Raw genomic sequence first — 57,671 nt, 5'->3', positions numbered from 1 at the left:
TGAACAGGGGAAGCAGTGGTAGTGAACTCATTAGTAAAACGGCTAAAAATATAAAAGTTATAAAAAAGATGTCCACTTTTGAGCTGAAAGTCATTAGTTAATCACACCCTTTCTTATAGTATGTATACAATTAATTATCATTAAAAATGTATTCTTAAATCAATTATTCTACTTAAATTGTAATTTATCTTACATAAAATCATAATTTATCGTATTGATCTTTTCTAAAAAAGTAAGAATATTTATGATAACAGCCTATAAATAATGGTGTAATGTTATAAAGCCGAGCAGTTATAGGAACAAATGAAGCTATCACTTTTGAATCGTGATAGCTTCATTTGTTTTATTATTTAATAAGGTCCCCACTCAATATTCACTCCAACTATAAGAAAAATAAGTCCAATTATAAACCAAATGAGTGCAAGAGGAGCCATAAAACGAATCCATTTCCCGTAAGAAATGCCACTTGCTGCGAGTACGCCCATTAAAACGCCAGAAGTTGGATTTAAGCAGTTTACTACGCCTTCTCCAAGCATAACCGCTTCTACAGTCACTTGGCGTGTAATATGCATTAAGTCTGCTAGAGGCGCTAAAATAGGAATGAAAATAACAGATTCTCCTGTTCCTGATGAAATAAGGAAGTGTAGTGCGGCGCTTCCGATATACATTCCCATAACGCCGAATATAGGACTTTGTCCTTCAAGAAAATGTGCTAGTTGGTTAACGATTGTATCAAGTAGTTTTCCTTGTTCTAAAATGACTGAAATACAACGAGCCATTCCGACGATCAAAGCACCATATATGAGTTTTTGACATCCTGCTAGAAACGTAGAGGCGATATCATTTGCTTTCATACCACCAATGAGCCCAGCTGCAATTGCTATAAAAATAAATGTGGCAGTCATTTGTGAATCCGACCAATGTAGACGAAAAGCCCCTATTAAAAATGCAATTAAAGATAATGACGTAACTAGTAATATTAATTTATGGCGAATTGTCCAAGAGACATCTGTTTTATTTGTTTCTTCATTATTATTTGAAAGTCCGTTGCTTGGAAACCAGTCGTTTCCGAGGATACTGCCTTTATTCGGTTTCTTTAAACGTTTGACATAAAAATGTATATACAAAATCGTAGCAATTAAAAAAGATATATAGATTGCGACACGTAAACCAATTCCCGAAAACATCGGAAGTTCTGCGATTTTTTGTGAAATGCCTAAAGGTGAGGGAGATAATAAAGTAGCATTAAAGCCAGCATAAGTGCCTAAATAAATAATCGCTACGCCTACGATAGCGTCCCATTTTAATGTGCGTGCAACGATGATGCCGATGGGGATAAAGCCGATAACTGAGTTAACGATAATGCCAGTCGTTCCAAGAATGGAAAAGAGTGCTGCGACAATGCAAATGAAAAGTAGTTGCTGATTACGAAATTTGTTAATAACATGATAGATTAAGCCATCAAGAGCACCTGTTTTTTCGAGAATAGCAATTGCGCCACCGGTGAATAAAATTAAAAAGATAATTGGGGCAGCAAGTGTCATTCCTTTTTCAATGGCAGTAAAAAAGGAAACAAACCCTACAGGAGATTGCGGAACAGAATGATAGCTTCCTGGTATTGTTGTGGTAATGGCGCCTTTTGTAACTCTTTTGAATTCTCCAGCAGGAACAAAGTAAGTTGCAATTGCACAAAGTAAAGCGATAAAAAATAATAGAACATATGCATCAGGCATTTTAAATCTTGATTGACTAGGCTGTTTTTTCGTCTCGGTTTGTAGTTGCATGAAATCCCTCCTTCTTTCATATGGTTAAGTTTTAATATTCTGAATTTTCTTACGTGTGATAGATTATAATAAAGCTTTCTCCTTAAAGCAATAGTTTTTAAAACTACTTTTTTTCTTATTTGGCTTTTACTTCATATGCAAATTATTACAACATTAGACAGGGAAACGAAAAAAACACAAGAATATGTAATATAAAGAGAAATAGGAAAAGAGGGAAAGAGATGTTGAAAACTACTGATCTATGTGATGAATTTGAAAATGAATTACAAATATGTCGCCAGTCTTTTCAGTCTTATGGGAAGAAAGAGCAATTCTATGGAAAAATTGCAACAGTAAAAGTGAAGGATGATAATGTACTAGTAAAAGAAGGATTACAAACACTACCAGAAGGAACAGTATTAGTTGTTGATGGTGAGGGCTCTACAAATTGCGCGCTACTCGGTGATAATTTAGCGGCTATTGCGGAAGAAAGAAATTTAGCAGGAATTATTGTGAATGGATATGTTCGTGATTCTAGAGAGCTGAAAAATATTAATATCGGTATTTTAGCATTAGGGACGATGCCAAATAGAAGTATAAAAGAAGGAAAAGGAGAAAAAAATATTCCATTGCAATTTGGAAAAGTTGAATGGAAACCGAATGAATATGTTTATGTGGATGAAGATGGAATTATTGTTAGTGAAAAGAGCCTACATAGTAAGTAGTGAGTTCTATTAATTAGAACTTAATAAGATAGTATTCTAGGGAAATAAATCTAATAAAACATGGACAAAATCCTTTGTCAATAGTAAAATAATACAGAAATTTATAATTTACAGAATGTATAGGTTTATCGATTTACGATAACTTGAAATGGAAGTAAATTTTGCCTAGAAAAGTGAATGTTATCACAATGGTGCGTTCATAAACGAAATTATTTTTCCTATACAAATATAGTCGCGAATCATGCGGATAGGAGGTGCTGTGCGCTTTTTGTTCGACACTTACAAAAAAAGAGTGTCAATCGCACGCCCTTGAAGGGCCTTTTTTTGTGTGAATGTTAGTAAAGGGAGGAATAATTGAGGATGGCAATGTTAAAGAAATGGCTGCTTACATCATTAATGGCAGTCGCACTTGTATTTGTTTCTTTTACGAATTCCGTACATATTGCGTTTGCTGAGGGAAATACAGCAAAACTTGCAATTATTGGTGAATCACAAAAGGGCATTATGTTATGTCCGAAAGAAGAGCAAATTAAAGATGGGGAAACAGCTTTAAGTTTGCTACAAAAAGTCATGGGGGACAAAGTGGCATCCGAAACGATGTCATTTGGAACGTATGTAAAAGGCATTGACGGCTTAACGGCTGGGGCTACAAGCGGTTGGGTGTACGATGTAAATGATAAATCTGCAGAGGTTGGAGCAGATAGTTATAAATTAAAATCTGGGGATGTTGTTGTATTCCGTTTCGTTTCAGACTGGAGCAATATGAGTCAAGAAACATTGCAACAAACGTTAGACAAATTTGGCACTTGCAAAACTGTAGAAGAGCCAAAGACAGAAAAACCAGATGGTAAGCCAGAAGAACCAAAAACAGAAAAGCCAGATGATAAGACAGAAGAACCAAAAACAGAAGAACCAAAAACAGAAGAACCGAAAACAGAAAAACCAGACGGTAAAATAGAAGAGCAACCAAAGCAAGAGAAAGTCGAAATTCCGGCGGCACAATTAAACGAAGCAATTTCTAAAACGTCAGAAAAGATGTTACAAGATGGAATTGGTAGTGATTGGGTAGCGATTGGGCTTGCTCGTTCAGGTGTAAACATTCCGGTTGAAACGAAAGTAAACTATGTTAAGCCAGTAGCCGAAAAGGTTAAGAAGCGTTTAAATCGTTTTTCAGCAACAGATTTAGCTAGAACGATTATCATGATGAATGCAATGAATGTAGATCCTACAAAGATAGAGGGACAAAACTTAGTACAAAATTTGTTTGAATCAGATAAAGTGGATTCTGTAACAGGATACGCATTTGCTTTACTTGCATTTGATACAAAGAAATATGAGGTTCCAGTTGAAGTGAAATGGAATCGAGTTGCATTAGTACAAGCACTTTTACAGGCGCAACATACAGATGGCGGCTGGACGTATGATAGTTCAAGTAAAAAAGAAAGTGCTAGTAACATTGATGTAACAGGTATGGTTTTATCAGCATTAGCTCCTTACCAAGAACAACAAGATGTTAAGCCAGTTATTCAAAAAGCTGTTGATTACTTATACAAGCAGCAGTTAGACAATGGTGGCTTTGCTGCTGATGGACAAGAGAATTCTAATAGTACTGCACAAGCAATTATTGGACTATCGCTAGTTAAAGATGTAGATCACACTCGTCTTAATAAAGCAGTACAAAATTTAATGTCATACCAGCTTCCAAATGGTGAGTTCAAATGGTTACCAAAAGATCAAAAAGGTAGCGGAATGGCTACAGAGCAAGCATTTTTAGCTTTACTTCAGTTTAAAGACCTTGGGAAATCGATTTATGATTTGTCAAATGTATCAGGTAATGAAATCGATACGAAACCAATTGTAGAACCAGAAACAACTGTAGAAGAAAAAGAAGTTGTAGAACATCCGAAACAACAAGAAGAGTTACAAAAACAACCAAAAGATGAAAATTTGAAAGTTGTTGTAGATAACGAACGAGTTAATAAAGAAACAAACAAGAATAAGAATCAATTACCAAAAACAGGAGCATCTTCTCATAGTGCAGCTACAGAAGTAGGTATGGGTGTATTATGTATTGCTTCTGCATATGTATTATGGAGACGTAAAGCAGCTTAACAAAAATTAGGAGCAATTATTTGCTCCTAATTTTATTATGAAAGGTGAGGGGCAGCATGAGTAAGATGAAATGGTTCATTTCTTTATTTCTTTCATTGGGATTATTAGCCGGATGTGAACAAACGGCTGTAAAGCCTGAGAAGAAGGCAGAACCAAAGCAAGAAGAGCAAAAAGAAGTAGCGAAACAAGAAGAACAAAAAGATGATGCGAAGCCGGAAGAGAAACAAACTGAACCGGAACAAAAACAACAAGAAGAGCAGAAAGATAAGCAAGAACAAAAAGTAGAAGAGAAACAAAAAGAAGAAAAAGTGCAGGAACAGCCTGAAGTAAAGAAAGAAGAGAAATCGAAAGAACAACCTGCTGCAAATAAACAACCGGAACAACAAAAAGTACAAGAAGAGAAACCCCAGCAACCGAAAGCGCCAGAAGTAAAAGAAGAAGCAAAGGTTGTTAATCAGCCGAAAGAAACACCAAAGCAGGAGCAAAAGAAAAATCCAGAAGAGAACAATAATGTACCAGCTCCGCCAACACCGGTACCACCACCAAATCCAGTACCACCAGTACCAGTACCTAAAGCGAAACAAGTAACAATCTCTGTCAAAGGTCATGAAGGATACTTATTAGGTGCGAAAAAGGTTGATGTACAAGAAGGCGATACAGTTTACAGTGTGTTACAGAGTACAGGACTAGAGGTTGATGCAATGGGCTCTAAAGACAGTATTTATGTAAAAGGTATTAATGATTTGTACGAAAAAGATATTACTGCTACTAGTGGGTGGAAATATCGTGTGAACGGTGCTTTTCCAAATTATAGTGCTGGTGTAGTTAAAGTAAAACCAGGAGATACAATTGAGTGGGTGTTTGTATTAAAATAGGAAAGGATCTTCGGTAAAGGACTATGAAAATAAGCTTTTCTTCTTTACATCCTTTTGTGAATTTTTTCTATTATATTGGGGTGATGATACTATGTATGATGTGTCTTCATCCTCTTTTTTTAATTGGAGCGATTGTACTAATAGTAACCATAAATATAGTACAAGGGAATGGCGAGAAAATAAGAAAGATGCTGCCGAGTACTATTGTATTCTTTTTAATGGTAATTTTATTTAATTCTTTATTAACACATAGAGGAGCGACTACGTTATTTCGTTTAGGAGATAGCCGGATTAAGCTTGAAGCATGTATGTATGGACTTGTTATGGGATTATTATTAGTTGCGGTAATGTTTACTTTTGCATCTTATAACGATATTATTTCAAGTCATAAATTTTTATATTTGTTTTCAAGAATTTCACCGAAAGTTGCACTATTAACGATGATTACAGTGCGATTTGTTCCTTTATTTATACGACGATTAAAGAAAATTACACTCGTTCAAAAAACGAAAGGTGTACAATTAGATTCAGGTTCACTCATTGAGCGTATAAAAAATGGGATGAAGTTACTGCAAGTATTGTTAGTTTGTTCGTTAGAAGACGCACTACAAACGGCTGATTCTATGCAAGCTCGCGGATTTGGTGTAACGAAGCGTACGACGTATATTCGATATAGAATGGAAAGACGTGACTGGTCTACGCTAAGTTATTTAGTTTTTCTAATAATAACTTCATTCATATGTAGTTATTACGGCGGAGGCAAATTGATCATTTATCCGAAAGTGGAATCAATACTATTCCAGCAATACGATGGAATTATGTTTTTGTTATTTATGATGTTTATTAGCTTACCGCTTGTAATGGAAGGAAGGGAATGGATATGGTGGCGCATGCAGAAATAAAGAATTTATCATTTGTATATGCTGATGAAAATGAAGAAGCGTTACAGCACATTTCTCTTTCTGTTCAAAAAGGAGAATTTATCGTACTTGCTGGCGGTTCAGGTTCTGGGAAGACAACTTTATTAAAACATTTCAAAAAGGAGTTACTTCCAATTGGTACGCGTTCTGGACATACATATTATGATGGTGCTTTATTAGAAGATGTACCAGATTTATTATCTGCACAAGAAATTGGTATGGTATTTCAAAATCCAGAAAATCAGCTCGTAATGGATACAGTGATTCAAGAACTAGCATTTTCTTTAGAAAATATCGGATTACCATCACATATTATTCAAAAAAGAATAGCGGAGCTCATTAGTTTTTTAGGGTTTCAAGATTTGTTACACCAATCTGTTCATACTTTATCTGGTGGGCAAAAACAACTAGTAAATTTGGCTGCGGTATTAGTCATGCAGCCGAAGCTATTATTACTGGATGAACCAACAGCGCAGTTAGACCCGATTGCTGCGAAAGAGTTTTTAGGATTGTTAAAGCGTATTAATGAAGAACTTGGAATTACGATTATTTTAAGTGAACATCGTTTAGATGAAGTGATGCCGCTAGCAACTCGTGTCGTTTGTATGGATAACGGAAGAATCATTTATGATGGTACGCCTAAAAGTGTGATAGCGAAAATGTGGGAAGTAGAAAAATTCCGTCCATTCATTCCGCAAATTCCAAGATTGTTTTTAGAGTGGAATGTGAAAGATATTCCGTTTACAGTGCGAGAAGCACAAATGAAAATGAATGGTTTTATGGCGATACCATATATGAATCAGCAAGTGGAACAACGTGAGAAGCAAGAAGTAATTTTAAGTGCAGAACATATATCTTTTCAATATGAAAAAAATAGTCCAATCATTTTGCGAGATTTGACAGTGAATATCGAAAAAGGAAAATGGACAGCTCTCGTCGGAAAAAATGGTACGGGGAAGTCTACACTGTTAACGATTTTAGCAGGATTACAAAAAGCTAGAAGAGGGAAAGTAAAGTGGAGTGGAAAAGTGATACATAAAATCGATTCGAAAGAACGATTTAAAAGTATAGGATACGTATCACAACATCCGTACTATCATTTCACATTTGATACAGTGTGGGAAGAGGTTTATGAGCGTGCTCGTGAATTATATGGCGAAGAGGGAAAAGTAATAGCAGAAGAAATGTTAAAGAAATTTTGGCTAGATTCGCTTATCGATCGGCATCCGCATGATTGTAGCGGGGGAGAGCAACAACTACTCGCATTATGTACAACGTTATTATCAAAGCCAACTTTATTATTACTTGATGAGCCAACGAAAGGCCTGGATCCATGGAAGAAAGAAAGAGTAGGAGAGCTATTTAAGCAGTTGCAAAAAGAAGGTACAACGATTGTGATGGCAACGCATGATATTGAATTTGCAGCAAAATATGTAGATCAATGCATGATGTTATTTGATGGGAAAGTCATTATGAATGATGCACCGAAAGAGTTCTTTAGTGGCAATTTCTTTTATACAACATCTATTAATCGATTCATTCGAAAAGAGTTGCCATTTGCATTAACGTGGGAGGATGTGTACGAAGCGTGTCCAAACGATATGTTGCATTCATAATACTTATTTTTGCTGTTGTAATATGTACACTACTCTTTACCACTCTTATTATGGATGGCTATTACATGGTAAGTAGTTTGTTTTTATTAGCTGTCATTATGTTACCTTTCTATGTCCGCTTTGAACGGAAAGCGTTTGTTTCACGTGAAATTGTTATCGTTGCCGTGTTAGCAGCAATCGCAGCGGTTAGTCGAGTGCCATTTTCGATTTTACCGAGTGTACAACCGACTTCCTTTGTCATTATCGTTTCTGCAATTGTTTTTGGGAGTGAAACTGGCTTTATGATTGGTGCAACAGCGGCCATTGTATCTAATATTTTTTTAGGACAAGGTCCGTGGACGCCGTGGCAAATGTTTTCGTGGGGAATGATTGGATTTATAGCTGGACTATTGCGCAACACATTTTTAATGAAAAAGCTTTGGGGAAGGCTCATATATGGCTTTGTCGTTGGATTCGTTTTTGGATGGATTATGAATTTCTGGGGGCTTCTTGGTTTTATACGAGAAGCAACGTGGGAAACAGTTATTGCCTACTATGTCGCAAGTTTTTCTTTCGATCTTAGTCATGCGATATCGAATGTTATTTTCCTACTGCTATTCAGTACTTCATGGATTACGATCCTCACAAGATTTAAAAAGAAATATGGTATATTAGATGAGCATAAGGTGACATAGAAAAGCATACTCATATAAGGTAGGGTCGCGACTTACATATTCGTTTGCCTCTTTCATGCTTCTTACAAATTGTAAGAAGCATTTTTTTATCCCGTTATTTGCGGGCAGTAAGATGCCCACCTCCAAATTCGGCTGGAGCAAAGAAGTTAGGTGGGAGTCGGGCCGCCCGTAAACGCCCGATTGGTGCGGGCTAATAATCAGTGGGGGACGAACAAAACCCCCACTGATTAAAGTTTCACTTTATTGTAAAAGTGTCAAAGAATAGATTTAATATATCTTCGTTTTTATATAAAGTTATTTGTATAATAATAGGTGAGAATTATTTTCAAAAGGGAGGTGTATATTTAATGAAGTTAGTTATTCCGAAGCAGCATGGAGCATGGGCGATGCTTGTCATTCCATTTCTATTAAGTGTATTACTTGGTAAACCTACTTTTTATCATATTCCATTGTTTTTAGCTTGGTTTTTTATTTATTTAGCTACGTATCCATTTCTCATGTACATAAAGCAAAGAAGAAAAAAAGAATTTCTGCACGCTGCAATTGTATACTTTATTTGCGCATTCGTATTTGGGATGATTTCTTTATTATATGAATGGCGAATTCTTTTATTCGTAGTATTACTGATTCCTTTGTTTATTGTAAATATGTATTACGCTCGTCAAAAAAATGAAAGAGCATTACTAAATGACATTTGCGCGATTGTTGTGTTTTGTATAGGCGGCTTAATCAGTTATTATTTCTCAATGAAATTTATTGATAGAACAGCAGTATTCATTGCGCTTATTTCATTCTTATATTTTTTAGGAAGCACGTTTTACGTGAAAACAATGATTCGTGAAAAAAATAATCCGAAGTATCGTTATATATCTTGGGGATATCATATTGTATTAACGGTAATCGTATTTGCTATAAATCCATGGTGTTCTCTCATATTCGTACCAAGTGTCATTCGAGCAATTATGTTGTATGGTAAAAAGATTTCTATATTAAAAGTAGGGATTTTGGAAATTGTTAATTCTGTATATTTTTTAATAATAACGGCAATAATGATGAAGTATGCCATTTGAAAAAAACTTCCCATCTTTTGATGGGGAGTTTTCATTCTTGTTCTAAAATATGAACAGTATAATCACATCTTTGTAATGCTTCTTCTACAGCATAAAGGGATTGTTCAATACGTGCGCGATTACTTTCTTTTTCAACAGTTTGTAATGCATCTTCTAAACAATGCTTCGCTTCTTGTAACGAATGAAATGAATCTTGTACGTATCCACGGGCGTTCTTTTGCAACGTAGTAACCTCCTTTTGTACATCTGTTTGTAGTATGAACAATAAAGAAGAAAATATAATTTATTTGACAATTACAATAAAGATACGTATAGTTAAATTCAAAGTGAATATTTTCTTATCCAGAGAGGTGGAGGGACTGGCCCGATGAAACCCAGCAACCGCGATGCAGGTGCTAATTCCAGCAGAACATATTTGTTCTGGGAGATAAGACGAAGATATATACGTAACTTCTTCTTATCGGAGAGGTTTTTTTGTTGCAAAAAAACCGATTACGAAAATACATAATAAGAAGAAAGGGGTTGCGAAGTACTGTGACACTCGAAAAATACGTAAAGCTGCGTAATGCAGTTTATGAATATATGATAGAGCAAGATAAGCCAATATCATTGTTAGATATTCAAGAACATATCGTTTCGCATCATGAAGGAAAATTCACGAAAAAAATGTTACATCAATTTTATTTATCAAGGCTATTAGATGAACTGAAACTGGATGGGAAAATTACTTTAGCTTCTGATGAATATCTCTATGCTGAAAAAGGGGTATTTTATAAAGCGAGAAAAGGGAGCTAAGCTCTCTTTTTTTCTTGGAATAACGAAGTATGTAGAGTAAAAGACTGCTAAAGCAGCCTGATACAAGGGAATGGTGTTGAGTGTGTAGTGTCAAAAATTGAATGTACCTGAAAGAGGCACTTCATATCGGCTACAAATAAAAATAGACACCTTCGCCGAATAGGTGTCAGTTGTTTTGTCACGTAGACTTGCTACTTGACAGTAATTAGAATAACACGCAGGGTTTCGGAAGTCAAAAGGGAATTAAAGGAAGAGGTGCTGTTATGTATGCTTATTTATTAAAAGATATAACGAAATGGATTCCAAAGTACATTATAGATAGAGGCTATGAATATTATGAAGATGGACATGTAGAAGATGTTGAAATACACGACAAGAAAGTATTTGCTTTCGTTACTGGAAATGCAGGGAATTATGAAGTGATTATTGATCTTGAAGATTTTACAGAAAGCAGCTGCGAGTGTCCTTATGAAAATTATTGCAAGCATATGGCAGCGGTTGTTTATGAAATTCAAGGTGCTGGTGAGAGTACAGTTAAAGAACAACTAACAGGTTTAGAAAAAGAAGAGTTACTAACAGTGTTAAATCGTTTATTACAAAGTTCTAAAAATGTGCAAATTGTAGAGAAGATGTTAAAGAAAGGAAAACTGTAAAAAAATAGGGGGCGAGATATGAACCGTGTCAATTATATTATGGAATACTTTGGACGCAATGATGAATTATTTCGTACATATATCATTCTTTTACTTCAATTAAAGCAGTGTAGCGAAACGTTTCAAAAGGTGCAGCATGAATTACGAAATGATTATCTAATAAGAGGGATTTGTGAAAGAGAAGTTGATGAGGTGATAAGGGGCAGTAAAGAATATGAAAAATATTTTCTTCCTAAAGTGCTACGGTGGAATTTCTTGAAGAACAATCCTCATATGATTGAAAAAGTGTGCGAAGATTTGTTTGCATATGAAGTGTTAAATCATACAGAGATAGTGTGGAGAAAGATAATAAATTGTATAGAAAGCGAATAATTTATCATATAAAAAAGCTAGTATAAAACTAGCTTTTCGGGTAATTAATCATTTAAATGAAAAGGAAACATAGGCTTATAATTACGCCGGCATAAAGTAAATTAACAACACAAAATCCCATAATATCACGAGCTCCTAAACCAGCTATCGCTAATGCTGGTAACGCCCAGAAAGGTTGAATTAAATTCGTCCAAGCATCGCCCCATGCGATTGCCATCGCTGTTTTTGCAGCGGGTACACCAAGCTCAGCTCCAGCTGGAATCATGATTGGTGCTTGCACTGCCCATTGACCGCCTCCAGATGGAACGAAAATATTAACAATTCCAGCACTTAAAAATGTAAAGAGCGGGAATGTGTTTTCATTTGAAATGCTAATAAAGAAAGTAGAAATAGCTCCTCCAAGTGAAAGACCTTCACTATTCACTCCAATCATCATCCCCATAATTCCTGCGTAGAACGGAAACTGAAGTAAAATACCAGAAGCGCTTTTTGTTGAGTCAGAAAAAGCACGAATATATTGAATCGGAGTACGGTGGAAAATAAGTCCCGCAATTAATAACATAAAAATAACGATATCAAGTGTAAGGTTAAAGCCTTTCGTACTAAAATAGTTAAAAATATAAATAAGACCTAATAATCCGATGCAAAGTGTAATGACAATACTATTCTCCATTTTTTCAGCGAATGTGTTTTGCTCTACTTCTTGAGCAGCAGCTTCTTCATGGAACACACTTGGATCTACTGTAATCGTATGTTTTTCATCTGGATGCATTGCTTTATTAATGAGAGGCATCGTAATTAAAAAGATAATAACTGGAACGAGAGCGTATGGTGAGAATAACGTTTCTGTTATTGGAATCGCTTCTTTAATACTCCCAGCTGTCGTTTTGATTAACGTTTCGCCGCCTGTAGCTAACGTAAGAGGGATAGAAGCAGAAAGACCTGCATGCCAAATGAGAAATCCGGAGTAAGAAGAAGCGATTGCTAGTCTATAATCAAGTCCGTCTAACTGTCTTGCGACTTCTTTTGCATATAAAACAGATACAACAATGCCAAATCCCCAGTTTATATATGCTCCTAGTAAACTAATAATAGAAATGGCAATAATACCTTGGCCATTTGTTTTGGGTAGTTTCGCCGCTTTCGTTAATCCTTTTTTAATAAGAGGAGCGTTTGCTAAAGCAGATCCTGTCACGAGTACAAGAGCCATTTGCATAGAAAAGGCAAGTAAGCCCCAAATGCCATTACCCCAGTGAGTAATCATTTCAACTGGTGTTTGATGTGTTGCAAACATGCCGAAGAAGATAACGAAAACCGTCAATAAACAGGATAAAATAAACGGTTCTGGTAAGAAGCGTTGCACTAAGGCGACGCAACCATTTGTAAAGGAACGAAACAAAATAAATCAACCTCCTTATGTATATTTATTACAATATTCGAGGTTGTTTGAGTAATAACCTTTAATATATAGAAAATTCAGAAGTTTCAGGTGGTTGTCGTGATTTATTGATAGATCAATATTCTATGTAGAAACGTTATTTCATTTTGCGTTGAAGTATTTCAAAGGAGGGTAAAGCCACATGCCCATCAAATAAAGAATTTTGTAAGAACCTCAAAATTTGTTGTTCCGCCAAAGTGCTCGATTGCGGAAGATAATAAATATCTTTAACATAATGCAACCACCTGTTTCAAACATCTGCTACCCTTAGGTTACATCATTCTACTTTTCGATTCTTACGAACTTTTATAATCTATAGTAAAAATAAAATTAGAGGAGTTGAAATTATGGAATTCTATAAAAAGCTAAAGGAAGAACGATTAAAGCATAATTTATCACAAGAAGAACTGGCTCTTAAATTAAACATAAGTAGACAATCAGTTTCTAAATGGGAGCTTGAAAAAGGTTATCCAAATATTGAAACACTTATTACATTAAGTGATTTATTCAATATTAGCATTGATGAATTAATTAAAGGAGATGATTTCTTGAAAGATAAAATCATCAAAGAAGGAAAAATGGGGGAATTAAAAATGACAGATCAATTCAAATGGTTATATGTACTGAGTTCAATTTTAGTAGTATTTTGGCTTTTTGTACTTCCTTGGTCCAATCCATCAGGTCTAACATTAAGCATAATTAATCTCATAGCTGTTATTTACTTTGTAATTGTCGTTAACTACATCAAAAATAACAAGAAAAAATTTTAAAATTAAACTTTAAAATGAAAGCCGACAGCAATCGGGGGGATGAATAGTATCTGATTGCTGTCGGCTTTAGTAAATTCATACTTAATCACAATTTTTGATACGCAAACCTTTGAAATGACGGTAGTATCCCTAAAATCTCATACCACCCCGAGAACGAAAAGTTTGTGCATTTTACTCGTATTTATTGTTTGGGGATAGCTCGTGCTTTTAGCTTGATGGCGATGCGTCAGCACCCCATGAAGAAAAGACACCCTTATATGGGTGTCTTTTCCGATAGTTTTTTTAGCAGAAGCAAGCAGCTCCAACTATGATTAATAAAATAAATAATACAACTAATAAAGCAAATCCTCCAGAAAAGCCGCAGCCACAACTACCACCAAAGCCCATAATAGTTCCTCCTTTAGATAAGAGGGGAAAACTAGGGTTCACTCATGTTTTTTAATGGATTCACTTTACTTTATGTTTTTACGCGTTAATTGAGCAGGTCCTTTTGAAAATAAAGAAAAAACACTTGTATATGAGTGTCTTCCCCTGACTTTTTTAATTAAACATTTTTCTTTTGATCCTGTTGAATTTCTTTTGTATCAGTTGTTGGTTTTATAAGTATGGACGATGAATTATTTATTACTTTTCTTTGACTTTTTCCGCTAATCTAAGTTTCACCTTATTAAAAAGAGAGGATCAATTGGTACTGATTGTTATTTGACTATTACTTTTCCATCCATTCCTTTCAGGTAGTGGAACCGACAGATTAGTTCATATGTACCGGGAGTTTCGGGTTTTATGGTAATGGTTTTTTCTTTCCCTGACGGGACTTCGGCGTCGATTCCGAGCTTTTTCACCGTAAAGGTGTGATCTCTATTTCCTTTGTTTTTCAATAGTAAAGTTGTCGTCTTTCCAACCGGAACAGTGATGACATTCGGATTAAAGTAATCATCATTCAATTCGACCTCAATAGGCTGTGTTACAACGTCGGATTCGGCAAATAAACGGAGTGATCCTAAAGTAGTCATAACTACAATCATCGCAAGTGAAATGATCAATACAGTTAATTTCTTTTTCACAGACATTCGCAATCCCTCCTTTCCTAAGTACTAGTGTTTTCAAATTTGTAAAATATTATCAATATTAATGGGGGGGCGTGTTTCGAATAGTAATTCTTTTAGCATCTCCTAATAATGAAATGATAACTGGAATAGGATTGATGTAAATAAAACGCTCAAATAAGAAAAAAGCTTCCACTATTGTGAAAGCTTCTCTAAATGATTTGCGATATCAACATACATATTTGAATAAATCGAATGTATTTCATTACTTGGCGTAGCATTAGAAGAGAAGTGGACGATCACCATATTTGCTTTCGGATCGATGTAAAGTGTTTGTCCGTAACTGCCTAACACTTCGAAAGCACCTTGTTCATTGTGGGGAATCCACCACTGATTATGATAAGAAATAGAAGCACCACGGTCAATTGCGAGTTCACCTTCTTGTACATTTTTCAAACTTTCTGTTATAGAAGAAGGGATGATTTGTTTGCCGTTATATTGACCGTTATTTAATAGTAGTTGACCAAACTTGGCCATATCTCTAGCAGTTGCATTTAAACCAGCGCTTGCTTGTTCTACTTTTGTTTCATCTGTAACGTAATAAGCGTTTTCTTCCATACCTATTTGAGACCAAATTCGTTCGCTTACATTTTCAGCTAACGATTTACCAGTGATTGTTCGAATAATCCAAGCGAGTGTTTCTGTTGATCCGTTATTGTAAGAAAAAGCTGAACCAGGTGGTGCAGTTTCTTCTGCTTCTAGTAACATATCATAAATTTTCATAGGACCGCTGTAGTTTTTACCTCGGGGTAAAATATTACTAGCTAAATATAGTTGTGCATCTTGATTTTCTAGTCCAGGCTGTACATATCCGTGCGTAGGGTATTCTACAGAAACTTGCATATCCATTAATTGCTGAAGTGTTGCTTTGCCGAACGGTGTATTTTTTAATTCTTTTATGTAAGTGTCAGCTGTTTTCTCTACATCAATACGATTTTCTTCAGCGAGAGATTGTATGATTGCACCAGTAAACATCTTTGCTAACGATGCCATTCCATGAGGTTCGCTCCCGTTATATCCATTGAAATATCGTTCATAAACAAGTTGTCCATTATGTACAACGACAAAAGCATCTGATTTGTTTTCGTCTAAAAGCTTCTTTAGAGGGATCGTATTTCCAAATCCGCGTTCAACTGCAAAATTGTCTAAGTTTTGTAACGCAGTAGGGAAGTGAGCAATTTGGTCAGGATTGTTTTTTACTTCATTAATTAAAGTGAATTCTTTCATATGTGTATACGACCAACGTAAGTAAGGGTCATTTAACCAGTTTTCTTTCGTGACATTGTCTTTAGTTGGAGTCGTTTTATTATGTTTGAAGAAAGTAAACCCAAGCCCTGTAACTACGAATAGTAATACTAATAGCAATAATAGCAGGGGAGATTTCTTTATATTCATGTATGTACCTCCTTTTGTTTCTATTATAAGTATACGCTCGTCTTGAAAGAAATACAAAATAAGGAAAGTAAACGGGGAAGTTTACTTTCCTTATTAACGTTACGCGGATATTTGTCCGTCTGTACGTTGCTTTTTGAATTTTTGTTTTCGTCCGTGTAATCCATAATAAAGAAGTAAAGTGAACGCAACGATAATAGCTGCGATAAAATACATATTATGATAACTTGATTTGGCAGCGACTATACCTAAAATGAAAGAACCAAAGCCGATACCACTATCAAAGAACGAGAAGTAAGTAGCTGTCGCAGAACCACGTCGATGGTTTGGAGCGGCAGAAATTGCAATCGTTTGGAAACTTGGAATTAATGTTCCGTAACCTAAACCGATTAACATACCTGCGCCAAGGAACCAAAATGAAGTTTGCGCTTGGCTTAAAATGAACATTCCAATTGTGAAAATAATAATAGCTGGATAAATAAGTACATTTTCACCGAAACGATCAAAGATTTTTCCTGTGAATGGACGAGAAATTACAACAACAAGTGCGTATAAAATAAAGAAGTAACTAGCAACTTCTCCTAAACCGAGCTCTTTCGCATAAATAGGAATAAAGGATAAAATACCACTATAAGAAAAGGCTAAAACAAATCCTGTCAGAGCAATCGGAATAGAGGATGGTTCAATTAAGTCTTTCCATTTCATTTTTTCGCGTTTGTGTTTACTTACTGGTTTTTCATGTGGAATATTTACTACTAATCCTAATAAAAATGCGAGTAATGAAAATACCGAACAAACAATAAATAGTGCAGTAAATGAAAAATGAGAAATAATTGTTAAACCTAAAAAAGGACCAATTACCATCGGCAGACTCATGAATACGCCGTAATAAGCAAGTGCTTCACCGCGTCTATGAGCTGGTGCAACATCAGTTACAATGGTTCCAGTTGCTGTCGTTGCCATTCCGAAGCCAATACCATGTAAGAAGCGAAGGGCAAGTAATAAAAATAAACTTTGCGCTCCGAAATACATAACAGTAGCGGCTAAAAATAATGAAAGAGAAATAAATAGTATTTTCTTTCGTCCTAAATCATCAAGCCATTTTCCTGTGAATGGTCTGCATAAAACAGATGAAATAAGGAAAACAGTTGCGACTAAGCCAATTTCCTCAGGTTTTCCTTTTAGGCCGTCTATAACATAGACAGGCAGAGTAGTCATAAGCATGTAAAACGTTAAAAAGAGAAACAGACTACTAAAACAAGTTCCGAGGAAATCCTTCGTCCAAAGTCTCTCACTTTGCATCGTCATCCCTCCATATTAATGATCTAAATTTTTGATAATTTGTTGTAACAATTGAAATGCTTGATGTAAGTCTTCTTCTTTAATACCTTCTAGCGTTTTTTCTTCAAAGGCATCAACTTCTTCTTGCCATACTGGGATCATTTCTATTGCTGTTTCCGATAAGGAAATGAGCTTCTCACGGCGATCTTTTCCTTCTGTACGAATAATCCAGCCCATCGTTTCCATACGTGTTAACGTGCGAGTCATCGTTGGGGATTCAACATTTAAATACTGGCATAATTCTGTTTGGGTACAAGATCCAGTTTGATTAATGCGGAAAATAACAGCCCATTGTGCACTAAATAATCCAGTTGGAGATACACGTTCATTAAATTTCTTCGTAAACTTACGAGAAGTTTGACTGACAATGTGAAAAAAATGTTGTTTTTCGTCCATGTAGTTTGATCCTTTCAAATTAGTTACCTAGCTAACTATATACTTTTTTATAATAATTGTCTAGTAATAGACATGTTGTTTTATGTAAAAATTTCGTATAGATTTTATATTGAGAACATACATTCTACATGGTATCCTTGAAATAAGTAAATAATTTTCTTTCTATTAAAAGAATGGGGGGACTTGTGATGATTAAGCCTGCAACGATGGAGTTTGTTTCATTATCGAATGGAGAAACGATTGCATATCAAGAGGTTGGAAGGCAAAATAAAGAAATACTTGTACTCATTCATGGGAATATGACATCGTCACAACATTGGGATTTAGTTATTGAGCAACTTCAAGATCAATATCATATTTACGCAATTGATTTAAGAGGATTTGGACAATCAACGTATAATAAGTCGATAGATTCATTACAAGACTTTGCAGAAGATGTGAAACTATTTACAGATCAATTAAAGCTAGAGAAATTTTCATTAATGGGATGGTCAATGGGCGGCGGTGTTGCGATGGAGTTTACAGCGAGTCACCCAACTTTTGTAGAAAAACTAATTTTAGTAGAATCGGTAGGAATGAAAGGATATCCAATCTTTAAAAAAGATATTAATGGGCAACCAATTGTATCGAGTTTATTAAAAACGAAAGAAGAAATCGCGCAAGATCCAGTGCAAATCATACCAGTTGTAGATGCGATAAAAAATATGAATAAAGTATATTACCGTACAGTATGGAATCTATTAATATATACACATAATCAACCTGAATCAGAGCGTTATGAAAAGTATTTAGATGATATGTTAACGCAGCGCAATTTCGTTGATGTAAATTATTCGTTAGTTACATTTAATATTTCAGATGAACATAATGGTGTTGTCCAAGGAAATGGGCATATTCATCGTATTCAAGCTCCAACACTCGTTATACAAGGTGACCGCGATTATGTTGTCCCGCAAGTAGTTGGCGAGGACTTGGCAAAACATTTGCCAAACGCGAAATTGACGATATTAGAAGATTGCGGACATTCACCGTTTATTGATTGTTTAGATGTATTTATCCAACATGTGGAGAATTGGTTGGAAAATTAAAAAATAGGTATGGCAAAGAAGTTAGATAAAACATATCTAACTTCTTTCTTATTATATAATAAAACGTTTATAATGAGTATGGTGAATTGGAAAAGGGAGAGGTTAGGGATGTCAATACGATTTACATTTTGGATTATGGTTGGGATTGTAGCAATTTCCGGTTTATCACAAGGAATGTTACTACCTGCGATTGCCATGATATTCGAACAAGAAGGAGTCGGATCGAGCGTTAATGGTATTCATGCGACGGCATTATACATTGGGATATTATTTATTTCACCGTTTCTTGAAAAACCGATGCAAAGGTTTGGAATGAAACCAATTATTGTAATTGGTGGTTTTCTCGTTATTATTTCATTATTCTTTTTTACACAAACATTTTCATTTTGGGTATGGTTTATTCTTAGATTCCTAGTTGGCGTTGGAGATCATATGCTTCATGTCGGAACACAAACTTGGATTACGACAACGTCAGATCCGAGTAAAATAGGTAGGCAAGTATCGATATACGGTGTATTTTTCGGAATTGGTTTTGCAGTTGGTCCGTATTTAGCAAGCACTGTTCAGTACGGTCTAGCAACACCATTTATTGTATCTACTATACTTTGCTTAATAGGATGGCTTTTATTACTACCAACGAAAAATGCATTTCCAGCACAAGATGAAACGAAAGCTGAAAGTGAATCATCATTTTCTCGTTATAAACAAGTCGTTGGATTAGCTTGGATTGCATTAATCGGTCCGCTCGCATACGGTGTGCTTGAAGCGATGCTAAATAGTAACTTACCAGTATACGCACTTCGTAAAGGGTGGTCTGTATCAGATGTTTCCTTCTTATTACCAGCATTCGCAGTTGGGGGCATTATTACACAAATTCCGCTCGGCATGTTAAGTGATAAATACGGAAGAAACCGTATTTTAACGTGGACATTTAGCATAAGCACCGGCATTTTCTTACTCGCAGCAGTATTTGATCAATATTATTGGATTGTCTTTGCATGTATGCTTATAGCAGGTATGGTCATTGGATCATGTTTTTCATTAGGTCTTGGATTTATGACAGATTTATTACCGAGACACTTACTACCAGCAGGTAATATATTATGCGGAATCGCCTTTAGTATAGGAAGTATTATGGGGCCTGTATTAGGAGGCGTATTTATAGAAAAAATACAGTATACAAGCTTTTTTATTGCGGTTATGATTATAATGGGAATTCTCGCACTGTTATATATTATTCACATGAAAAATCAATTCGCATCAAGAAAAATAGAAAGTAGGTTAGGGCATGACAAAACAACCTAATAAGAAAAAATTTGAAGTACTAGAAAACGAAACAATTACAGATTGCTTAGCACGTATGGAACAAGAAGGATATGCACCTTCTCGTCGTATGGAAGAGCCAATCTTTCATGAAGTGAAGAAAGACGGGAAAACAGAAGTTGAACCGTGCGGTAGAAAAATTGTTTTTGAGGGGAAATTGAAGTAATTCAAATTCTCTTTATGATACAGAACAAGCCATCCAATTCATTCTTTGTGAGTTGGATGGCTTGTTTTTTTACTGACCAATGAAGGAATAGGGAGATTAGGAATTGAATAAAATGAATGGATATTTTCTGGGAATAACGAAAAGAAATTAGTTGTCCGGACATGAATTGTAGAGCTAAGACTATAATAAATTAAAACTAAAACTTTGCAGGGTAAAATAGGTGAATCCGCCACGATGTAGTTAGGAAATCGTTAATCTGTACTCCATCAATTTTGTCGTCTGGAAGAAAACTTTAATATCATAAAGCAGACTATAAATACGTATAATTCTTTGTTTAGAAAGTGTACAATCGCAACGTTAAATCTTTCTGGAAGAGCAATTATACTTGCCTTGTATTTTAGTTAGTTCGAAATTCAATGTTCAAGCGAGGTGGAGTTCAAAATATGAAAATAAACCAAAATCAGCGAGTTCTCTATGCGGATTTTAAAGATGAAATTCAATTGCCAGTGCTGGATATTACTCATCCCCTTTTTAATGCCAGTATTGATGAACAGGCGTATCATTTGAATTGTCTTAAATCAGCCCGGAGCATTGAATCATTAAAAAAGATGCCTAGCTTTATTCAGAATATCTTTGTGAAAATGTCGAATGTTGATGATTCCTATCTAAGCGGTATGCGTACTTTACTGTACAAACTTGGCCCCGGTTTAAGTAAGGGAATAAAATTAAGTTTTCGGGACAAGTGGGCGGTGAAGCAAACCTCTTTCATGGGGCTTCGGATTAGGTTGAGGGATCTTTGCAGACAGCAATCGGAACTTTTGTTGCCTCAGCTCAAGGAATTCCCTGAACGTGGGCTTTGTTTTTTTAATATAGCTGGGGGTGCTGCTGCGGACAGTATCAATACTTTGATTTTAATTCAGGAATCAGACCCAGAATTACTTAAGGAACGAAAGATTGAAATTAACATTTTAGATATTGATACTTACGGCCCTAATTTCGCAAAACGGTGCATTGATATTTTGAAGCAACCAGGAGAACGTTTTCATGATCTGGACATTACCCTCAATACGATTCATTATGATTGGAGACAATCGGAGTCATTATTAAAAATGAGCTTGGAACATTCAGGTTGGATTCAGCTCTGTTCATCGGAGGGTGGTCTTTTTGAGTATGGTTCGGATTCACATATCATTGAAAACTTAAATCATTTCTTTGAAAATTCCCCAGCAGATGCCCGGATCACCGGTTCGTTAATTTTCGACCGAGCGCATGTAAACCCGGGGTACCTTGGATTTACGGAGTTTATTGGCGTACAAATTAGATATCTTGGGCTGGAGGGATTGCAAAGAATTTTAACCGAAACCTCGTGGGTTTTGGAAGAATCCCATGAAATTGATACAATCTACATTTTATTTTCATTGAAGAAAGCGCGCACTCACATTGAAACGATTGGATGAGGGATTGCTACCAATGGCGGTACTATCTCTGTTATTTTGCGAAAATTTCGTCTAGTTATAAACGATTACCAAACGTTCTTTTAATCGGATTTTTCATAGAAATTAATAAAAATATAGAAAAAGGAAGAAGTAATAATGCTGGTAAAAAACAACCGAGTTTCGGTGATTCATCTAATTTCGCTAAACAAAGCCAACCGACAGAAAAGAAGAAGAAATAAGAGAAGGAGCTCTCTTTATCAAGAGAGCTCCTTTTTTAAGATATATTGACGTTTCAGCACAACATTGTCGATCACTAAACGAAATATTCATAAGTGCAGGGCTTAAATTCCTGTGAATGGAAGCCGATGTAATATGAACGGACCTCATAAATAGCTTTAATTCTTAGGTTGATGGATATGGGTCTCGCCACATGTCAATTAAGCAGGGTAGATATTGAAAGTGAGCTTAGAAGCCGGTTACTTTCACTTGCCCATAAATTACTTAAGTAATAGCAAAAAAACAAATCGAAAATGGTAGCGTGGGTGCTTACGCCTGCGCTACCATTTTTTTGATGAATCGTGATTTTTATTTGTTAATCCTATATTGAGAATCATGTGAACAAAAAATACCCTCTAGCTATTTAGAAAGTATTTTTATAAACTTCTAGATATATTGAATTCTGATAACGAGAATTATGTAAATGAGCTGTCCATATGGACGGCTTATTGTATTTTTTGCTTAGCGTGATGATCCCGTTTTTTACGAAGTTGAATATCCGATGTGTGTCCATCTTTATCAATTGTACGATAGAGATAACGTCACTTCCTTTTTCATTTCTCCTAATTGGCTTCTTTATATGAATCACAGAAAATATTGCTACTTTTTTCGGAAATTGTTAAAATTAGTACTTGGGTCTTACTTGTTGTTATCAGTATAATGATTGTCGCTCAACTTAAAGAAATTAGTTACAAAGATTTCGCAATATCTAAAGGGGGTACAGCAACGATTCCCTCTTTTGGGAGCCACTCACAAACGTAAAGCAAGAGAGGAGGCTATATGAACTATTCTCCTCTCTTGTTTAGATTAACCAGCTACTACAATTGGAACATGTATATCAAATTCAATATCTGGAGGATGCTGATTAGAATCTAGTCGACATCCTGGTGGATAATGTTTTTCTAGCAATCTATTCATTCTGATGGAAATGATAGATTGTTAGAAAGTGAAAAATTATCAGTATATTCCGAAGTAGATATAACAGAGTGTTCTTCCAAAATTAAGTGTAAAACCAAAATACGCTGTTTAAAAAGTTATTTATTAGAATTGGTTATGAGTAATAAAACAGAAAAGAGGATTACATGTTAAATAATTTACAGAGAAATAAAAAGTTTTTTTTATTGTGTCTTATTTTTTTAGTGATTTTAACTGCTTGTGGTAATACAGATGTTAAGACATCTAAAGCTTCAGTACCACCGGCTCAATCAAATACAGATAAATCATTAAAAACACCGAATTGGGTAGATAAAAGTCCTATTCAAAAGTCTCCTAATTTTATTGAAGATAAAAAAGTAAAATCGGTTGTGAATTTAATAGCAACGGGTGATAATTTATATCATGACGCAGTAATTAAAGATGGAAAACAAAAAGACGGTTCATATGATTATCACTATATTTATGAAAATATCAAAAAAGCTGTTCAATCAAGTGATCTTGCTATAGTGAACCAGGAGACTCCAATTGCAGGAAATAATCTAAAAGTACAGGGATATCCTACTTTCAATACACCTGAAGAAGTAGGTCAATCTTTAGTGGATACTGGATTCAATATAGTGACTCAAGCGACAAATCATGCTATGGATATGGGTATCAAAGGTGTTATGAATACAAGAGAATACTGGAAGAAATATCCGGATGTTATCCCGGTAGGCATTAATGAGAGTCAAAACGAACGTAATGAAATAAAAACGATTACAAAAAATGGTATTCGTTTTGCGCTACTTAATTATACATATGGTACGAATGGAATTAAAATTCCAGCTGATAAGTCTTGGGCATTAAATTTAATTGATAAAAAAGCGATACAAAATGATGTGGAAAAGGCAAAGAATAGCTCTGATATGGTGATTGTTATGGTGCATTGGGGAGTTGAATATACCTCTACACCTTCAAAGCAACAAAAAGAAGTTGCTCAATATTTAACAGATTTAGGTGTAGATGTAGTAATTGGAAATCATCCACATGTAATTCAACCAATTGAGTGGAAACAAAATAAAGATGGACATGAAACGCTAATCTATTATTCTCTTGGAAATCTTATTTCTGCTCAAGAAAAATTAGAAACATTGGTTGGAGGACTATCTTATATACAATTTGTCAAGTATGAAGATGAAACGTTTGGTATAAGACAAGCTGCACTCGTACCGACAGTAACCGACTATGCTGATGGTAAGAAACATTTTAAAATTCAATTTTTAAATGAGTATTCGGATGAAAATTCTAAAAATCATGGGATTAAAGAATTTGTCGGCCCTGTTTCTTTGAAGGATTTCAAGGATATTCCTAGAGAAGTGTTGGGAAATTGGTATAAAGACTAATAAACAAAAAGGAATGAGATACAATTAAAAAATTTATAATTTTAGCATTGGTATTGGCATTGGGATGGAGCCTTGCTGCTTGTAGTGGAAAACAAACATCTCAGGAAATTACTAATCATAACGATAAAAATAAAGTTGAGATAAATGCGAATAAAAAAGATGTTTTACCTATTTCTGATCTTAATGATTGGAGAATTATTCTTGTAAATAGAGAACATATGTTATCAAAGGAACTAGGGATTGAATTAACAAGTATCACCCAAAATGCTAAGCCCAATATGAAAATAGATAGCAGAATTGCAACTTCCTATCAGGATATGGTAACAGCTGCAAAAAAAGAGGGCATTAACCTTTATTTAAGGTCAGGTTATCGAGCTATAAAATTACAACAAACTTATTACGATGCTTCAGTTAAAAGTTATAAATCTCAAGGTTTGTCGGATACAGAGGCTAGTGCTAAGGCATTGGAATATCTTCAGTATCCTGGCGCAAGTGAACATCATACTGGATTAGCGTTAGACATTATTTCAGTTGAATGGCAGAATACTGTAGAAGACTTAAATGCAAAATTTGAAACTACCGATGCATTCAAATGGTTAGATAAGCATGCTGCAGAGTATGGGTTTATTCTCCGCTATCCAAAAGATAAAGAGGATATTACTGGCATTAAGTATGAGCCATGGCACTATCGTTATGTAGGAAAAGAAGTTGCTATGTATCTAAAAGAAAAGGGATTAACTTTAGAAGAATATTGCGAAAAAATTAAGTCCGACAAATAAAAATACACTTTGATTCTATTAAAAGCCAGTGGACATATTTCTCTTCATCAAAGGAAATAAATTATGCACTGCCACTGAAAAAGTTGGATCTGAAGGATGTGTTAATCTTCCTCCTAGTATTGCAAAAACTGTGTATAATAATTTAAGCACGTATGAACCGGTTATCGTGTACTAGTAAATAGCAACCTCGTGTGAAGCGATGTATGTATCAAGAACTTAAATTTATAAAAGAAGCAGTGAAAAGGGATCTGATATGAATATCAGATCCTTTTTCATTAGTAACATAGTATACTTGCTTACTGTATCTGCTTAACTAGACTTTAGAAACTGCTTGCTTTCCAGATGCTACAATATTTACCTCGTCATTTTTTTTGTTTTGTGTGCTCGCTTTTCTTCGCTTGATAGACATGTGGAGGTAGCCCAAACACTGCGATTGGCAGTGTTTTTTTATTTGGTTACATGTTTTATGCAACTAATACATAAGATAATGTTCACTACTACTCTCATTTCTGCTATAAAGAATTCTACAATAGATAGTAGAACGTATATTTGGTATAATCGAAACATACTACTTGAAACGATGTGCATAGTTTATGGAATTCATGTAATGAGATAAGGAATTCATGACAATAACTAAATTAAAAAGTTCCAGTACATATAGAATTCAGTTCATGTTATACAAATCCATTGTTAGGAAGGAAAAGATGTAATGAATCAAATTTCATTTGAAGATTTATTTGAAGAAGAAAAAGAAAAGGTGGAGGTAGCTGAGATACCAGTACCTTTATCGCCACTGCAAAAAGATATATTGGGATTATTTAATTCTGAAGAAATAAGTGCATTAGATCTATGCGAAGAATTAATACGATCTGGTAAAATATCAGATGAAAGATTTACAACGAATAAGCCGAAAGCATATGGACAAGTATGCTTAATATTAGAAGGCTTTGTTACAGAAGGAAAGCTTATTTTTATCAAAAATGATGAGAAAAGAGATAGGGTATATAAATTGAAAGAAGAAGTATAAGATGTACTGAGGGAAATGAATGATTGGTTATCTTTAACTTTCAGTACCGCCAGTTCAGTAATTTCCACAAAAAGGTGTCAATCTTTCCTTGATTGACACCTTTATACTTTTAACATCTTACATATTTACGTTTGAAACCAAGTCTTCCTCTATCAAGTTCTTTCTGAATACTTTCGTGAGCATTTAGCAAACTGGTTTTTTTGTTGACACGTTTTACTTCTACTATACCAACTTCTTTTGCTGTCTCGACTGCCTTTTCGTGTAGTGGCACATATGAAATTGCCACAGTGTTTAGAAAATTATTCATAGCGGATTTTGTTCGTTCTGGCGAATCATGAATTGTATTTTTCACAATTTCAAGCATAGCGGAAATTTTGCTTTCGGAAAATTCATTGTCTTTGCGATTCCCTAAAAGCCAGCAGTAACAGCTCCAGCCTGCTGACATTTTCAGCTCGTCCCCACTTGCAATCCATTTATCGGCAACATCTTGTGCAATATCTGATTCTGATAAAGTTACTGCTACTACATAATCAGAAAGCATATAAAAATAAGCCTCATCTATCCAACGATTAAAATCCGACTCATTCATAGCTTTTGGATCTGCAATAATACCTGCAAAGTACATAGCATCGTAGTTGCCTGTGGAATAAAGTTCTTCAGCTAACTCTTGATTTAATTTTATTTTCTTAGCGATCGGTTTCATAGCCCCTGTAGCTACGCCAAAAACCGGTTCGTTCGCACCATTAGATATGTATATTTTTTTCGTTCGCTCTTTACCGAGGGATTCAAGTTCTTGTATAACTGTTTTAAAATCCATAGCTGTGCACTTCCTTCCTTAATATAAAGACCATTTTAATTGTAATTATCTAGTTTATATTTTTTATCAAGTCTTCCATACTTCTCAATTTTAATACTAATCGTATGTGAGTAGGATGTCTACTTTCTATAATTCCTCGACAATTCAGTTAGTGATTTTGAAAGTCTAGCTATTTATAATTGTGAGGATACAACATGAAAATAAACGGGGGGACAATACAAATGTATAGCTTTCCACATAGATTTTTGAAGTGCCGGAATGTAAAAAAATGTGTTATCTTTGGTACTTTCTCTGTAGTATCATGTTATTCTTTAATAAGGTAATAAATGGAGTTTTACATTCAGTATGTGAGGTTGGTTATAGATGATAAAGAAATTTACTAGAGTAGTATTAACTGTGGTTGTGCCAATCGGTCTTATTACTGGTTGTGCGAATGCTGAAAAAACTGAAGCACAAGAGCCGAAAGCGGTACAAACGGATAAAAAGGACTATATGGATTACTCATATGGTAGCGCGGGTATATTAGTAAGCGGAAAAGCGAAAGAACGTCAACAATACGAGATTGGGTATATTGACGATAACATGTTAATTGGAATTGATGAAAATATCGAGGACTGTATTACTTTGAATAATAAAGAAGAAGCAAGCCATATTTGGAAACAACTAGAGCGTGGATCTATTATTGAAGTTCAATACGGTAAGGATCGTAATGATATAGTAGGCGTGCAATTCGTAGGAGATCGTAAGCCATACGAAATTAGTGACAAGTTTGATCGAAATACGATAAATGAGATTGTCGGACAAGTTAAAGGTAATTTGTAATAGATGTATTTCGCTAGTATATAATCTACTTTCATGAAATGGCGAATCGCATACATGAAAATTTGGAATCAACGGCATTTTTAATATGAAAATGCCGTTGATTTATTTTAAAAAGTAAATACTATTTTATAGTCTTGTAGAAAAACACTTAGTGAACTACTCGCCACTTAGCAAAGCTTGAAGTGGGAGCTTCTCAGTTCCACGACGAAAGCAACCTTGCATCTCCCTGAGCGTTACTTAGGAGTGTTCCACCCCTAGATGTCCAACGCTTGGATGCTCTTTTAGTACGGTTGATATTTTACGCAGGAACCGAATGGCTTGGTTTTCGCACTCTATTTTCTTCCTGCAACCTCATATATCAAGTTATCAAAGAACTTCATATAGCTAGTTTATCAAAAGTTTTTGGCTATGCCAAACCGAAATTCATCTCCCACCTACCGTTGGGCTAGCGCCCTTCACACGCTTGAGGAAGGAGAATTCTTTTGGTAAATTCGTTAAAAAACGCACAAATGAATTATTCTTCTTTTATTTATGATGATCGTCGTAAGGTCATTGCCCAAAATAATAGAGCACAAGCACTAACGGATGCACCTAATATACATACTCCGTTCCATCCGTAGCTTGCATAAATGATTGTTGAAAGAATTGCACCTGTAGCACTACCGATAGAATAAAAAATCATGTAACTAGCAGTGAGGCGACTTCTTGCTTCAGGACGCACTGTGAAAAGTATACTTTGGTTCGTGACATGTACGGCTTGCACAGCTAAATCTAAAAGGATAACGCCGATAACTAGTAGTAATAGAGAGTGGTTAATAGATTTAATTAGGAACCATGAAAGTAATAATAAAGTTAAAGCTATGCCAGTAGTTCGTTCTCCTAATCCGCGATCAGCAAGTTGCCCGGCCTTAGTGGCAGCTAATGCACCAGCGACTCCAGCAAGACCAAATGCTCCGATAGCAGTATGTGATAGATTATATGGTGAAGCACTTAGAGGTAAAACTAATGAAGTCCATAAAATACTGAAGGAAGTAAAAATGAGCAATGCTAATATTCCACGAATACGTAAGATCCTTTCTTCTACAAATAATAAGAGGACGGAACGTAATAAATTACGATAGGTCATAGCTGTTTTTTTATGTTCAAGATTAGGTAAATTACGATACAACAAACCAATTACGAAGAGCATAAGTACAGCAGAGGTAAGATAAACGGAACGCCATCCAGCTAGATCTGTTAATGTTCCGGCAAATGTACGTGCAAGGAGAATTCCTATTACGACACCACTCGTAACGAAACCTACAATTCGCCCACGTTCTGTTGGGTTAGATAAAATGGATGCATATGCGACGAGTGTCTGTGTAACAGTCGCAAGAATTCCGACTAAGGCCATACCTATAAAAAGTACGGTACTTGAAGGAGCGACTCCGACCACAATTAAAGCGATAACGGATAAAAGCATTTGAACAATAATGAGTCTCTTTGTGTTTAACAAATCACCAAGTGGAACTAATAAAAGTAATCCGAGTGCATAACAAACTTGAGTAATCGTAATAACGACACCGATAGTTGAATGGTTAATTTTAAACTCATTTGATAAAGAATCAAGTAGAGGATGAGCGAAGTATATATTCGCTACAGCCATCCCGCAAGCTATTGAAAATAATAGAGTTATATAGCGAGGCATGATTGTATTGATAGGTGATTGGAACTGATCATTATTCTGAGTAAGAGCAGTTGTCATTTTTCCTTTAGCATTCATAACATCATCTCCTTTTGTATTTTTAAAAATAACGTACTGAACGGTATGTTATTTCGTAAGTAAAATATAATCAGGGAGAAGTTAATATGTCAAGTGAATTGTAAAATGATTTCAGTTTCTTTTGACATATTATTTATAATTTAATACGATATATAATATACTGATTGGTACATAAAATGGTGATTTATAATTTAGAAAACAGTTGAAGAAAGAGGAGAGGTTAAATGGCTCGACTACGCGAATTTGATGAAGAAAAAGCTTTGGATGCTGCTATGCAACTTTTTTGGGAAAAAGGATACGCTGCTACTTCATTAAGTGATCTAACTGCTAAAATGGGAATACAAAAACCGAGTTTATATTCAGCCTTTGGTGATAAAGAGGGTTTGTTTGAAGCTGCATTACGGAGATACACGAATTTACACGCGACTAGTATTCGAACAAAACTTCAAAAAGAACAATCTGTAAAAGAGGCCATTCGTACATTTTTTGAAAATATGGTGGAAGAGGAATATAAAAAAGAATCAAATAAAGGCTGTTTTTGTATTAATACGATGGTGGAGCTTGCTCCTCATAATGAAAAATTTGAAGTGTTGACTAGAGAACATCAAATGTATCTTTCGGTTATATTTCAAGAATTAATCGCTAAAGGTATTCAGTCTGGAGAACTGCAAAGTGATGTGAATGCTAAAGCATTAGCACAAACGCTAGTCACTTCATTAATTGGATTAACAGTGTTAATGAAATCTCGTCCAGAACGTTCAGTTGTAGATAATTCGGTATCTATCTTATTATCGTTACTCAAATAAATGTACTAGAATTGTATTTCAATCGACTGTGTCAATTATAGACACTATTATCTATAAACTTTCAATTTTAAAGCACTGAATTGTCTATGAAGGCAATAAGTGCTTTTTGCTTTCGGGTAAAAATGAGCAGGTGAATAATAATGGTTGACTGCAATGTATGAAGATTGCTCGGGACATATGTAATTAGAAATCAGATAGGAGATTACATTTCAATCTAATCTAGAATTATTAGATGGGAATAACAACACTATATAAGCCCCTTCCAAGCCCCTCATAAGCACCTACCAAGTAATAAATCACTAAGAAAAAACAAAACAAAAACAACTACAAGAACAAAAAAGCGCGGAAAAAAATAAACCGTCGTCGTAGTAGTAAAAAAAATTGAAATTCGAATGCCAAAACCGTTTGTTCATCCCTATATTTATATTGAAGGATTGGAATTTTCCTGTTTACTAATAAAGGGAGGAGGGAAACATATGGCGGTGTACCGTAATATGCAGGTGAAGTTTTGGCAAGATGAATTCATCTTATATTTAACGCCAGAAGAGCGTTATTTTTACATATATTTGTTAACTGGTACGAAAACGAAGCAATGTGGTATTTACATATTACCGAAGCGTTTAGCAGAGTTAGAAACTGGTTACAGTATGGAGACTGTTGAGAAGCTATTGAACCGGTTTGTTGAATACGGGAAGATTTTGTATAATGCGGAAACGAAAGAGTTATTCATTATAAATTGGCTACGCTATAATCCTATTTTAAATACGAACGTAGAGAAATGTGTATTACGTGAGCTGAAAGCGGTGAAAAGTAAAGAGTTCATACATATGTTTTTACGTAAATGTCTTGAAGAAGAATGCAAGATTCCATTATTACTGCAGCATTTTGGTATGCCAAAAGAAGAGGTTAATAGTAGTTCACAAGCAGTTATTCAAGAGAAGGAAGATGTGGAAGAGGTAGAAAGAATAGAGGAGGCCACTTCACATAGTGAAGTTTACAAGTTTTACGAACAAAATATAAGTAGCCTATCTCCATATATCGTGAAGGAATTAAAGGAATGGATGCAAAGGATTTCAGGAGATACAGTACTAGAGGCACTAAAAATTGCGTTTGAAAATAATAAGGGAACACTTGCTTATGTAAAGGGGATCTTGAGGAATTGGTATAGGGAAGGATGTGTAAAGTTCAGTGAAGTAAAGGATGTAGTGCGTAAGAGAGGATTATTCAGTTTGTATGATCCATAGCAGGAGCAAGTAAGGTTTCTTACTTTTTCTTAAAGGTTCTTCCGTAATAGAAGCGAATAGTTTGAGAGGGGAGGGGTTTTATGGAAGTCGTCATAAAGAAGAAACGAAATAGGGGAAAAAGGATTTTTATTTGGTCTAGTAGTATCGTTCTTTTGTTGATTATTTGCGGTGCGATTTTTTTGAACGTATATACGCTGAGATCTATGCCGAAGATTGATGGAACGATAAAACTTGAGGATTTACAACATGCTGTTGCGGTGAAGCGAGATAGTAAAGGGGTACCTCATATTAAAGCGGAAAATGCACATGATTTATATTTTTCGCAAGGATATGTACAAGCGCAAGATCGTTTGTTTCAAATGGATTTAAGTAGAAGACAAGCTTCCGGGATGTTAAGTGAAGTTGTTGGTGAAGCGGCTGTTGATAGGGATAAGTTGTTTCGAACACTTGGTTTACGGCGAGCGGCAGAAGCTTCTGTAAGTCAATATGATGGGGAAGCGAAATACGCTTTACAGTCATTTGCCGATGGGGTGAATGCCTTTATACGTGAGGCAAAAGAGGAAAAGAAATTGCCAGTTGAGTTTACTCTATTAGGTTATGAACCTGCTGAATGGTCAATCGTTGATTCTTTAACGATTGGAAAGTATATGGCCTTTGATTTAGGAGGGCATTGGCACGGGCAAGCATTTCGATATTGGGCGTTGAAAAATCTTCCGAAAGAGCAAGCAAATGAGCTATTTCCTACATATCCGAAAGATGCACCTAGATTACTAGCTGAACTAAAAAATACAAATGTGAATGTAGCGCAAAGTTTTTCAAAGACGGTTATTCCGCCAGAGTTTAATGGGAGTAATAACTGGGTTGTGAGTGGTGAGAAGAGCGCTTCCGGTAAGCCCATTTTAGCGGATGACCCGCATCTTTCTCTCGCAACACCGTCCATTTGGTATCAAACAGAGTTAGAAATGAAAGATGTAAATGTGAGTGGAGTTATTTTCGCAGGTGTTCCTGGTGTTATGCTAGGGCATAATAAGGAAATTGCATGGGGCGTTACGAATACAGGACCAGATGTACAAGATTTATATATTGAAAAGCGAAATCCTAATAATGAAAATGAATTTTTGTATAACGATAAGTGGGAAAAGGCTACTGTTGTTGATGAATCTATTAAAGTGAAGGACGGAAAAACAATTCCTTATAACGTTACAATTACGAGGCATGGTCCAGTTATTTCGGAATTTGCGGATAAGGGGAAGGAGAAGACGAAAACAGTATTCGCTCTGAAATGGACTGCTTTAGAACCTTCAGCTGAATTAAAGGCAGTTTTAAATATGAATAAAGCAAAAAACTGGAATGAGTTTGAAGCTGCCCTTCAAGATTTTCACACACCGACTCAAAACTTTTTGTTTGCATCAAACGATGGAACAATTGCGTATAAAGCGAATGGAAATATACCAATTCGTAAAAAAGGTGATGGTAGTCTACCTGTACCTGGATGGACAGATGAATATGAATGGGAAGGGTATATCCCGTTTGACCAGCTTCCGAAAGTAATCAATCCAAAACAAGGGTTTATTTCGACTGCGAACAATAAAATTGTTGATGATAATTACCCGTACCATATTAGTAATACGTGGGCACAGCCATATCGGCAAATGCGTATTCAAGAGTTTTTGCAAGAGAAGGATAAGTATACGGTGAAAGATTTAGAAGAATTACAGATGGATCAAAAAAATTTATACGGGAAAGAGTTTGCCCCAATATTTTTAAAGGAGTTAAATAAAACAGCTTTAACTGAAGTAGAGAAAGAAGGGGTGAAAGAGTTAGCGAAGTGGAATTTTTACGATAGTAAAGATGAAGCAGCCCCATTAATTTTTCATTTGTTAATGAAAGAGATTTCTAATACGTTATTTTCAAAAGAAATACCGAAAGATGTGATGGAGTTATTTGAAGGGAAACAACAAGTTGTCGATGAATTAATTCGTAAGCAAGTAAACGGTGAAAATAGCGCTTGGTTTACGAAGTACGGAGGCTTCACAGAAGTTGTGCATACATCGTACGCAAATGTAATGAAGAAATTACAGAAGGAGTATGGATCGAATGTAGCGGAGTGGAAGTGGGGCGATTACCATCAACTGGCTTTTACACATCCAGTTTCGAGATCATCTAGCATATTAGCATTACTCGCATTTAATCGTGAGAAACCAGTTCCGATTGGAGGAAGTCAAGTTACGGTTCAAGCAGCGAGTTACGGAGAGAACGGTATTGTCTATCATGGGGCTTCTTGGAGATTCGTCATTGATACGAAAGATATGTCAAATGGTTATCATATAGTGGGGCCGGGACAATCAGGACATTTTAGAAGTGATTGGTATCATGATCAAATAGATGACTGGGTGAATGGAGAGTATCATACAACTACACTTAATACAGATGGGATTGAAGGAAAATTGTTAAATTTAGTCCCTAAATAATGTGTGGATATTTTGAGTTGGAATGGTTTGTAAAGGAGCGGGAGAACCGCTCTTTTTTTGAATTGTTTTTCTTCTGGAATATATGTGAAAATTTGTATAAAATAATCAAGAAAGCCAAAAATTATAGGGGGAAGCTTATGAAGAAAAGTAAGAGTTTAATAAGTGTTTTAGGAGTGTTAATTATGCTGTTTTCTTTTAGTTTTCAAGGAAATGTACAGGCAGATGTAAATACTGTTCAATCCGGAAAAATTAAGTCAGGAAACGTAACGGTGTGGGAAGTTGGAAATGTAGCGAAAGTGTTAGAAGATGTGGAGCGCTTAAATTTAAATACTGTGAATGTACCTATTCAAGTTGATATTCCGAATGTGAATTCTGCTAATATGGTAATCAATCAGGCACAAAAGAAACAAGCTATTATTTTAATTCAAGAATTATTAAAGCGTAATATACAAGTTATAGTGGAACCGTTCCCATATATTCAGCAAGGAAATATTGGAGAAACGGAGTGGAACCCGAGTAATATTAACGATTTCTTCTGGAATTGGAAAACGGTTGTTTTACAAGATATTTTTAATTCAATTACAAGTAAATACAATATTTACGGGTTAAAGATCGCTTCTAATTTCGTCAATATGGAATACGCAGAAGGGTACTGGAATGATACAATCGATTTTGTTCGCCAGCAGTATAAAGGAAATGTTTTGTATCAGATGAACTGGTGGTTAACTGCAAGTTGGGATCCATCTTATGAAGCGAAGTTTATCGGAAAGATCAATCGTCCGTATTTAAAAAAGGTGGACATTGTAAGTATTGATAGTTGGTTTGAAGTTTCAGGAAAAAGAAATCCATCATACGAAGAAGTGAAACAAAGTTTATTTGCGACGACAGTATATAATCGTGGCCAAAACGTCGTTCAGCAACTTGAACAATTACATAAAACAACAGGAAAGCCAGTTTATTTTGGTGGATTTAACGTTCCGGCACGTGAACTTGGACTGCAAAATCCGTGGAATCCAGATGTTACGAATGTATTTTCAAAAGATGTACAACTTAACGGATGGCGTGCTTACCGAGAGGTATTAGAACCGAAGCCATATTTTAAAGGTTTTTCAATTTGGTTTATTGGCTCTAATGACAGTAGTCATTCTTATCAAATACATAGTAAAGAAGCAGATGCAGTTATTAACGGTTGGTATAGAAAATAATTTTTAAAAAATAGGCAAGATTTTAAGTCTACTACATATATTTTTAGTGAAAGGCCTTTCACCATCTTATCACCTAGGGGGCAATCATAATGAAATTTTTGTCTTACCTTACAGTTATATTGGTGATTCTTGGCGGTTTGAATTGGTTATTTGTAGCGTTAGATTATAACGTAGTTGAGAAGTGGTTTGGTTCTATGCCGGCGCTTGTGGATACCATTTATTGGCTCTTTGGTCTTTCAGCTATTTATCAAATTTTTGATCGGTTCTTTATGAACGAGTAGCTATTATACTTTTATTACTAGAGTGTTAAGTACGATTATGTACTTAACACTTTTTTGTATGTTTATAAAAAATGCAATGTAACTGCAAGCGATTCCATTGCGTCTTACGCCGTAATAATGGAAAACAAATTGACCGTATATTGTATATGGGTTATAATTCAGAAAGTTTAAAATTAATAAAAAATATAATTAGGGAGGTTATCCGGGTGATGGAGAGAGTGTATAATTTTTCAGCAGGACCATCTATACTCCCTTTGCCAGTTTTAGAGAAGGTGCAAAAGGAGCTTGTAAATTATAACGGGACAGGCATGTCTATTATGGAAATGAGTCATCGATCTTCTTATTTTCAAAGTATTATTGATGAAGCGAGTAGTTTGCTTCGTGAATTAATGAACATACCTGATGATTATGAAGTTTTATTTTTACAAGGTGGTGCGTCATTACAGTTCTCTATGATACCGTTAAATTTAATGAGTACGTATAAAAGAGCTGGGTACGTACTGACAGGCTCATGGTCTAAAAAGGCACTGCAAGAGGCAGAGAAAGTAGGGGAAGTGCAAATAATTGCTTCTTCTGAAAAAGAGAAGTTTTCAGCCATTCCTACAATAGATGTTTTAAATAATGATTTAGAACTAGATTATGTACATATTACAACGAATAATACAATTGAAGGGACAAAGTATGTGGAGTTACCGCATGTAGAAATGATTCCGCTCGTTGCGGATATGTCCTCAAATATTTTATCAGAGCAATATGATGTTACGAAATTTGGCCTTATATATGCGGGTGCGCAAAAGAATTTAGGGCCAGCTGGTTTAACGATTGCAATTATAAAAAGAGACTTGATTGGCCGTGCAAATAGCTCTTGTCCTACGATGTTAAACTATGAAACTTACAGTAAAAATAACTCCTTATATAATACGCCGCCATCCTTTAGTATTTACGTAACGAAACTTGTACTAGAGTGGTTGAAAGAACAAGGCGGGGTATCTGCGATTGAAGAACAAAATAGAAAGAAAGCGTCACTTCTTTATAGTTTTTTAGATGAATCCCAATTATTCACTTCACCTGTTGATCCTACGTATCGATCACTTATGAATATTCCATTTACAACACCGTCAGAAGAGCTTAATGAACAGTTTTTACAAAGAGCAAAAGGTCATGGACTTGTTACGTTGAAAGGCCACCGATCAGTCGGAGGTATGCGTGCTAGTATTTACAATGCAATGCCAATTGAAGGTGTACAAAAATTAGTAGATTATATGAAGGAATTTGAGCTTGAGAATAGATAGGGAGATGGGGATATGTTTCGTGTTCAAACGTTAAATCAAATTGCGGAAAAGGGTTTGCAAATTTTTGATGGAAATCGCTATGAAATAGGAGACGAAGTAGCGCACCCAGATGGTATGTTACTTCGCAGTTATTCTTTACATCAAGAGGAGTTTTCAGCAGATTTAAAGGCGATTGCAAGAGCTGGTGCAGGTGTAAATAATATTCCTGTAGAGCGTTGTACGGAAAAGGGAATTGTAGTGTTTAACACGCCAGGAGCTAATGCGAATGCAGTAAAGGAACTTATTATCGCAAGTCTTATTATGTCTTCACGTAATATTATAAATGGAGTGAGCTGGACGAAAGGATTAGACGGGGAAGAAGTACCACAACTTGTTGAAGCTGGGAAAAAACAATTCGTTGGATCAGAGATTGCAGGGAAACGTTTAGGGGTTATCGGCCTTGGTGCAATTGGTGCCCTCGTTGCAAATGATGCGTTATCTTTAGGTATGGACGTTGTCGGATATGATCCATATATATCAGTTGAAACAGCATGGCGCCTTTCTACGCAAGTGCAGAGAGCATTTAGCTTAGATGAAATTTTTGCAACATGTGATTATATTACATTACATATTCCTCTTACGAATCAAACGAAGGGGATTATTGGTGAACACGCTATAGAAACAATGAAAAAAGGGATGCGTTTATTCAATTTCTCAAGAGGAGAACTAGTTGATGAAACAGCTCTTCGAAAAGCGCTAGATGAAGAGATTATTAAACAATACGTAACGGATTTCCCAAATGAAAATGTTATAAAGATGAAAAATGTAATAGCGACTCCTCATCTTGGTGCATCTACGTCTGAGTCTGAAGAAAATTGTGCGGTAATGGCTGCACGCCAATTACGTGAATATTTAGAGACAGGTAATATTCGTAATTCAGTAAATTATCCAAACGTAGAACTTCCGTACATTGGAAAGAAAAGAATTACGATTATGCATGAAAATGTTCCGAACATGGTAGGGCAAATTACAGGGTGCTTAGCAGAACATCATATTAATATTGCTGATATGATTAATCGTAGTAAGCATTCATGGGCATACACAATGATTGATATTGATAATGGAATTGATGATATAATAAAAGAAAACATTGTTGAGAATATAAGAAAAATTACAGGTGTTGTAGCCGTTCGAATGATTGTGTAAAGGAGAGATAAACTTGGCAAAAATCCGACCGTTTCGGGCCATCCGTCCAGTAGAAGAAAAAGCAGTGCAAGTTGCAGCTTTACCTTACGATGTATTAAATAGTGAAGAAGCGAGAGAAGTTGTAAAGGGAAATCCATATTCTTTTTTACACGTTGATAAAGCAGAAATTGATTTAGACCCGGAGATTTCACCGTATGATAGTAGTGTATATGAAAAAGCGAGCGAGAATTTACAACGCTTTATACGAGAAGAAGTATTCATTCAAGATGAGGAGCCAGCACTGTATATTTATCAACTTACGATGCAAGGTAGAACACAGTCTGGGCTTGTTGTTTGTACATCAATTGATGAGTATGAGGATGATACAATTAAAAAACATGAGCGAACACGCCATGAAAAAGAACAAGATCGTATTCGCCACGTAGATGTGTGTGACGCAAATACGGGTCCTATCTTCTTAACGTATCGTACAAAAGAAGAAGTGACGCAATTTATTGCAAGTTGGAAAGAGGAACATGCACCAATTTATAAATTTACGGCAGAAGACGGAGTCGAGCATGTAGCATGGAAGATTGTAGATGAAGATGCGATTGCGAAATTAATAGCAGCATTTGAAGAGATTCCTAATCTTTATATTGCGGATGGGCATCATCGCTCGGCGTCAGCGGCAAAAGTTGGGCTAATGCGAAGAGAACAATATCAGAATTATACAGGGGAAGAGGAATTTAATTTCTTCTTATCTGTTTTATTCCCTCATGATGAACTATCTATTTGGGATTATAATCGTGTTGTGAAAGATTTAAATGGTTTATCAGTAGAACAATTTTTAAAGCAAATTGCGCAATATTTTTATGTGGAAGAAGCAACTGTTTCTCCATATAAACCAAATGAGTCAAAATCATTTGGAATGTATGTAAACGAGAAATGGTATAAGCTCACTGTGAAAGAGGAAACATTTGATGCGAATGATCTTGTTAGACGTTTAGATGTATCTATTTTACAAGATCATTTATTAAGTCAAGTACTTGAAATACATGATCCACGCTCGGATTCACGCATTGATTTCGTCGGTGGAATACGCGGGTTAGAAGAACTAGAGCGTCTCGTTAATAGCGGTGATTATACAGTAGCATTCGCATTATATCCGACATCAATGGAAGATTTATTAGCGATTGCAGATGCCGGAGAAGTTATGCCACCGAAATCAACGTGGTTTGAACCGAAACTTCGCAGTGGGTTGTTTATTCATTCGTTAAAGTAAATATAGAAAAATAGACTTCTGTAGTTTTTAAAACCCGAAATGATTTTGAATTTCGGGTTTTCTTATTTACCAAATGAAACATTATTTTAGTTAACTGTGTATTCGAGAATATTTTTGAGGAGGAAGATTGATGGCATTACAAGTAGGCGAAAAAATTACCTTTGAGCGAACTTTTACAAAAGAGGATGTTGTCTTATTTACGGAGGTATCTAAGGATGAGGGAATTCATCATGTTACACCAGATGAACAAGGGCGATTTGTTGTACAAGGTCTTTTAACATCAACACTGCCTACAAAAGTTGGTGGTGATTATAATGTATTGGCTCGTAAAATGGATTTTGAATTTTTACGTCCTGTTTTTAGCGGTGATACGATTCGTTGTGACATAATGATTGAACAGTTTGAACCAGATGAAAAAAATCGTACAAAAATTACTGCGGCGTTTACATGTATGAACCAACTTGAAAAAGAAGTGTTAAAGGGAAGTTTTTCAGGAATAATTCTTTAAGCATTAGGCTGAGGGATCAAATGAAAAAGATGTAATAATTCGATGGGAGAAACTTTGAAAGGAGTTTGCTTCATGAATGTTACATCTTGCAAATGGGTTATCAACACCTTTACATAATTTTTGGAAGAATAATCCGTTTCGCATGTTGCATGACTATAACCCAAAAGTATATATACCACTGAAAAATGGGAAGTCATGAAGAGACTGAGAAGAAAGAAAAGCGTTGGAAACAAAAATACACCTAGTTAATAGGTGTATTTTTTAGACTTGAAAACCACATATGTATTGGAGATTTCTCTCGGGTACAGTGTATCACATTGTAAATCATACGTATACATACGTTTTGTCGCGTGAAATGGTTTTCTTTTAAAAGAAATACGGATAATTTAAAACCGTAGTAGTTTCCTTTTTGGGTAAATTAGATACCTGTACCATGTTCAGCGTATGCAGGGGCACCACTCCACTGTAGAATCCTATAAATATGATGCCACATGTACATTGCTGGAATAAAAGTTGAGAAAGTTTGTTTGAGATGTATCATAGATAAAAATGAGAAAACCCTAGCGGAAATCTAGGGTTTTTGTGTTATATAGTATCACCATGAGCTTCCGATTTAGGAGCAGGAGTATCCCCTTTATTGAAAGCAGGAGCCCATGAATCACCATGTGAATCTAATTTAGAAGCGGGGAAATGTTCATGACCTTCTTGTTTTGGAGCCCCACCTGTATTGCCATCTGCTTCTAATTTAGGAACCCAACCCTCTCCATGAGTATTAGTGTAAGCAGGAGCCCAAGTATCGCCTTTATTGTATGATGAAATAGGAGGTCTTCCGTGATCATAAACAGGCGCTCTGCCGTAGTCACCAACAGACTCTAATTTAGGAGCAGGAGTATCGCCATGTGCAGCCTTAACAACTCCGCCATCCCCAATGTTCACACCAAAAATACCAAAACCAAATACTGATAGACCCACAACAGTTGTACTAATTTTTCTTTTCAATTCTTATCTCTCCTTTTTTGTTTTTTTATTTGTTTGCCTACATGAATTAGACAGAATTAAACAAATCGTAATAAAAAGTTACCTGTCAAATTACGATAGATGAATAATTCTATGTAATATTTTGTAAAACCTTCTTTAATTTTGAATTTTCTAAAAATAATTTTCGACAAAAAACCACTAATTGTTCTTAAAAGGGCCTCTCTTTATAGGGCCCTTTTATTTTAGAAAAAATTGCATGTCTATGCAGATAGATTATTGATAAGCAGTTGTCCCTTAGCACTTAAGATTAATTGAAACAAATGAGAATCTATCCTTATACTTAAGAATTGTGATATGCAAGATTGCATAGGAAAGGTAGTTGTTATTTTTCTGACCTGTAACTATAATAGTTACAGGTTTGTCGTATCCAATCAAACAAATAAATCATCATGAATGGAGATGTTACACAATGGGTATGAAAAAAATAATCTTAGCTGGTGCTTTAGGTAGCGTAGCATTATCAGGAACGAATTTACCAGGATTGGAAATAACAAAAGCGAGTGCTGCTTCTATTGAATCGAATTTCTCTACGTTAGAAGGACGAGTAGTAGAAGTGGATAATGGTGTGATTGTTGTGAAATCTAAGCAATATGAGGAACCTGTTAGCGTGTATATTGATTCGCTTTCAAATGTGAAAGTAGGAGACGAAGTAAAAGCTACTGGATCTATGATGCGTAATTTTACAGAATATATGGTTGCGACTACAGTTGAAAATACAACAAACAAGTTAGGTATGCACATGAAAGAAGACGGTTCTCCTGATTATGTGATTGGAGAAGTATCAAAAGTAGGAACGATGGAAGATGAGGGAGTCGGTTCTACTAAATATGTCGTAGTTGAGTATCCATCGGTAAATGGGAAGAAAGATATTATTGATGTTTTCTTAACAAAGGGACAAGTGTTTAATATGGGTGAGAAAGTGAAAATTGATATGAAGTATGTAGGTTGGGGCGGAAGTTCTATTAACTGGAACACAGTTGATCATATCGAAAAAGTTTATGAAGCAAAGAACAACTTTGAAAATAATGATGATGTGTGGATCTGGTCTTAATAAGGCGAGTATAAGTCGTTATTTGCAATTTACTCCAAATAATAAATGTAAAAACTAAAGTATCATGCAGTACCCATCAAATTATCATGTGTATGACAATTTGATGGGTACTTTTTTGTTTTGTGTTTTTTTGAGAATAAGGGATTTTCGATTAGAATATGATGTTAACACTGGAGTGAATGTGAAAAAATACAATATTGAAAGAGGTGTTTAAGGGTGGAGCGAGATGAGATTTATTTACGAGCTAAAAAAAGGATGGAGAATTTAAAAGCGTTTTACATTCATTTAACGGTCTATATACTAGTTAATTTGATGCTTTTTTTAATAAATGTAAGCTCTGATTCAAGTGAATTATGGTTTTTATATCCACTTGGAGGTTGGGGGATCGGTCTCCTTATACACGGTTTGACAACTTTTCCATTTGGGATATTCGGAAAAGAGTGGGAAGAACGAAAGATTAAAGAATATATGGAGAAAGATAAGTAAATCTATTTCTGGAATTTATGAATATAAAATACAATAGCAAGTATCTTTTAGAACATAGCATGTTTATAAAAAATAAACTTAAATCTGCTGGAGAAGAATCCATTTTGATTAAACTTTATTTTGAATCTACATTAATAAGTGTGGGGAGACGGAAGGTAGAAGCCAATTAAGAGGATATCAGTTGGAATTAGTGATGATAGTAATAGAAATCTACAAACTGAAATAGTAATCAATACTGAGGTATAAGCAGGTATAAAATTTCATATAAATCTCTGTGATCAAATGCTTGATGCGAAGTCTATTCTATGGCTTCGCCTATTTGTTTTTTATTCGAAGTTTGTGCGAGTGAGTGTTCATATTCATTTTTTAGCGTGAATTGTATGTGAAATGAAGTTAAAACGGATTGTTCAATCTACTGATCCGAGTGCTTTCATCGCTATACACGATGTTCGTGATGTGTTTGGGGAAGGATTTGTTGATATTTCTAAGGCTTAATAAGAGGCTACTTAAAAAGAGTTAGAATTTGTTTATAAAAATATATCTTAATGCGAAAGTATGAGAATCTATTTTGATCAATCTTTTTTCAAAATAGATTCTTTTTATTTATCCCGCTATTTGCGGGCAGTAAGACTCCCACCTCGAAATTCGGCACATGCGAGGAAGTTAGGTAGGAGATTAACTGCCCGTAAAAGCCCGATTGTTGTGGGCTAATAATCAGAGGGGGATGCCCCCCTCTGATTAAAGTTTTACTTTATCGTAAAATGTTTGCTTGTTGGGTAGTATTTATCAATCTTTATTCCAAAGCTACATTACCATACTAATCCAACTGTATTCCAAACAACCGTGTCATAGCATTTTGTTTTTCTTTTTCTTGCAAAAAGTCCAATTCTTTCTTAATGTAAGAATGTAGAAGGATGAACAAGAGAGGGTTTAATGAAGATGATACATATTTTATTAGCTGATGATGACAAACATATTAGAGAGTTATTACATTACCATGTACAAAAAGAGGGGATTAAAGTTTTTGAGGCTGAAGATGGAAAGGTAGCACAGTCCATATTAGAGAAAGAAAATATTCACCTTGCGATAGTGGATATTATGATGCCGTTTATTGATGGCTATACGTTATGCGAAGAAATTCGAAAATATCATGATATACCTGTTATTTTATTAACTGCAAAAGATCAGTTAGTTGATAAAGAAAAAGGATTCATTTCTGGTACTGACGATTATATTGTAAAACCATTTGAGCCAGCTGAAGTAATTTTCCGTATGAAAGCTTTATTGCGTCGTTATCAAATGCTTAGTGCCGACATTATTACATTGCACGGAACGACAATTGATCGAAAAGGGTTTGAAGTGAAGTGTAACGGTCAGACGATTTTGCTGCCATTAAAGGAATTCGAATTATTATCGCAACTTGCTAGTTATCCTGGAAGAACATTTTCGAGAGAAGAATTAATTGAGTTAGTGTGGGGAATGGACTTTGAAGGGGATGAACGGACAGTTGACGTTCATGTGAAACGACTTAGAGATCGTTTCTCAAAACGAACTGATGATTTTCAAATTACAACAGTGCGTGGACTCGGCTATAAGTTGGAGTTGAAATAAGATGAAATCACTGTATTCTAGATTTGTTTTTATGACAGTTGGCATTATGCTACTTAGTAGTATTATCGGTTTTTTATTAACAAATGTGTACTATCAAGTGAAGTTAAAACCGTACAATAGTGAAAAGATTTTAAAGTATGCTGAAGAAGTCAAATCATTATATGAAAAGCAAAGCGAAGAAAATAAAGAGGCATACTTACAATCTATTGCGAAATTAGGATATGAAATTTATATTGTAGATGATCAAAAGAATGGAAAGCGTATCGGGAATGCGTTTCGTAAGATAACTATTAGTGATGATACAGTTCATAAAGTATTGCAAGGTGAAACGTTTAATGGCGTTTCCACATATCCAACCCGCTTGTTTATTACAGGGTTTTTCGATAATGAATTAATTAATAGTGTAGGTGTCCCATTAAAACATGGTGATAAACAGTATGCTTTATTCATTCGCCCTGACATTCAGCAACAATTTGGTGAGATGAGAATTTTTCTAGCGGTACTACTCGGTTTTATCGTTGTATTAAGTATCATTTTTATAGCGATTGCAGCAGGTTATATCGTTCGTCCAATTCGAACATTTACGAAAGCTACCAAAAAGATTGCAAGTGGTGAATATGATATCGAATTAGATGAAAATCGAAAAGATGAAATTGGTACGCTAGCAACTAATTTTCAAAAGATGACGAAAAGTATAAAAGAATTAGACCAAATGAGACAAGAGTTCGTTTCTAACGTTTCTCATGAATTCCAATCGCCACTTTCTTCGATACAAGGTTTTTCGAAAACGTTACAATCGGAGAATATGAGTGAAGATGAAAGAAAACGTTACTTGAAAATTATTGAGGGCGAAAGTAAGCGAATGTCTAGTCTTTGTAAACAATTGCTGACGCTAGCTTCTTTAGATAAAGAAGAAAAGGTTCTACAAATAAAAGAATTCCATCTACAAAAGCAAATTAAAGACGTCATTTTTATGCTAGAATGGAAGTGGCGTGAGAAAGATATAGCCGTTGAATTTGACGTGCCGGACATCGTCATAAAAGGCGATGAAAACTTACTTCATCAAGTATGGAGCAATATTTTTACGAATAGCATTAAGTTTTCAAACGATGGTGGGACTGTTGAATTTGTTGTAGAAGAATTAGAATCTAGCGTAATGATCTCTATATCAGATAACGGAATCGGTATGGAAAAAGAAGAAATGGACCGTATATTTGATCGTTTTTATAAAGTAGATACAGCAAGGGCAAGAAACGTAGAAGGTAGCGGATTAGGATTATCCATCGTACAGAAAATCGTCGAACTTCATAACGGAAACGTTTCGGTATATAGCACGAAAGGGGAAGGGACGACTGTTCAGGTTGAGCTTCCTAAATAAATGAAAAAGAAGAGGCTGTTTTTGGAACTGCCTCTTCTTTTTTGTTGTCGTTTTTGTCGGTAAATCGGTATAATCGAAAAATCGCTGATATAATTTCATTTACTGACTAGATACTCTTTTCTTTTTGTTATAAAGCTGCATCCTTCGCACGTTCTTCCTTAAACCGAACCCCAAAAGTATCCGCTGTAATCTCATCAGCTTTCGGCAATACTCGTAATTTAGGATGAAGCAGCCATACTATAGAAATAAATAAAATCCCGATGCTAGCAAGCGCGAAAATGAGTTGGCTACTAAATATATTTGCGGTGTACCCACCAATTAAAGAACCGAACGGCATAGCAATTGTGCCCATACTTCGCATGACTGAATTGATGCGTCCGATATATTGATTTGGAATTACAATTTGACTAATTGTCGCAAATAATATGTTCGTGGCACCAATTGGAATCCAAGCTAGGCCGAATAAGAAAATAGATAGCCATTGAAACGGTACAATCGTAGAGAGAAACCAAAAGATAGCGCCAGTCGCAAAGCCAATAATAGAGACACGGCCAACATTACGTTTACCAACCCATGAACTGAATAATGCACCGATGAGACTACCTGCTGATATAGCAGCTAAGAAGAAGCCATATGATTTCACGCCTCCTAAAGAATCAGCGAAAGAAGGGAGTATCGCCATCGTCATACCGATTGAAAAATTAGCGACTACTGAACCGATTAAGAATATGCCCATTAATGAACGAAAGACGATCGAAAAACCTTCTTTTAAATCAGAGAAATATTGTTTAGTTGAAAGTGATGTATTGGTTTCTGCTTGCTTTGGCATTTTTAGTGAAAAGAACAACAGGGCAGTAATCGCGAATGTAAAAGAGTCGATTACATATAAAGTGATGGCGCCAAGTAGTGCTACTAATATGCCAGAAAGCGTCGTACAAATTAAATCGATGCCTTGATATGCAAATGAAAAGAGCGAATTTCCTTTTAATAATTGTGTTTTATTCAGTAGAAGTGGTAAAGCTTTCGATTGTGCGGGATAGGCGAATTGTTCGATAAAAGCTACGATGGGCATGATGATAAGTAGTAGTTGAACGCTTAGTAGGTCGAAGTAGTGTGTAATAGGAATGATTAATATAAGAATGCATTGCAAAACTTGTGTAATGACGAGGGTGTTTTTGATCGACCATCTATCAACGAATGGACCGGTAAGAAATTGAAGTGTAGAAGGTAATAATGTAAGAAAACCAGCCAATCCAGAATAAAAAGGATTACCACTCAGTTTATATACGAGCCACATCGCCGCTACATAATACAAACTATCTCCTATGTTTGTAAAAATTCTCCCTAAAAACAATAAGAGGAAATTCCGGTTTTTTAATACGTCCATTTAATCTACTCCTTTATAAAAAAATTATTCGGTAAAATAAATTTGACCGTTGATGTAAAAAAAAATCGTATTACGATTTTTCTTCTTTTTTAACAAATCGCTGCATTGCTCGTTCGTCGATTTGTAGTGCAGTAGTAGAAATGTAATAAGATTTACTATTTGGATCTTTATCTGCACCTTTTGTGATCTCGTTTAATTCAGCCATCACTTCATGAAACTTTTTTACCCACACTTGAAATTGTTCTGGCGTAGCATCAAACTCCCAGCAAGATGAAACGTAACTCCATTCAGCTGGGTCTTCACTTACTTTTCGTAATATAAAAGCTTCTTCCGGTGCAGCGAGAATATGGCTTTTCGTCATTTCCGTCATTTGTAAAAAGATTTGGCGACCTGATTCGCTTAATATTTCTAAATGAGGTAATAGTTCTGCGGCAGGGGTAAAGCCTTTAGCGACAGATTGATAAAACTTTTGAATGATGCCATTCTTTTCTTCTGTATAAACAATTTCTATAAAACCATTCTTTTCTAATTCTTTTAAATGATAATGAATTTTAGCCCTTGAAATGCCGAATTTCTCAGATAGTAGTTGTCCTGTATAAGGACGTTCGCATAGACGCATCATCATTTCGACACGTAGTGGATCGCTTATTGCTTTTAGTTGGCTATAAGTAGTGAGTGTTAACATGGGCTTCAAAATGATCAACTCCTTAAATGAAATTACTCGGTCAAGATTATTTGACTGAATTGTATCAAGGATTTGAATTATTTTCAATACTTTCTGAAAATTAAATCTTCCCCTCTGTAATCTTCTGTTCATATTCCGTTCATATTTCTTTTTTATGATAAGTGCATAGAAAGAAAGAGGAAGGAGCGAGCGAAATGTTTTTAGCTCTGCGTGAATTAAAACAATCAAAATTAAGATACGGATTAATCGGATTGATTATGGTGTTATTATCATTTTTAGTCCTTGTAATTTCAGGATTAGCAAATGGACTATCATATGATAATGCTTCATCGATTCAAAATATGGAGGCAAATAAGTTCGTTTTAGCAGATGATGCGGAAAATAAATTACTTCGTTCACAAATTAAGAAAGAAGATGCAGATAACGTAGTCAATCAAGTAGGCGAGAAAGAGGCCGTTCCATTTCGTGTGAAAGTTTCAACGTATGAAAAGAAAGATAGTTCGAAAAAAGTGGATGTTGCTATTTTCTCAAGTGAACGTGATTCATTTTTAGAACCGAAAATTGTAAAAGGTGAGAAATTAGGCACAGCAAATAACGAAATGGTTGCTGATGAATCAATTAAAGAAAAAGGAATCGATATTGGAGATACAATTATTGATCCTGTTTCAAAGAAAGAATTTACAATCGTTGGATTTACGAAAGATCAAATGTTTAGCCATACACCAGTCGTTTATGTAAATGAAGACGTATGGGGGTCTATCTCACAACCAAACCAAAAAGATTATAGTGCAATTGCGCTGAATACAGATAAAGAAATTAAAAATGCACATGTTATCGACAAAAAAGAAGTACTGCAAAGTATTCCAGGATTTAAAGAAGAGCAAGGAACATTAACGATGATCATTGCATTCTTACTTGTTATCGCGGCGTTACTAATCGGTGTATTCTTCTACGTCATTACACTGCAAAAAACACAACAATTAGGCGTATTAAAAGCAATCGGTACGAAGAACTCTTATTTAGCAAATAGCTTAGTCGTACAGGCGTTATTCTTATCAGTCGTTGCGATGGTAATTAGTATTGTTCTTGTACAAGGATTAGAACAAATTTTACCAGCGGGTATGCCGTTCTTATTAACAACACCAATGATTGCACAATATGCAGCAATCTTTATCGTAATTAGTATTTTAGGAACACTTATTTCGTTATACCAAGTATTAAAAGTTGATGCATTAGAAGCAATTGGAGGCGGGATGTAATGACTTCATTATTAAAATTAGACAAAGTAAGTAAAGTGTACGGAGAAGGGAATACTGAAGTAACAGCCCTTCATCCGATGTCGCTTGATGTGAAAGCTGGAGAGTTTATCGGAATCGTTGGTCCTTCTGGATCAGGAAAAAGTACATTACTATCAATCGCGGGTGCGTTACTATCACCTTCAAAAGGGGATATTTACATTCGTGAGCAAAATATTACGAAATTATCAGAAAAGGAAATGACAGACATTCGTTTGAAAAAAATCGGCTTCATTTTCCAATTCGCAAATCTTGTTCCATATTTAAATGTAAAAGAACAATTGCTTTACATTGCAAAGCTAAAAAAAGAAAGTAAACAAGAATCAGAAAAGCGCGCGGATCATTTATTAGCGGCATTTGGATTAGGAGAAAGAAAAAAACATTATCCAAATCAACTATCTGGTGGGGAAAAACAAAGGGTAGCAATCGCTCGTGCTTTCATGAACAACCCAGATTTAATATTAGCTGATGAACCAACTGCAAGCTTAGACTCAAAACGCGCACGTGAAGTCGTTGAAATGATGAAACGTGAAGTGAAAGAAAGTCAAAAAGCAGCAATTATGATTACACATGATGAAAGAATGCTTGATGTATGTGATCGTATATTGACACTTAGAGATGGACAGTTAATATAAAAAGTTAATATAAAGAAAAAATGACAACCGTATATATATGTGCGGTTGTCATTTTTATAGATTATTTTAAAATAGTTATAATAGCTTTATTTTGAGAAGAACATCTTAATTTTATTGCGCGTTAATAATAAAAGTCCACCAATGATGGATAACATTCCTAGTGGCACGTTACTTGATTGTTCACTACCAGCTTTAGGAAGTTCTCTAGCGTTATTGTTTGCATTTGTAGTAACAGTATTTGTCTCTGTTTGTTTCGATTGTGATACTTCATTAATTTTGTTATCTACATTTTGCTTCGTTGTATGTAACTCAGCTAATTTGTCGTCAATTTTTTTCTCAGTATGTTTAAAATCGTTTATTTTGATATCTAAGTCTTGTTTTTTCTGTGTTAAATCATCTGAAACAGTTTGTTTTGATTGCTTAATTTCGTTCAATTTATTTATTAAGTTCTGTCTAGCCTCTTGTAACTCAGCTAGTTTATTTTTTACATCTTGTTTAGCTAGTTCTAAGTTAGATGAAAGACTATCTAAATTTTGTTTAATTTTCTTAAGTTCCTCTAACGTGTTACCAGTATTCGGCTTATTTTCTTTTAGCTCAGCAAGTTTCTCCTCAGCAGTTTGTTTCGCTTTCTTTAACTCAGCTAATTTTTCATCTACCTGTTTTTTTACTTCCTTAAGTTCATTAACCTTCTGATCGATGTTCTCTTTATGCTGCTTAATTTCATTCACTTTTTCATCGACTGTTTGTTTATGATCTTTAAGTTCATTAACCTTGTCATCGATATTTTGCTTATGCTCTTTCATTTCAGCAACTTTGTCATCTACTTGTTTTTTATGCTCTTTAATTTCAGCGATTTTCTCATCGGCGATTTGTTTGTCTTGCTGAAGTTTTGCATCTAACTCTTGTTTATGTTGTTTAATTTCGCCGATTTTTTCATCAGCAACTTGTTTATGCTGCTTAATTTCGTTTACTTTTTCATCAGCATTTTTCTTAACTTGGTTAAGTTCATTTAACGTTTGATCCACATTTTCTTTGTGTTGCTGAAGTTTTGCATCTAACTCTTGTCTATGTTGCTTAATTTCAGCTAATCGATCTCCAGTACTTTGCTGAGCAGTAGTATCATTTACTTCCGCGTGAGCTGAGTTAGAGCCAGCAATCATTGCTAAAGCTAGTGTAGACGCAGCAATCGTTTGTTTTGTTTTCATATTTTTGTACCTCTTTTCTTTCATATGCGTGAGCTTTTTTGTGTAAACTTGAGCATATAGAAGTAGATTATTTTATCATTATATACCATGTGCGACGCCAAGAGGAAGTATTTGCATAATAATCTATGATTATGTAATTTTTAAAATCTATTATTTGGGGGTAGGGGACAAATCTTCAACAAGATGAATAATTTCTTCTATAGTAGAGTTTACATCCTTACAATTGCGAATAACAAACAAATAATCAGCCTCATTTTCTACAGGATCTACTACATCTTCGTGCAGTGATTCATCCTGTTGCCGAACGAGTACTTCCTCAAAACTGGAATAGTTACCTCTAAATATATTTGTACTTCGCTGACTACGTGCCACTCTTTCATAAAGTACATCATCTGGAATGTCAAAATGAACTAATATGCGTACATATTCCTCTTTCTTAAACAATTCATTCAGCAAATACATTCGTCCGTTTCGACTTCTATTTGAGTTGCAAATAATAAGGTGTAAATTTGTATATTCTTTTGCATAATCAACAATGAATTTTGAAATACCATGCTTCAATGTATTCGGTCCTTCTATTGGCTGCAATTTTTCATAATATGTGTTAATAAATTCAGCTTGGTTGTCTTGATCCATAATGAAAGAGTTAGGTAATTCTTTTTCTAACGCTTTTGCAAATGTAGTTTTTCCGCTGTGCGTTTTTCCTATTGTAATAATGACTAATCTTTTCATAATGTCCTCCATTTATATTGTTATAAACAGGAATATTCTGTGTAGGATGAAATCTTCCTGCTAGAGAATATGCAAATTGTTGGAGTGGTGGCGGGCTGAAAACTTGACAAAAAAACTTATTTATGCTATAATTTACCAATATAAAAATAAGGTGTATAATAGGGTTCTCCTGGCCAGGGGAACCCTATTTTTGTTGTGAAAATGAAGGAGTGTATGTGTGTGAAAAAAGGTGAAGCAAGTGTAACGTCGTTAGTATCAGCGTTCGGAAGGGCGTATCATAGTGAATTTGATAGTCCTAAAATTTTTGATGATTATATAGCCAAAGATTTAATTTCAAAAAAAGAACGTAATAAAATTGAAATGAACATGGTTCAAGGGATACATTTTTTCAATAAAGACATTGCAGAGCAGTTTCAAGACAATCCAAAAGAAATATTAAGATGGATTACGCAAGTTCAGTTATCACCAACACCTTTGGCACGTGCGGCATATTGTGAAAGAGTATTGTTACATGAAGTGACATTAGGAGCAAAACAATACGTCATACTCGGTGCAGGATTAGACACGTTCAGTTTTAGACACCGAGAATTAGAAAATAAAATAGAAATATTTGAAGTGGATCATCCTTCTACGCAAGGGTTTAAGAAGCAAAGAGTGAAAGAAGCAGAAATTGAAGTTCTAAATAATCTTCATTTTGTCTCGATGGATTTCACTAAGGGTTTCTCTAAGCAAGAATTAGTAAATGAAGGATTTGAAAATAAGAAGACTTTCTTTAGTCTTTTAGGTGTTACTTATTACTTAACGAAAGAGGAACTTTCTAGTTTAATAGATTGTTTATTTGCGATGGTTCCAGTAGGGAGTTCTATCGTTTTCGATTACCCTGATGAAAACTTATTTACGGAAAAAGGGTTGTCCAATCGAGTTGAAAACATGGTGAAAATGGCTGAAGTAGGCGGAGAACCGATGAAATCATGTTTTTCTTATGCGGAAATGGAAGCACTGTTAGAGAAATCGGGCTTACTCATTTATGAGCACTTATCACCAGCTGATATTCATAAAATGTATTTTGAGGGACGAAGCGATTATTTAGAAGCTTTTGAGACGGTGCATTATGTTCATGCGGTGAAGAAGTAGAGAATTAGTAGGCATGGGGAGAAATCTCTATGTCTCTTTTTTATGGAAAACAAGGGAATTAGAGGTAGTGCGGGAATTTGTTAAGTATATGGTTGTTGGAAGGAGAATTCGATGGTTTAAAGAATATGCAGTATGAATGTAAAAGATGCGCTAATTAATGTAATTATTATGATATGAAATATTTTAAAGATTAAGTAGCAATGGTAAAGGAGAGTATGATGTACACAATTGGACAAGTCGCTAAATTTTTAAGTGTATCTAGAGATACTTTGAAGTTTTATGAAGAAAAGGAATTAGTCAAACCTAAGCAAAATATTGAGAATGGGTATAGAAAATATAATCATTTTGATATATATGATATAACAACGGTAAATTTCTATAGGGAAATGGATATCGAAATAAAGAAAATTCAAGAATTAAGAAAAAGTAAGAGTATAGAGGGAATAAAATTATTATTAGAAGAGAAAGAACAAGAAGTGTTAGAGGAAATAGAATATAAAAAACTTCTTTTAAAAAAGCTTCAAATAGTAAAAGAAGATTGCGGAAAAATTAAACAATTCTTAGGAGAATACACAGTAAAAGAAATGAAGCCTTTAGAAATAAAAGGAGAAATAGAACATTTTACTGCGTATGATGAATATGAAACTCTAAAAAAGAACACAGACAGCTTAAAAAAAGCAGTTACTCTAACATCTTTACGAAGAGTTATAAGTTTCAATGAAGAAGGGATTATAGAAGACAAATTTATAATTGTAAAAAAAGTAGAGAACTTTGATAAAGAAATAGAAGGTGAAGTTTTATCGCATCCAAAATGCATTTATACAGTTATTGAAGATGGAAGATGGTCAACTGGTGGAAATAGTATTGATCATAACGTGGAAGCTAGTTTAAGAAAAGTAGCAATAGAAAAAGGGTATGAATTTTTGGGGCTAGTTTATATAAATCTGTTACTTACCACTTATGAAGATGGACTTGAACGTATATTTTTAGAAATTTATGCACCTATAAAATAATGCAGATATGTATTGACCTGTGAGTAACCCCTAGGTTTAAGCTGAAGGTATTCGTAAATATGAGCGTTAATATATTTACGAAATACTTAGTTTGAAGAGGGGAATATGCATGGATATAGAAAAGAAACTAAAAAAACCAGTAGCGAGTTTTATTCTACTAACTAATCTCATATTTTTGCCACTTTTTTGTCTTGTAGGAGTTATAAGCCTATTAGGATTTTCTACATGGGTAGTTGATGTAATGTTCTGTATATCAGCTTGGTCCTCAACCTTTGCTTTTGCAATACTATTTAAAAAAATCTATCCTGGGCAAAGCTTTATCCAATTTGTAAAAGATAAATTCAAGAATAAACTTAAATTTTCTGTGATTCTTACTGTGAGTATGATTCAAACTTTTATATTTTTAATGATTTTGTTTTTCGTATCTAAAAATAGTGAAGTAGACTCTATTTTTACTATATCTTCATGGAGAATACTAGTTTATTTCTTTTTTAAAACCCTTCTTTCAGGGCCACTAGGAGAAGAATTAGGATGGAGAGGTTTCGCACAACTTGAGCTCCAAAAGAAGCATTCGCCATTAAAAGCTTCGATAATCATAGGATTTTGGTGGGGGATGTGGCATCTACCCATATGGTTCACTACAGGGTATGTGGGCATTGATTTAATCAAATATATTCTATTCTTTATGATTGCAATCATATCTACTAAGATTGTTATGACAGCATTTTATAACTTAAATCAAAATTTAATCATCCCAATCATCATCCACCAATTTTTTAATTTTTTTATTGGCATAATAAACGGAAATTTAATCGATTTAATCACGTATAACGCGATTTTCTATTTGGTAGTAGCAGTTTTAATCATTGTTATAAATCCAAAGAGAGTACTGTATGGACAGGAAGATACAAACATTATTAATGGAAAGTATCATAGGGGATAGTGATAGCTGTATCAAACTTTTTTGAAAAACAGGGAAATGAATTTACAGCTGGGGTTAACGCAGCTTCTTCGTTTTTCGGCAAATAATTGATTGGAGAGAGCCTTATCGAATGAGATAGGGCGCTTTTTGTTTGTCGTTTTTTGTCGGTAAGTCAATATATTTGAAAAAGCGTCGATATAAATTTTATTCACCGAAATCTAATACATTTATAATCAGGAAAGATGACTTCATCATTTTTCCATGTAATAATAGTATGGTTACATTTACTGTGAAAGAGTATAAAAGGAGCGTTATTGATGAATTTAGCTAAATTCCCGAGAAAAAAATATACAGAATCATATACACCAATTGAAAAGTTAAACAATTTTTCTGAAGCACTTGGTGGACCGACTATTTATTTTAAACGAGATGATTTACTTGGTTTAACAGCTGGCGGTAATAAGACGAGAAAGTTAGAATTTTTAGTTGCGGATGCGCAGGAAAAAGGTGCAGATACGTTGATTACAGCTGGTGGCATTCAGTCAAACCATTGCCGTCTAACACTTGCAGCTGCGGTAAAAGAAAAAATGAAATGTATCCTTGTATTAGAAGAAGGGCTTGAACCAGAAGAAAAGCCAGACTTTAACGGAAACTATTTCTTATATCACTTATTAGGTGCTGAAAACGTAATTGTTGTACCGAACGGAACAGACCTTATGGAAGAAATGCATAAAGTAGCGAAAGAAGTAAGTGAAAAAGGGAATACACCGTACGTAATTCCAGTTGGTGGATCAAATCCTACTGGCGCAATGGGGTACATTGCTTGTGCGCAAGAAATTATGGCGCAATCATTTGAGCAAGGAATTGATTTCAGTTCAGTTGTTTGTGTAAGTGGTAGCGCTGGTATGCATGCAGGTTTAATTACTGGTTTTTCTGGAACACAAAGTAACATCCCTGTAATCGGAATAAACGTAAGTAGAGGAAAAGCGGAACAAGAAGAGAAAGTAGCAAAACTTGTAGATGAAACTTCAGCTCACGTTGGTATTCCAAACTTTATTCCGCACGAAGCAGTTACATGTTTTGATGAATATGTAGGACCAGGTTACGCGTTACCAACGCCAGAAATGGTTGAAGCAGTTCAGTTACTTGCGAAAACAGAAGGTATTTTACTTGATCCAGTGTATACAGGTAAAGCAGTAGCGGGATTAATCGACTTAATTAGAAAAGGTAAATTTAATAAAGAAGACAACATTTTATTCGTGCATTCAGGTGGTTCACCAGCTTTATATGCGAATACGTCTTTATTTGCGTAAGTGTGAAAAAGCATTGGATATCCAATGCTTTTTGTTTTGAATTAATGTTGAAATTTGATACAATTTCGTGAATATGCGATGATTTTTCAACATTCAACGGTAAACAACGATATATATGAAGGAGATTGATGTATGACAGAATTTTGGGAAGCAAGTTTTATAGAAAATCAAATGATGTGGGGATTTGAAGCTTCAGATTCCGCAATTTTGACGAAGGACTTTTTCCTTGAAAAGAAAGTGAAGGATATATTGATTCCTGGTATTGGATATGGCAGAAATGCAAAGGTTTTTATTGATAACGGAATACATGTAACAGGTATTGAAATTTCAAAAACGGCGATTGAATTGGCAAGACAAAATGAGCTTAATGCTGATTTCTTCCATGGTTCAGTTACGGATATGCCTTTTGATAACAAACTGTATGACGGTATATTTTGTTATGCACTTATTCATTTATTGAATAAGGATGAGAGAGAGAAGTTTATTCAAGATTGCTATAGTCAACTAAAACCAAACGGATATATGATTTTTACTACTATTTCAAAAGATGCCCCAATGTTTGGGAAGGGTAAACAACTGGGGAAAGACTACTTCGAGATAATGGAAGGGGTAAAAATGTATTTCTATGATATTGACTCGGTAAAACAAGACTTTGGAAAATATGGACTGATAGAAACTACGGAAATTGTTGAGCCGCATAAAAATATGGAAAGTAAACCTCCATTTAAATTTATAATGATCAAATGTCAAAAAACACCTCTTGAATTCGCATACTAAGTATGCAAATTTAATGGAGGTGTTTTTCGTTAGAAGACAAGAGCTCATTACCCAGAAGAAACAAAGTGGAAAGAGATTGAGATGAAAAGAATAGTTATTCAAACCATTCCAGTATGAGACGATTGGAATTAAAATAGCCAATAAAATTGACAATGAATATCATTTTCACTTACTATAGAATCGTCACATTTAATTAGACATGACTTTTTTATTAATGTAATAGATTTCTATTAAGATGTCACTTTCAAGGACTATCACTAAATCTTTTAAGAATTTAAACGTAAGAAAGGGTAAAATAAAAATGAACTGGAAAAAAGGCGGATTATGGATTATTATTTTTTTCATTGTAAAAGGTACGATTTCTACACTTTTAATTGTTACAGGTGCTAAATATTTTGATTTATCATTTATGCAATTTTTAGTACTAATAATGATTTTATTACTGATTTCTCTAACAGGTCGAAAATTCCTTTATAGACATAAACAAAACAAAAAACAAAAAGAGATAGATATATAATGATGCCCCAGAGACCTTTGGATTTCTGGGGTTTTACTTATTCAATAGTGAGTTTTGGGTCCGCAATACGAATGATACGCTCCATCAGTATTATTGGTTGTAAATCAAAAAGTCACTGATTTTATTGAATAAATAGAAAACACTTTTCTTTTTCTTTTATTTAATTTAATATCAATAAGGGCACCAAAAAAATAGATAGAGGTGCTAGAATGTACGGTATTATTAATTATGAAGTGTTTTTACTAACAGGGATTTTATTAAATCTAATTCCTGGCGCAGACACCATGTATATTGTGGGGAGAAGTATTTCACAAGGTAGAAAAGCAGGTGTGTATTCTGTTTTTGGTATTATTACTGGTTCTTTAGTTCATACGTTATTGGTTGCTTTTGGTTTATCTATTATACTT

58 protein-coding genes, 4 pseudogenes and 1 riboswitch (1 of these 63 running past the window's edge) are annotated in these 57,671 nt (G+C 34.9%); of the genes and pseudogenes, 45 read left to right on the top strand and 17 right to left on the bottom strand.

Annotation, left to right across the window (positions count from 1 at the left end; all coding sequences use genetic code 11):
• Both VK90_RS12420 and VK90_RS12415 read right to left on the bottom strand, forming a co-directional pair.
• Positions 1-94 carry the 5' portion of a PH domain-containing protein gene (locus VK90_RS12420; protein WP_048373122.1) on the bottom strand. 353 nt of this gene lie to the left of the window's left edge, so the window shows 94 of its 447 coding nt (coding positions 1-94); the start codon lies at positions 92-94; the stop codon falls past the left edge of the window.
• Between the two features lie 256 nt (positions 95-350).
• Positions 351-1,784: a YfcC family protein gene (locus VK90_RS12415; protein ID WP_048373120.1), complete on the bottom strand. Its 1,434-nt coding sequence runs from the start codon at positions 1,782-1,784 to the stop codon at positions 351-353.
• A 221-nt stretch (positions 1,785-2,005) separates the two neighbouring features.
• On the opposite strand from VK90_RS12415, the gene rraA reads away from it, so the two are divergent.
• The 7 genes from rraA (at position 2,006) to VK90_RS12380 (ending at position 9,755) form a co-directional block, all read left to right on the top strand.
• Positions 2,006-2,488 carry a ribonuclease E activity regulator RraA gene (gene rraA / locus VK90_RS12410; RefSeq protein WP_048373118.1) on the top strand — a complete coding sequence of 161 codons (483 nt, stop codon included), beginning with the start codon at positions 2,006-2,008 and terminating at the stop codon, positions 2,486-2,488.
• Positions 2,489-2,848: 360 nt separating this feature from the next.
• Positions 2,849-4,600 carry a DUF4430 domain-containing protein gene (locus VK90_RS12405; protein ID WP_048373115.1) on the top strand — a complete coding sequence of 584 codons (1,752 nt, stop codon included), beginning with the start codon at positions 2,849-2,851 and terminating at the stop codon, positions 4,598-4,600.
• 56 nt (positions 4,601-4,656) lie between these two features.
• Entirely contained in the window at positions 4,657-5,475 is an 819-nt protein-coding gene (locus VK90_RS12400; protein WP_048373114.1) for a DUF4430 domain-containing protein, read from the top strand.
• Positions 5,476-5,498: 23 nt separating this feature from the next.
• Positions 5,499-6,377 carry an energy-coupling factor transporter transmembrane component T gene (locus VK90_RS12395; RefSeq protein ID WP_048373112.1) on the top strand — a complete coding sequence of 293 codons (879 nt, stop codon included), beginning with the start codon at positions 5,499-5,501 and terminating at the stop codon, positions 6,375-6,377.
• Positions 6,350-8,011, top strand: a complete 1,662-nt coding sequence (locus VK90_RS12390; protein WP_048373110.1) for an ABC transporter ATP-binding protein — start codon at positions 6,350-6,352, stop codon at positions 8,009-8,011. Before VK90_RS12395 ends, VK90_RS12390 begins: the two co-directional genes overlap by 28 nt.
• Positions 7,984-8,685 carry an ECF transporter S component gene (locus VK90_RS12385; protein ID WP_048373108.1) on the top strand — a complete coding sequence of 234 codons (702 nt, stop codon included), beginning with the start codon at positions 7,984-7,986 and terminating at the stop codon, positions 8,683-8,685. Before VK90_RS12390 ends, VK90_RS12385 begins: the two co-directional genes overlap by 28 nt.
• A 347-nt stretch (positions 8,686-9,032) precedes the next feature.
• A complete protein-coding gene (locus tag VK90_RS12380) occupies positions 9,033-9,755 on the top strand; it encodes a YwiC-like family protein (protein ID WP_002172661.1) in 723 nt (240 codons plus the stop codon).
• A 31-nt stretch (positions 9,756-9,786) separates the two neighbouring features.
• Here VK90_RS12380 and VK90_RS12375 read toward each other — a convergent pair whose 3' ends face one another.
• A complete protein-coding gene (locus tag VK90_RS12375; RefSeq protein WP_002172660.1) occupies positions 9,787-9,978 on the bottom strand; it encodes a hypothetical protein in 192 nt (63 codons plus the stop codon).
• A 112-nt stretch (positions 9,979-10,090) separates the two neighbouring features.
• Positions 10,091-10,189, top strand: a riboswitch (SAM riboswitch).
• A 40-nt stretch (positions 10,190-10,229) separates the two neighbouring features.
• Between VK90_RS12375 and VK90_RS12370 the strand changes: the two genes are divergently transcribed.
• From VK90_RS12370 to VK90_RS12360, 3 genes are all read left to right on the top strand, one after another.
• Positions 10,230-10,550, top strand: a complete 321-nt coding sequence (locus tag VK90_RS12370) for a hypothetical protein (protein ID WP_002172659.1) — start codon at positions 10,230-10,232, stop codon at positions 10,548-10,550.
• Positions 10,551-10,813: 263 nt separating this feature from the next.
• A complete protein-coding gene (locus tag VK90_RS12365) occupies positions 10,814-11,203 on the top strand; it encodes an SWIM zinc finger family protein (protein ID WP_002172658.1) in 390 nt (129 codons plus the stop codon).
• A gap of 18 nt (positions 11,204-11,221) precedes the next feature.
• Positions 11,222-11,575, top strand: coding sequence for a group-specific protein (locus tag VK90_RS12360; RefSeq protein WP_048373106.1), 354 nt, complete (start codon positions 11,222-11,224; stop codon positions 11,573-11,575).
• Positions 11,576-11,627: 52 nt separating this feature from the next.
• Here the strand turns inward: VK90_RS12360 and VK90_RS12355 are convergent, their stop codons facing one another.
• Complete coding sequence (locus VK90_RS12355; RefSeq protein ID WP_048373104.1) at positions 11,628-12,974, bottom strand: short-chain fatty acid transporter; 1,347 nt, start codon at positions 12,972-12,974, stop codon at positions 11,628-11,630.
• Positions 12,975-13,360: 386 nt separating this feature from the next.
• On the opposite strand from VK90_RS12355, the gene VK90_RS12350 reads away from it, so the two are divergent.
• Complete coding sequence (locus VK90_RS12350) at positions 13,361-13,783, top strand: helix-turn-helix domain-containing protein (protein ID WP_048373103.1); 423 nt, start codon at positions 13,361-13,363, stop codon at positions 13,781-13,783.
• 282 nt (positions 13,784-14,065) lie between these two features.
• On the opposite strand, the gene VK90_RS28535 is transcribed toward VK90_RS12350, so the two are convergent.
• The 5 genes from VK90_RS28535 to VK90_RS12330 form a co-directional block, all read right to left on the bottom strand.
• Positions 14,066-14,170 (bottom strand): YjcZ family sporulation protein, encoded by a 105-nt coding sequence (locus tag VK90_RS28535; protein ID WP_081806744.1) that lies wholly within the window; start codon positions 14,168-14,170, stop codon positions 14,066-14,068.
• Between the two features lie 311 nt (positions 14,171-14,481).
• Positions 14,482-14,853, bottom strand: a complete 372-nt coding sequence (locus VK90_RS12345) for a cupredoxin domain-containing protein (protein ID WP_002172651.1) — start codon at positions 14,851-14,853, stop codon at positions 14,482-14,484.
• A gap of 171 nt (positions 14,854-15,024) precedes the next feature.
• On the bottom strand, positions 15,025-16,284 hold the full coding sequence (locus VK90_RS12340) for a serine hydrolase domain-containing protein (RefSeq protein WP_048373098.1): 1,260 nt from the start codon (positions 16,282-16,284) through the stop codon (positions 15,025-15,027).
• A 99-nt stretch (positions 16,285-16,383) separates the two neighbouring features.
• Positions 16,384-17,583 carry an MFS transporter gene (locus tag VK90_RS12335; RefSeq protein ID WP_048373097.1) on the bottom strand — a complete coding sequence of 400 codons (1,200 nt, stop codon included), beginning with the start codon at positions 17,581-17,583 and terminating at the stop codon, positions 16,384-16,386.
• A 15-nt stretch (positions 17,584-17,598) separates the two neighbouring features.
• Positions 17,599-18,018, bottom strand: coding sequence for a MarR family winged helix-turn-helix transcriptional regulator (locus VK90_RS12330; RefSeq protein WP_002172648.1), 420 nt, complete (start codon positions 18,016-18,018; stop codon positions 17,599-17,601).
• A 188-nt stretch (positions 18,019-18,206) separates the two neighbouring features.
• On the opposite strand from VK90_RS12330, the gene phaZ reads away from it, so the two are divergent.
• The 5 genes from phaZ (at position 18,207) to VK90_RS28530 (ending at position 22,270) form a co-directional block, all read left to right on the top strand.
• Positions 18,207-19,106, top strand: a complete 900-nt coding sequence (gene phaZ / locus VK90_RS12325) for an intracellular short-chain-length polyhydroxyalkanoate depolymerase (protein ID WP_048373096.1) — start codon at positions 18,207-18,209, stop codon at positions 19,104-19,106.
• Between the two features lie 108 nt (positions 19,107-19,214).
• Positions 19,215-20,411, top strand: a complete 1,197-nt coding sequence (locus VK90_RS12320; RefSeq protein ID WP_048373094.1) for an MFS transporter — start codon at positions 19,215-19,217, stop codon at positions 20,409-20,411.
• Positions 20,395-20,595 carry an NETI motif-containing protein gene (locus VK90_RS12315; protein WP_000166302.1) on the top strand — a complete coding sequence of 67 codons (201 nt, stop codon included), beginning with the start codon at positions 20,395-20,397 and terminating at the stop codon, positions 20,593-20,595. Before VK90_RS12320 ends, VK90_RS12315 begins: the two co-directional genes overlap by 17 nt.
• Positions 20,596-21,038: 443 nt before the next feature.
• Positions 21,039-22,052 carry a hypothetical protein gene (locus VK90_RS12310; RefSeq protein ID WP_048373092.1) on the top strand — a complete coding sequence of 338 codons (1,014 nt, stop codon included), beginning with the start codon at positions 21,039-21,041 and terminating at the stop codon, positions 22,050-22,052.
• Positions 22,049-22,270, top strand: coding sequence for a hypothetical protein (locus tag VK90_RS28530; RefSeq protein WP_082147899.1), 222 nt, complete (start codon positions 22,049-22,051; stop codon positions 22,268-22,270). Before VK90_RS12310 ends, VK90_RS28530 begins: the two co-directional genes overlap by 4 nt.
• Before the next feature lie 501 nt (positions 22,271-22,771).
• Here the strand turns inward: VK90_RS28530 and VK90_RS30690 are convergent.
• Positions 22,772-22,846: pseudogene (locus tag VK90_RS30690) on the bottom strand (IS6 family transposase); the annotation flags it as partial.
• 6 nt (positions 22,847-22,852) lie between these two features.
• Between VK90_RS30690 and VK90_RS31410 the strand changes: the two are divergent.
• From VK90_RS31410 to VK90_RS12295, 5 genes and pseudogenes are all read left to right on the top strand, one after another.
• A pseudogene (locus VK90_RS31410) lies at positions 22,853-23,069 on the top strand (hypothetical protein); the annotation flags it as partial.
• 320 nt (positions 23,070-23,389) lie between these two features.
• Positions 23,390-24,625 carry a CapA family protein gene (locus VK90_RS12305; RefSeq protein ID WP_048373090.1) on the top strand — a complete coding sequence of 412 codons (1,236 nt, stop codon included), beginning with the start codon at positions 23,390-23,392 and terminating at the stop codon, positions 24,623-24,625.
• A gap of 47 nt (positions 24,626-24,672) precedes the next feature.
• Positions 24,673-25,404 carry a M15 family metallopeptidase gene (locus tag VK90_RS12300; protein WP_048373088.1) on the top strand — a complete coding sequence of 244 codons (732 nt, stop codon included), beginning with the start codon at positions 24,673-24,675 and terminating at the stop codon, positions 25,402-25,404.
• Between the two features lie 85 nt (positions 25,405-25,489).
• A pseudogene (locus VK90_RS30685) lies at positions 25,490-25,579 on the top strand (L,D-transpeptidase family protein); the annotation flags it as partial.
• A 534-nt stretch (positions 25,580-26,113) separates the two neighbouring features.
• Entirely contained in the window at positions 26,114-26,431 is a 318-nt protein-coding gene (locus tag VK90_RS12295) for a DUF3895 domain-containing protein (protein ID WP_048373086.1), read from the top strand.
• 109 nt (positions 26,432-26,540) lie between these two features.
• Here VK90_RS12295 and VK90_RS12290 read toward each other — a convergent pair whose 3' ends face one another.
• Positions 26,541-27,248, bottom strand: coding sequence for a DNA alkylation repair protein (locus VK90_RS12290; RefSeq protein WP_048373085.1), 708 nt, complete (start codon positions 27,246-27,248; stop codon positions 26,541-26,543).
• A gap of 363 nt (positions 27,249-27,611) precedes the next feature.
• On the opposite strand from VK90_RS12290, the gene VK90_RS12285 reads away from it, so the two are divergent.
• Positions 27,612-28,070, top strand: a complete 459-nt coding sequence (locus tag VK90_RS12285; protein WP_048373083.1) for a hypothetical protein — start codon at positions 27,612-27,614, stop codon at positions 28,068-28,070.
• Positions 28,071-28,599: 529 nt separating this feature from the next.
• Here VK90_RS12285 and VK90_RS12280 read toward each other — a convergent pair.
• Positions 28,600-29,832, bottom strand: coding sequence for an MFS transporter (locus VK90_RS12280; RefSeq protein ID WP_048373081.1), 1,233 nt, complete (start codon positions 29,830-29,832; stop codon positions 28,600-28,602).
• Positions 29,833-30,056: 224 nt separating this feature from the next.
• On the opposite strand from VK90_RS12280, the gene VK90_RS12275 reads away from it, so the two are divergent.
• The 9 genes from VK90_RS12275 (at position 30,057) to VK90_RS12235 (ending at position 40,085) form a co-directional block, all read left to right on the top strand.
• Positions 30,057-30,638 (top strand): TetR/AcrR family transcriptional regulator, encoded by a 582-nt coding sequence (locus VK90_RS12275; protein ID WP_025148632.1) that lies wholly within the window; start codon positions 30,057-30,059, stop codon positions 30,636-30,638.
• A 392-nt stretch (positions 30,639-31,030) separates the two neighbouring features.
• Positions 31,031-31,882, top strand: coding sequence for a DnaD domain-containing protein (locus VK90_RS12270; protein ID WP_197088209.1), 852 nt, complete (start codon positions 31,031-31,033; stop codon positions 31,880-31,882).
• Between the two features lie 80 nt (positions 31,883-31,962).
• Positions 31,963-34,353 carry a penicillin acylase family protein gene (locus tag VK90_RS12265; RefSeq protein ID WP_048373077.1) on the top strand — a complete coding sequence of 797 codons (2,391 nt, stop codon included), beginning with the start codon at positions 31,963-31,965 and terminating at the stop codon, positions 34,351-34,353.
• A 137-nt stretch (positions 34,354-34,490) separates the two neighbouring features.
• On the top strand, positions 34,491-35,558 hold the full coding sequence (locus VK90_RS12260) for a glycoside hydrolase family 113 (protein WP_048373076.1): 1,068 nt from the start codon (positions 34,491-34,493) through the stop codon (positions 35,556-35,558).
• Positions 35,559-35,647: 89 nt separating this feature from the next.
• Positions 35,648-35,839, top strand: coding sequence for a DUF378 domain-containing protein (locus VK90_RS12255; RefSeq protein ID WP_002172636.1), 192 nt, complete (start codon positions 35,648-35,650; stop codon positions 35,837-35,839).
• Positions 35,840-36,048: 209 nt separating this feature from the next.
• Entirely contained in the window at positions 36,049-37,131 is a 1,083-nt protein-coding gene (gene serC, locus VK90_RS12250) for a 3-phosphoserine/phosphohydroxythreonine transaminase (RefSeq protein WP_048373074.1), read from the top strand.
• A 12-nt stretch (positions 37,132-37,143) separates the two neighbouring features.
• Positions 37,144-38,316 carry a phosphoglycerate dehydrogenase gene (locus tag VK90_RS12245; protein WP_048373072.1) on the top strand — a complete coding sequence of 391 codons (1,173 nt, stop codon included), beginning with the start codon at positions 37,144-37,146 and terminating at the stop codon, positions 38,314-38,316.
• Positions 38,317-38,329: 13 nt separating this feature from the next.
• Entirely contained in the window at positions 38,330-39,577 is a 1,248-nt protein-coding gene (locus VK90_RS12240) for a DUF1015 domain-containing protein (protein ID WP_048373070.1), read from the top strand.
• Between the two features lie 130 nt (positions 39,578-39,707).
• The gene (locus VK90_RS12235; protein ID WP_048373068.1) at positions 39,708-40,085 is read left to right on the top strand and encodes an enoyl-CoA hydratase; all 378 of its coding nucleotides are present in this window, start codon (positions 39,708-39,710) and stop codon (positions 40,083-40,085) included.
• Positions 40,086-40,670: 585 nt separating this feature from the next.
• Here VK90_RS12235 and VK90_RS12230 read toward each other — a convergent pair.
• The gene (locus VK90_RS12230; protein WP_048373066.1) at positions 40,671-41,084 is read right to left on the bottom strand and encodes a hypothetical protein; all 414 of its coding nucleotides are present in this window, start codon (positions 41,082-41,084) and stop codon (positions 40,671-40,673) included.
• Between the two features lie 448 nt (positions 41,085-41,532).
• Here VK90_RS12230 and VK90_RS12225 point away from each other — a divergent pair, with 448 nt between their 5' ends.
• The 5 genes and pseudogenes from VK90_RS12225 to VK90_RS12210 all read left to right on the top strand — a co-directional run bounded on the left by VK90_RS12225 (position 41,533) and on the right by VK90_RS12210 (position 45,649).
• Positions 41,533-42,174 (top strand): ATP F0F1 synthase subunit alpha, encoded by a 642-nt coding sequence (locus VK90_RS12225; RefSeq protein WP_048373062.1) that lies wholly within the window; start codon positions 41,533-41,535, stop codon positions 42,172-42,174.
• Between the two features lie 216 nt (positions 42,175-42,390).
• Positions 42,391-42,660 carry a 2TM domain-containing protein gene (locus VK90_RS12220; RefSeq protein WP_048373060.1) on the top strand — a complete coding sequence of 90 codons (270 nt, stop codon included), beginning with the start codon at positions 42,391-42,393 and terminating at the stop codon, positions 42,658-42,660.
• Positions 42,661-43,047: 387 nt separating this feature from the next.
• Positions 43,048-43,155 (top strand): annotated as a pseudogene (locus tag VK90_RS28515) (DUF2179 domain-containing protein); the annotation flags it as partial.
• Between the two features lie 438 nt (positions 43,156-43,593).
• Positions 43,594-44,271, top strand: a complete 678-nt coding sequence (locus tag VK90_RS12215) for a response regulator transcription factor (protein WP_082147897.1) — start codon at positions 43,594-43,596, stop codon at positions 44,269-44,271.
• Position 44,272: 1 nt separating this feature from the next.
• Positions 44,273-45,649, top strand: coding sequence for a sensor histidine kinase (locus VK90_RS12210; RefSeq protein WP_048373058.1), 1,377 nt, complete (start codon positions 44,273-44,275; stop codon positions 45,647-45,649).
• Positions 45,650-45,776: 127 nt separating this feature from the next.
• On the opposite strand, the gene VK90_RS12205 is transcribed toward VK90_RS12210, so the two are convergent.
• Entirely contained in the window at positions 45,777-47,036 is a 1,260-nt protein-coding gene (locus VK90_RS12205) for an MFS transporter (protein ID WP_048373056.1), read from the bottom strand.
• Positions 47,037-47,106: 70 nt separating this feature from the next.
• Positions 47,107-47,730: an ArsR/SmtB family transcription factor gene (locus tag VK90_RS12200; RefSeq protein ID WP_048373054.1), complete on the bottom strand. Its 624-nt coding sequence runs from the start codon at positions 47,728-47,730 to the stop codon at positions 47,107-47,109.
• A 185-nt stretch (positions 47,731-47,915) separates the two neighbouring features.
• Here VK90_RS12200 and VK90_RS12195 point away from each other — a divergent pair, with 185 nt between their 5' ends.
• Both VK90_RS12195 and VK90_RS12190 read left to right on the top strand, forming a co-directional pair.
• Positions 47,916-48,980 (top strand): ABC transporter permease, encoded by a 1,065-nt coding sequence (locus tag VK90_RS12195; protein WP_048373052.1) that lies wholly within the window; start codon positions 47,916-47,918, stop codon positions 48,978-48,980.
• On the top strand, positions 48,980-49,651 hold the full coding sequence (locus VK90_RS12190) for an ABC transporter ATP-binding protein (RefSeq protein ID WP_048373050.1): 672 nt from the start codon (positions 48,980-48,982) through the stop codon (positions 49,649-49,651). Before VK90_RS12195 ends, VK90_RS12190 begins: the two co-directional genes overlap by 1 nt.
• An 86-nt stretch (positions 49,652-49,737) precedes the next feature.
• On the opposite strand, the gene VK90_RS12185 is transcribed toward VK90_RS12190, so the two are convergent.
• On the bottom strand, positions 49,738-50,856 hold the full coding sequence (locus tag VK90_RS12185; protein WP_048373049.1) for an LPXTG cell wall anchor domain-containing protein: 1,119 nt from the start codon (positions 50,854-50,856) through the stop codon (positions 49,738-49,740).
• A 150-nt stretch (positions 50,857-51,006) separates the two neighbouring features.
• On the bottom strand, positions 51,007-51,588 hold the full coding sequence (locus tag VK90_RS12180) for an ATP-binding protein (RefSeq protein WP_048373047.1): 582 nt from the start codon (positions 51,586-51,588) through the stop codon (positions 51,007-51,009).
• A gap of 213 nt (positions 51,589-51,801) precedes the next feature.
• Between VK90_RS12180 and VK90_RS12175 the strand changes: the two genes are divergently transcribed.
• The 7 genes from VK90_RS12175 to VK90_RS12145 form a co-directional block, all read left to right on the top strand.
• Entirely contained in the window at positions 51,802-52,722 is a 921-nt protein-coding gene (locus tag VK90_RS12175; protein ID WP_082147903.1) for a class I SAM-dependent methyltransferase, read from the top strand.
• Between the two features lie 218 nt (positions 52,723-52,940).
• Positions 52,941-53,735, top strand: a complete 795-nt coding sequence (locus VK90_RS12170; RefSeq protein ID WP_048373044.1) for a MerR family transcriptional regulator — start codon at positions 52,941-52,943, stop codon at positions 53,733-53,735.
• 109 nt (positions 53,736-53,844) lie between these two features.
• The gene (locus VK90_RS12165) at positions 53,845-54,678 is read left to right on the top strand and encodes a CPBP family intramembrane glutamic endopeptidase (protein ID WP_048373043.1); all 834 of its coding nucleotides are present in this window, start codon (positions 53,845-53,847) and stop codon (positions 54,676-54,678) included.
• Positions 54,679-54,974: 296 nt separating this feature from the next.
• Positions 54,975-55,970 (top strand): D-cysteine desulfhydrase, encoded by a 996-nt coding sequence (locus tag VK90_RS12160; protein ID WP_048373040.1) that lies wholly within the window; start codon positions 54,975-54,977, stop codon positions 55,968-55,970.
• 132 nt (positions 55,971-56,102) lie between these two features.
• Complete coding sequence (locus VK90_RS12155; RefSeq protein ID WP_048373038.1) at positions 56,103-56,747, top strand: class I SAM-dependent methyltransferase; 645 nt, start codon at positions 56,103-56,105, stop codon at positions 56,745-56,747.
• A 301-nt stretch (positions 56,748-57,048) separates the two neighbouring features.
• Entirely contained in the window at positions 57,049-57,264 is a 216-nt protein-coding gene (locus VK90_RS12150; protein ID WP_025148613.1) for a hypothetical protein, read from the top strand.
• 209 nt (positions 57,265-57,473) lie between these two features.
• Positions 57,474-57,671 (top strand): LysE family translocator (locus tag VK90_RS12145; RefSeq protein ID WP_048373036.1); only part of this gene is annotated, 198 nt, incomplete at its 3' end.

Source organism: Bacillus sp. LK2, from assembly GCF_001043575.1.
GTDB lineage: Bacteria > Bacillota > Bacilli > Bacillales > Bacillaceae_G > Bacillus_A > Bacillus_A paramycoides.
This window is presented reverse-complemented; position numbering and strand designations above follow the sequence as displayed.

Excerpts from the sequence above, each read along its gene's own strand:
- VK90_RS12205 (WP_048373056.1), bottom strand. The coding sequence starts at position 47,036 with ATGGACGTATTAAAAAACCGGAATTTCCTCTTATTGTTTTTAGGGAGA.
- VK90_RS12305 (WP_048373090.1), top strand. The coding sequence starts at position 23,390 with ATGTTAAATAATTTACAGAGAAATAAAAAGTTTTTTTTATTGTGTCTT.
- VK90_RS12160 (WP_048373040.1), top strand. The coding sequence starts at position 54,975 with ATGAATTTAGCTAAATTCCCGAGAAAAAAATATACAGAATCATATACA.
- VK90_RS12255 (WP_002172636.1), top strand. The coding sequence starts at position 35,648 with ATGAAATTTTTGTCTTACCTTACAGTTATATTGGTGATTCTTGGCGGT.
- VK90_RS12215 (WP_082147897.1), top strand. The coding sequence starts at position 43,594 with ATGAAGATGATACATATTTTATTAGCTGATGATGACAAACATATTAGA.
- VK90_RS12400 (WP_048373114.1), top strand. The coding sequence starts at position 4,657 with ATGAGTAAGATGAAATGGTTCATTTCTTTATTTCTTTCATTGGGATTA.
- VK90_RS12225 (WP_048373062.1), top strand. The coding sequence starts at position 41,533 with ATGGGTATGAAAAAAATAATCTTAGCTGGTGCTTTAGGTAGCGTAGCA.
- VK90_RS12260 (WP_048373076.1), top strand. The coding sequence starts at position 34,491 with ATGAAGAAAAGTAAGAGTTTAATAAGTGTTTTAGGAGTGTTAATTATG.
- VK90_RS12320 (WP_048373094.1), top strand. The coding sequence starts at position 19,215 with ATGTCAATACGATTTACATTTTGGATTATGGTTGGGATTGTAGCAATT.
- VK90_RS12335 (WP_048373097.1), bottom strand. The coding sequence starts at position 17,583 with ATGCAAAGTGAGAGACTTTGGACGAAGGATTTCCTCGGAACTTGTTTT.
- VK90_RS12310 (WP_048373092.1), top strand. The coding sequence starts at position 21,039 with ATGAAAATAAACCAAAATCAGCGAGTTCTCTATGCGGATTTTAAAGAT.
- VK90_RS12155 (WP_048373038.1), top strand. The coding sequence starts at position 56,103 with ATGACAGAATTTTGGGAAGCAAGTTTTATAGAAAATCAAATGATGTGG.
- VK90_RS12285 (WP_048373083.1), top strand. The coding sequence starts at position 27,612 with ATGATAAAGAAATTTACTAGAGTAGTATTAACTGTGGTTGTGCCAATC.
- VK90_RS12270 (WP_197088209.1), top strand. The coding sequence starts at position 31,031 with ATGCCAAAACCGTTTGTTCATCCCTATATTTATATTGAAGGATTGGAA.
- VK90_RS12295 (WP_048373086.1), top strand. The coding sequence starts at position 26,114 with ATGAATCAAATTTCATTTGAAGATTTATTTGAAGAAGAAAAAGAAAAG.
- VK90_RS12245 (WP_048373072.1), top strand. The coding sequence starts at position 37,144 with ATGTTTCGTGTTCAAACGTTAAATCAAATTGCGGAAAAGGGTTTGCAA.
- VK90_RS12360 (WP_048373106.1), top strand. The coding sequence starts at position 11,222 with ATGAACCGTGTCAATTATATTATGGAATACTTTGGACGCAATGATGAA.
- VK90_RS28535 (WP_081806744.1), bottom strand. The coding sequence starts at position 14,170 with ATGGGCTTTGGTGGTAGTTGTGGCTGCGGCTTTTCTGGAGGATTTGCT.
- serC (WP_048373074.1), top strand. The coding sequence starts at position 36,049 with ATGGAGAGAGTGTATAATTTTTCAGCAGGACCATCTATACTCCCTTTG.
- VK90_RS12190 (WP_048373050.1), top strand. The coding sequence starts at position 48,980 with ATGACTTCATTATTAAAATTAGACAAAGTAAGTAAAGTGTACGGAGAA.
- VK90_RS12415 (WP_048373120.1), bottom strand. The coding sequence starts at position 1,784 with ATGCAACTACAAACCGAGACGAAAAAACAGCCTAGTCAATCAAGATTT.
- VK90_RS12180 (WP_048373047.1), bottom strand. The coding sequence starts at position 51,588 with ATGAAAAGATTAGTCATTATTACAATAGGAAAAACGCACAGCGGAAAA.
- VK90_RS12165 (WP_048373043.1), top strand. The coding sequence starts at position 53,845 with ATGGATATAGAAAAGAAACTAAAAAAACCAGTAGCGAGTTTTATTCTA.
- VK90_RS12235 (WP_048373068.1), top strand. The coding sequence starts at position 39,708 with ATGGCATTACAAGTAGGCGAAAAAATTACCTTTGAGCGAACTTTTACA.
- phaZ (WP_048373096.1), top strand. The coding sequence starts at position 18,207 with ATGATTAAGCCTGCAACGATGGAGTTTGTTTCATTATCGAATGGAGAA.
- VK90_RS12380 (WP_002172661.1), top strand. The coding sequence starts at position 9,033 with ATGAAGTTAGTTATTCCGAAGCAGCATGGAGCATGGGCGATGCTTGTC.
- VK90_RS12275 (WP_025148632.1), top strand. The coding sequence starts at position 30,057 with ATGGCTCGACTACGCGAATTTGATGAAGAAAAAGCTTTGGATGCTGCT.
- rraA (WP_048373118.1), top strand. The coding sequence starts at position 2,006 with ATGTTGAAAACTACTGATCTATGTGATGAATTTGAAAATGAATTACAA.
- VK90_RS12265 (WP_048373077.1), top strand. The coding sequence starts at position 31,963 with ATGGAAGTCGTCATAAAGAAGAAACGAAATAGGGGAAAAAGGATTTTT.
- VK90_RS12185 (WP_048373049.1), bottom strand. The coding sequence starts at position 50,856 with ATGAAAACAAAACAAACGATTGCTGCGTCTACACTAGCTTTAGCAATG.
- VK90_RS12150 (WP_025148613.1), top strand. The coding sequence starts at position 57,049 with ATGAACTGGAAAAAAGGCGGATTATGGATTATTATTTTTTTCATTGTA.
- VK90_RS12405 (WP_048373115.1), top strand. The coding sequence starts at position 2,849 with ATGGCAATGTTAAAGAAATGGCTGCTTACATCATTAATGGCAGTCGCA.
- VK90_RS12340 (WP_048373098.1), bottom strand. The coding sequence starts at position 16,284 with ATGAATATAAAGAAATCTCCCCTGCTATTATTGCTATTAGTATTACTA.
- VK90_RS12210 (WP_048373058.1), top strand. The coding sequence starts at position 44,273 with ATGAAATCACTGTATTCTAGATTTGTTTTTATGACAGTTGGCATTATG.
- VK90_RS12345 (WP_002172651.1), bottom strand. The coding sequence starts at position 14,853 with ATGTCTGTGAAAAAGAAATTAACTGTATTGATCATTTCACTTGCGATG.
- VK90_RS12315 (WP_000166302.1), top strand. The coding sequence starts at position 20,395 with ATGACAAAACAACCTAATAAGAAAAAATTTGAAGTACTAGAAAACGAA.
- VK90_RS12390 (WP_048373110.1), top strand. The coding sequence starts at position 6,350 with ATGGATATGGTGGCGCATGCAGAAATAAAGAATTTATCATTTGTATAT.
- VK90_RS12170 (WP_048373044.1), top strand. The coding sequence starts at position 52,941 with ATGTACACAATTGGACAAGTCGCTAAATTTTTAAGTGTATCTAGAGAT.
- VK90_RS12395 (WP_048373112.1), top strand. The coding sequence starts at position 5,499 with ATGAAAATAAGCTTTTCTTCTTTACATCCTTTTGTGAATTTTTTCTAT.
- VK90_RS12195 (WP_048373052.1), top strand. The coding sequence starts at position 47,916 with ATGTTTTTAGCTCTGCGTGAATTAAAACAATCAAAATTAAGATACGGA.
- VK90_RS12350 (WP_048373103.1), top strand. The coding sequence starts at position 13,361 with ATGGAATTCTATAAAAAGCTAAAGGAAGAACGATTAAAGCATAATTTA.
- VK90_RS12175 (WP_082147903.1), top strand. The coding sequence starts at position 51,802 with ATGTGTGTGAAAAAAGGTGAAGCAAGTGTAACGTCGTTAGTATCAGCG.
- VK90_RS12280 (WP_048373081.1), bottom strand. The coding sequence starts at position 29,832 with ATGAATGCTAAAGGAAAAATGACAACTGCTCTTACTCAGAATAATGAT.
- VK90_RS12290 (WP_048373085.1), bottom strand. The coding sequence starts at position 27,248 with ATGGATTTTAAAACAGTTATACAAGAACTTGAATCCCTCGGTAAAGAG.
- VK90_RS12365 (WP_002172658.1), top strand. The coding sequence starts at position 10,814 with ATGTATGCTTATTTATTAAAAGATATAACGAAATGGATTCCAAAGTAC.
- VK90_RS12330 (WP_002172648.1), bottom strand. The coding sequence starts at position 18,018 with ATGGACGAAAAACAACATTTTTTTCACATTGTCAGTCAAACTTCTCGT.
- VK90_RS28530 (WP_082147899.1), top strand. The coding sequence starts at position 22,049 with ATGAGGGATTGCTACCAATGGCGGTACTATCTCTGTTATTTTGCGAAA.